Source organism: Kurthia senegalensis (genome assembly GCF_000285595.1).
GTDB lineage: Bacteria > Bacillota > Bacilli > Bacillales_A > Planococcaceae > Kurthia > Kurthia senegalensis.
Map to the genome: position 1 here is coordinate 340215 of NZ_HE611064.1, position 57671 is coordinate 397885.

Below are 57671 nucleotides of genomic sequence, written 5' to 3' on the forward strand. Positions count from 1 at the left end.
TACGAACAAATAAAGAAGCTTTTTTAAAATTATGATTTTTCGATAGAAAAATGTATCTTCGATTTCAAAGTCATAGCGACTTGGATTAAATATTTGTTCTGTACTTCCAACGAATAAAACGCCACCTGGTCGAAGTGCTTTACTAAATTCCGCATAAATTTGATCTTTCGCTTCTTCTGTAAAGTAAATCATCACATTACGGCAAACGATTAAATCTAAATTATTTTCATAGCGATCTTTGAGTAAATTGTGATTTTTAAACGTCACGCATTTTTTAATATCCTCAGACACTTTAAAGAATGAACCTTCTTGTGTGAAATATTTTTGTTTCATCATAGGCGGTACTTCTACTAAAGATCGTTCTGGATAAATCCCTGTCTTCGCTTTCGCAATCGCATTCGTATCTAAGTCTGTCGCTAAAACCTGAACTTGGGATAGTGGCATATGTTTTGAAAGTACCATCGCAAGTGAGTAAGGTTCTTCTCCTGTGGAGCAAGCTGCACTCCAAACTTTTAGCTGTTGTCGCTCTTTCAAAAGACGTGGAAAGATTTTTTCATCGAGTACTTCCCATCGTTTTCCGTTACGATAAAATTCGGACACATTAATCGTCATTCTATCTAAAAATTCATCTAGTAAACGCGGATCGGTTTGAATAGCTGCTAAAAAATCAACGAAGTTTTTAAATCCCTTTTTTTCATATAAAGACGTTAATCGACGTTTCATTTGTGCTTCTTTGTATAAAGCTAAATCAATTCCCGTTTTTTGTTTAATACCTGCAACAAACTGTTCATAATCTGTCATATCGCTTCGAATCCTCTCCCTAAAGTCCTATGACTATTATACGCTATACGTTCATAAAAAAATAGATTGAGCTTTAATACATCACGTATTTCAACAAAAAAGGCTACCCATAATGGATAGCCTTTCACTAACTTAAAATTAGTGTAATTCGTTTTCGTTGAAGAATAAACCAATTTCACGTTCAGCTGAAGCTAATGAGTCAGAACCGTGGATTACGTTGTGAGATACTGTAGTTGAGTAATCGCCGCGGATTGTTCCAGGAGCTGATTCAGCAGGGTTAGTAGCGCCCATCATAAGACGTGCTACAGAAATAACGTTTTCGCCTTCCCATACCATTGCGAATACAGGACCAGAAGTGATGAATTCTACTAATTCACCGAAGAATGGACGTTCTGCATGTTCTGCGTAGTGTTTTTCAGCTAATTCTTGAGAAATAGTCATAAGTTTAGCACCTTTAAGTACGAAACCTTTACGTTCGAAACGGTCTACGATATCACCAACTAATTGACGTTTAACGCCGTCTGGTTTTACCATTAAAAATGTTTTTTGGATAGCCATGTTTAAATTACACTCCTTCAAGTTATATACAGGTTTTAAACCTATTTTAAATAGTATCATTGAATACATGAAGTTTCAATGAAATTTAAGCTCGAAAGCCTTAAAATTTACGTTTTCCCATGTATAAAGCAATATCTTTCAACGATTTTTTCGCTTTATGGTCTGGTAACGCTTCAATTTCTTTCAATGCTTTATTTAAATACAAATCACTAACATGCTGCGCACGACGAATAGCTTCTGACTTTCTCATCATACGCAACATTTCTTTGCGCTCGACTTCTGTCATAGAACCGTCAATCGCTTTTTGCATTAACGGACGAATTTGAGGTTCTTCTTTTGCATACAATGCTGGCAACGTGACATTTCCTTGCAATAAATCGCTTCCAGCCGGTTTCCCTAATTTTTGATCCGTTGACGTAAAGTCTAAAATATCGTCAATAATTTGGAAACTCATACCGACATAGTAACCAAACCGTTCTAAATGCCAAGCAGTACGCTGATCAACACCTGCAGCGATTGCCCCTAGTCGACAACTCGATGAAATTAAAATCGCCGTCTTTCTTTTAATGCGACGGAAATAATCGCGCAAGTTTTGATCCAATGCTCGTTTATCCTCAATTTGAATAATTTCACCGATGCAAATTTCAACCATCGTTTTTGACAATACGTGATGTGCTTCCACATCTTGTACGTACGTCATATGTTCCAATGCTTTCGCAAAAATGAAGTCCCCATCATACATGGCAATTCGATTGTTAAATTGCGCTTTAACTGTCGGACGTCCTCTTCGCATTTCTGAATTATCAATGACATCGTCATGTACTAGCGAACCCATATGTATAAGTTCTAACGGTACTGCCACATGCTTAATATTTTGGATATCATATTGTCCGAACTTTGCCGCTAACAAAACAAACACAGGACGAATACGCTTTCCTCCAGCTTTTAATAGATGTAAAGAAGCTTCATTCAGAAAGTGTGAAGACGAGCCCACCGCTATTTCTAATTCTTTTTCGATGACATCAATATCTGACTTTAGATCAGCATAAAGCATTTTTAGCTTCATCTTTTCCACTTGAATACCTTCTCCCGCCTATTGTTTTTTGTAGCCGATATGCACAGCTGCAGCGCCACCACTATATTTTTTAAATGTGACATTTTGTAATCCTGCTTTTTCGAACATTTTTTTCAATTGTTTCACGCCTGGGAATACGTCTGCTGACTCTTGAAGCCATGAATATTCTTTATAACTTTTCGCAAATATTTTACCGAATAGCGGCATGATGTAATGGAAATAAAAGCGGAATAATTGTCGATACCCTGGAATTTCAGATTGAGACGTTTCAAGACAAACAACTTTGCCACCTGGTTTTACGACACGATTCATTTCACGTAATGCTTGTAAGTAATCTGGTACGTTCCTTAAACCAAATCCAACTGTTACGTAATCAAACGTATTATCCTCAAATGGTAATTCCATCGCATTCCCTTGTAGTAAAGTAACATTCGGCATATCTTTTGTTTTTTCAATTCCGACGTTCAACATGTTTTGACTAAAGTCTAAACCGTATGCTTCGCCTGTAGGTCCAATTGCTTCTGCCATCGCAATTGTCCAGTCCGCTGTCCCACAACAAACGTCTAATGTTTTAGACCCTGGTTGCACTGCCATACGAGCCATCGTGTCTTTACGCCATAATTTGTGCAATTGAAAACTAATTACTGAATTCATTGTGTCATAGTTTCCTGAGATATTTTCAAATACTTCGTGTACGCGTTGTTCTTTTGTTTGTGCCATATTTGTCACCCTTCTCTCAATTAGTTATTAACGTGTGTTTGAATGCGACTTACAATGCAGTTTTTCACATCATCATGCAATAATGGAGAAGTAGAAACAACTTTTTCATACGTCGTAGCTAGCGTTTGAAGTTCATTACGTAATTTCGCTTCTAAACCATCTTCATTGAAGGCACTTATAAAGCGAGTTTGTTCATCCGTCTTGCAACTGTCTAGTTCTTTCGCAAGTCTTTGGATTAACAACCCGTATCGTGCAAAAACACTATACTGTTCGAAAGCAAAGTGTTCGAAAAATTTTTGAATTGATTCCGTTTCAATCACTTCGAGTGCATGGAGTGCATCTTGTAATTGTACGTGAGACGTTTCGTAAAATTTTGTTTTTTCTTCGCTAATTGTTGCAACCGCTTCCGTAATCGAACGAATGAGTAAAACGTCTCCTACTTGCGCAAGCGTCGCATAGTACATGCCACTATATAAATCTCCAGCCAGTACAGTTAACTGTTGAGACTTAGATGTTGCATCATGTTCTTCGATTAAATCATGTGTATTTAATGCCGCCATATTCATCGCAATTGCTTCTGCAGCAAGGAGTGTAGAATCGTTTGATTTTTCACCATTCAGAAAAGGAAGCAGTAAATACATGATCTCATCATCTGAAACCACTGGTTGACCTGTATATTCAAGGAGTGTTCTATGATGCAATTTAGTGAAAATATTTTGTTTAAACTGAGCTACTTTTTGTTTGATAGTTGTTGCAATCATAAAATTTCTCCATTCAATTTGTTTCCGTGAAACTATTTTTTAGAGCCGCTATGCATAATTCCGTGAGCTGTTTGAATTTCAGCTTTGCCGCGAATTTTCATCGCCGACGTATTTTCTGTAAATTGAGCAATCATCACTTCACCTTGGTCAAGCTTTTCTGAGTGATGAAATTTCGTATCGTCACCACGTGTTAAGCCGATTACGTGAACGCCATCTTCTTCTGCACGAATAACGACGTATTCATTTTCTGCCATACTATTCGACTCCTTTTTACATAAAATTTTCTCTCTTAATCATATCATAAACATACTCGCATTTTAAGACATTTGGATGAATGATAGAATTTCTGAACGCTTCACATCATCCGTTTCGAAAATACCTTTCGCGACAGATGTAATCGTTTTAGCACCCGGTTTTTTAATTCCTCGCATCGTCATACACATATGCTCTGCTTCAAGGAGTACGTAAACACCTTTTGGATTTAATTTTTCTTGTAATACTTCGGCTACTTCCGCAGTAATACGTTCTTGTAGTTGCGGACGACGCGCAACCGTATCAACGGTACGTGCCAATTTACTTAATCCAGCAACGACACCATCTTGTGGAATATAGGCTACGTGTGCTTTCCCGTAAAAAGGTACTAGGTGATGTTCGCACATTGAAAAGAAAGGAATATCTTTCACAAGAACAACTTCATCATGCCCTTCGTGAAAAACTGTTTCAAAATATTCACGTGCATCCGTATGTAGTCCTGCAAACATTTCTCCGTACATTTTTGCTACGCGATTTGGCGTATCTAGTAAGCCTTCACGATTTGGATCTTCCCCAACTGCTTCAAGAATCATCGTTACGGCTTCTTTTATTTTATTTAAATCTACTTGTTTATTATTTTCTGTCGTATTCGTCAAAGTCTCGTTCCTCCAAATAAAAGCAATGCATTTCTCTTCCTAGATGTTAGCATAACGACGCCTTTCACGCAAAGATTGTAAAGGTAATAATAGGCTTTTTCACACGTTTTTTTCATGAAACAGGAAAGAGGCTACCATCAAGCTGAATAATCCAGCTAAATGGTAGCCTCTTTCCCCCATACTTTACAAAAAAAGAACAGCTATACAGCTGTTCTATGTAATGCACGAAATTATGCTTTAACGGCATCTTTAAGTGCTTTACCTGGTTTGAAAGCAGGTACTTTGCTTGCAGCGATTTCGATTTCTTTACCAGTTTGTGGGTTACGACCTTTACGAGCCGCGCGTTCACGCACTTCAAAGTTACCAAAACCGATTAGTTGTACTTTGTCGCCTTTTGCAAGAGCGTCTTGAATTGTTTCGAAAACAGCTTCAACAGCTTTGCTTGCATCTTTCTTAGAAAGTTCTGAAGCTTCTGCAACAGCATTTACTAGTTCTGTTTTGTTCATACTAGTCACCTCCTCTCAAGGAATGTGCGAAATCATGTAAAAAGATTATCACACTCTCTTATTGCTATGCAACCATATTTATACTCCTTTTACCAACTTTGAGCAACTTTAAGCCTTATTTGTGAAAAATAGACCTTTTAACCTATCAAAACCATTGATATAACAGCATTTATAACAAAAATTAATTGTTTTTTATACACATTTTACATCCCGATATTTTTCCTTTATTTAGGATATTTCAACATTTTATATCACTCGTATTACCTTCAATATATTTTATTCATTTATTCGTGAATGGCTATTCATTTTCTTTTTTAATGAGCGAACAAACGTTTTATTTTTCATTATTCATCTGATTAACGAATTTTATTTTACTTATAAATAAAAATGTTCGTATTTATTTTTCACGTATATTATATACTTTCTTAATGAATCGCTTATTTTAACAGGATTTCACTAAAAATGCGAAATAAAATTTTTTTGAACGTTCGATTTTTTTATATGCGTGAAAAATATATACTTCATCTCTTCGCAAATATACATATAAAATAAGTCAATATGCTTATTAAAAATAATAAAATAAAGTTAAAAAAAATAGTAAAAGGAGAAAAATCTCCTTTTACTATTTTGTATTATTCATATTATTTTGTGTTATACGTTGCATCTAATTCTTGTTTTTTCATACGAAGCATTAATGATTCAACGGTTTCTATAGGTTCTTGATCTTCAAATAATACACGGTACAATGCACCTGCAATCGGAAGTGCTACCTCGTATTTTTCAGAAAGTTGATGTGCTGCTTTTGCAGTACGTACCCCTTCAACGACCATCCCCATTTTTTCAAGGATTTCATCTAATTTTAAACCTTCACCAAGCATATAACCTGCACGGTAGTTACGTGAGTGAATAGACGTACACGTTACGATTAAATCACCCATTCCTGTTAAGCCCATAAACGTTAAAGGATTGGCACCCATTTTAACGCCTAATCGCGATATCTCTGCTAAACCACGTGTAATAAGTGCCGCTTTTGCGTTATCGCCGTAGCCGATTCCATCAATAACGCCTGCTGCTAATGCAATGACATTTTTCAATGCCCCACCAATTTCAACACCGATTACATCTTGGTTCGTATACACACGGAAATAACTGTTCATAAATAAATCTTGAACACGCTCAGCAGCCTCAATATTTTCACATGTCGCCGCTACAGTCGTTGGATGATGCTTCACGACTTCCTCAGCGTGACTTGGACCTGATAATACAACTAAGTCTTGAACCATTTCAGGAGCTAATTCTTCACGCATTAATTGCGAAATACGTAGTAATGATCCTGGTTCAATCCCTTTTGATACGTGTACAAATAATTTCGGACGATCAATTGCCGCCATAATTTTTTGACACGTTTCACGAATTCCTTTTGTCGGTACAGCCATAACAATTACATCTGCATGCTTAACAGCTTCTTCAATCGAACTTGTCGCTTTTAACGTACTTGATAATGTTACTTCAGGCAAATACTTTTTATTCGTATGTTGCTCATTAATTTCTAAAGCTTGCTCTTCACGATGAGACCAAATTAACGTTTGTTGTTTGTTTTCATCTAATACTGTTGCAAGTGCCGTTCCCCATGAACCTGCACCAAAGACCGTTACTTTTTCCATCTTAATCGCCCCTCTTAATCTCGATTACGCGTAATAATACGAATAGGTGTTCCTTCAAAATCAAACGTATCACGAATACGGTTTTCTAAGAAACGTTCGTACGTAAAGTGCATTAGTTCTGCATCATTTACGAATACAACAAATGTCGGAGGTTGAATGGCAACTTGTGTTCCATAATAAATACGTAAACGACGACCTTTATCTGTTGGCGCTGGATTACGGGCAATCGCATCCATAATCACTTCATTTAGAATACTTGATTGAACACGCATCGTATGGTTAGCATGTACACGGTTAATAACTGGTAACATATCATGTACACGTTTCCCTGTTTTCGCTGATGTGAAAACAATTGGTGCATAATCTAAGTAAACGAATTGTTCACGAATTTCTTCGATTTTTTTGTTCATTGTTTTTTCATCTTTGATGACAGCATCCCATTTGTTCATCACGATAATAATTGCTTTCCCTGCTTCATGCGCATAACCAGCAATTTTCTTATCTTGTTCTTGAATGCCTTCTTCACCATTTAAAACGACTAAAACAACGTCAGAACGTTCAATCGCTCTCATTGCACGTAATACAGAATATTTTTCTGTCGTTTCGTACACTTTCCCTTTTTTACGCATGCCAGCTGTATCAATAATTACATATTCTTGGCCATCATATTCATAAGGCGTATCGATTGCATCACGCGTCGTACCTGCAACATCAGACACGATAACACGTTGATCGCCTAAAATAGAGTTAACTAAAGATGACTTCCCAACATTTGGACGACCGATTAATGAGAATTTAATCACGCTATCATCATAATCTGTGTCATCTTGTTCTGGGAAGTTTTTCGCACATTCATCTAATAAGTCACCTAGACCTAGACCATGAGAACCTGAGATTGGGTACGGATCGCCAAATCCTAATGAATAGAAATCCCAAATAAGGTCGCGCATATCAGGGTTATCGATTTTGTTAACTGCTAATACGACGGGTTTTTTCGTTTTGTATAAAATTTTCGCAACTTGTTCATCTTCCATTGTGACACCTTCACGACCATTTGTCATAAAGATGATGACGTCAGCTTCATCCATTGCTACTTCTGCTTGTTGGCGAATTTCTTCTAAGAACGGTTCGTCTCCAAGTTGAATACCACCTGTGTCAATTACATTAAAATCGTGCGTTAACCATTCTGCTGAGCTGTAAATACGGTCACGTGTTACCCCAGCGATATCTTCAACGATAGAAACTCGTTCGCCTACGATACGGTTAAAAATTGTTGATTTTCCGACGTTTGGTCGACCAACAATTGCGATGACTGGTTTCGTCATAGTTTACTTCATCCTTCCAGCTTTTCATGAATCTTTATTTGCAACAAAAAAGATGATGGTACGGAAACGCCCATCACCTAATCCGTATACTTTCCATTTGTACTTTCATTCTAACAAAGTTACGTCCTATTGAAAAGAAAAACAGATGAATTCAAAAAATCCATCTGTGTTCTTCGGACTATTCTTCAGATTTGAAGTTCTTTAATTGCTCGCCTAAAAGATCTCCAAACGAGAAGCCATTTTCTTGTTCTGGCAGTTCAAATGATTCTTCATCAGGCTCGTCTGATGCTTCTTTTTCAAGTAACTCGCGGATGCTAAGCGCTAAACGCTTCTCATCTTCGCTTACTTCTAATACTTTCACTTGTACTTCCTGTCCTTCTTCTAACACTTCATGTGGCGTATTAATATGTTTATGCGCAATTTGAGAAATGTGCACTAAACCTTCTACACCTGGGAATACTTCAACGAAAGCACCGAATGTTACGAGACGGCGAACGACGCCTGTTAAAACAGAACCTTTCGCTGCTTTCTCTTCAATTCCTTCCCACGGACCTGCTAATGTATCTTTAATTGAAAGTGAAATACGCTCGTTCACAGGATCAACAGATAGTACTTTTACTTGTACTTCTTGTCCTTCTGACAACACATCGTATACGTTTGAAACGTGTTCATGTGCAACTTGAGATATGTGTACTAAACCGTCCACACCACCGATATCAACAAAAGCACCAAATGTCGCAATTCGTTGAACTGTTCCTGTCAGAATATCTCCTTCTTTAATCGTATTAATCACTTCTACTTTTTTCTCTGCTTTTAAATCTTCTAATACCGCTCTGTGAGATAAAATGAGACGATTTTTTTCTTGATCCATTTCGACAATTTTAAATTGTAATGTTTTACCTTTATAATCATCGAACGTTTCTACGAAATAATCTTCTACTAATGAAGCAGGTACGAAACCTCGAACGCCTAAGTCGATCACAAGACCGCCTTTCACGACATCTTTCACTTCCGATTCGATGACTTCTCCACTTTCAAATTGCTTTTTCAAAACGTCCCATGCAGCAACTGCATCGACTTGACGTTTAGAAAGGACATAATTACCTGTTCCTTCTGAATCTTCTGATGGTTCTTCCACCTTTTTAACAACGACTTCAAATTCATCGCCAACTGACACGGCATCTGACGCCTTTTCAACGTGTAAACTTGATAATTCGCTAATAGGAATAATTCCGTCATACTTAGCATTTGGGATAGATACGATTACGCGGTTGTCCTCCACAGACTCTACGCGAGCACGTACAACATCCCCATCTTTTAACTCTTTTACTTCGTTTAGATTCATTTCTTCAGACATATGTAATCCCCCTTCACATCGATTACTTCCATTTTAGTCGATACAACGCTTAAAAACAAAAATAACTTACAAAATTAACTAATTATTTTTATTTTGGTGTTCATCTAAAATTGCTTGAATTCTAGACATAATAACCTCTGTTACTTCTTCAGCTTTTGCGCGGCGTTCACGGTACTGCGTCATATCAATTGGCTTACCAAAAACAACTGTAATCGGACGGAAACGTTTATAAGGTCCTAAGACGGCACACGGTAAGACGACAGCATCCCCTCCGCGTAATGCGAAGAAACCAGCTCCACTGAAGCCTTCACCTAATTTACCATCTTTACTACGGTGACCTTCTGGGAAAAGCCCTACAACTTGTCCGCTTCTCAATAAATTCAATGCTGTACGCAATGCTTGTCGATCGCTAAAGCCTCGTTTAACAGGAAAAGCATTTATCTTTGGTAGTATACCCTTAAGTACGGGTACATTAAACAATTCTTCTTTCGCCATAAAATGCATAGAACGTGGTGATGCGATCCCTACTACAGGTGGGTCTAAGTTCGAAATATGATTCGAACAAAGTAGGACGCCTCCTTCTTTCGGAAAGTTTTCAGCACCGATGACATTTACACGATGTATTGGAAACAGAACATTTTTTACAGTATTACGAGCAAACTGATAAAATTCCATTTTTAAGCCATCCTTTCATTCGCTAGTTTTAAAATAGCATTTGCCGCTTCATCAATTGTTAATGAAGTCGTATCTAAATAAATGGCATCCTCTGCTTGTACTAATGGAGATGCTTCACGCTCACTATCTAACTTATCGCGCAACGCAATTTCTTCTTGTAATTTTTCAATAGAAGAGGCAATTCCACGATTATTATTATCTTCAAAACGACGACGTGCTCGTTCTTCTACCGTTGCAGACATGAATACTTTCAACTCTGCTTGTGGTAATACAGCCGTACCGATGTCACGTCCATCCATTACAACGCCTCCGCGAGAAGCCATTTCATGTTGACGATCTACCATAATTTCACGCATCGCTGCATGTGCAGCAACTTTGGAAACATTAGATGAGATATTTGGGAAACGAATTTCTTCTGAAACATCTTCACCATCTAATAAAACGCGTTGTCCTTGTTCAGAAGGAACTAATTCAATAGTTGTTTGACGCAACAACTCTGTAATAGCCATTTCGGCATCTAAGTTTGTTTCTGTTCGTAACGCTTTTAACGTAAGTGCTCTGTACATCGCACCTGTGTCAATATACGTATATTGTAGTTTTTCTGCAGCAATTTTAGCTACTGTACTTTTTCCAGCACCAGCTGGGCCATCGATGGCAATTTGAATGTTTTTCACGGAAATTTCCTCGCTTTCTTCTAATTACGTATTGTATCATATTCCCATTCTACTGTGCATTTCAAGCACAAAAAAAGCACTTAAGTAAGTGCCCGTTTTTAAATCCGTTCTTTTTGTCGTTGTATGAGTTGTCGTTCAAAACAAAAACGTGTAATAATTTTTCGTTCGATTTCATCTACATCATTAAATTGAATCGGTACGATGATTTGCCCGTCTCTTTCGATCAAACGAATAATTTGACCTGCCGTATGCACGTACTGTGTCGGTTCCTCTTCTTTTTGAAATGGAAAAACGAGCGTTAATTCTACTTCATCCCCAGGCTTCAATGCAAGGGAACGATTTAAAAAGATTGAAATTCCACCTGCACTCACATCTGCTGTAACGAATTGATAAAAATTATTTTCAAAGCGAAGAGATACGTCAATTGGCGTTTCAACACGAACATATTCTCTCCGTTGAATTTTTTGCACGGCATCCTCTTCTGGCATCGAGAGTACAAGCATTGGAATATTACTCTTTTTCCTTCCGATTACTTTCGTTTGGAATGTATGGGCGATTTTCGTATCATCAACGAATGAAACACGAAACGACTCCCCAGTCGTTAAAAAGCTCGTTCTTTTCGTAATAGAATGAATCGGATAATCAATCAACAAAGCACCTTCTTCAAAATCGACAACGCGACAACTGTATCGTTCTGGCACGTTTGCATTGACTGTCTCTAACGTTAAAACGGTCCCCATTTTAATATCCATCTTTTTACCCACTCCTTTTATACTATTTTTATTATACATAGATTTTTGAAGATTCTCCATAGTATTTCACTGACAACTTATTTTTATCTTTCTTTTCCTTGTACTATTTGAAGCAGTTGTTCATACGCACGTTTCACTTTTCGTAGTGCAAACCACCAAAGAAAAATCATGAATGGAATAATCATATACGTATACTTCCCAGGAAGACCGACAATTAGATTGAATCCAATATGTAAACTGATCGGCGCAAATAATGCGATGGCAAGCCACTGTTTTTCTTTCGACTTCACTGAAAATTTAGCACGTCCAAAATAATAGCCCATGACGACGCCAAATAAGGCATGTCCTGAAACCGGAAGTAGCGCACGAAATAGCGCTTCATTCACACCGTATGATAATAAATATAAAATGTTTTCAACTGTCGCAAAGCCTAATGAAATAGCTGCGCCATACAAAATGCCATCGTACGGGTCATCAAATTGAACGTTCGCATATATAATTAAAAATAATAATAACCATTTAAATAACTCCTCAATTGTTCCAGTAAAGAAAACATCTTGTATAATAGGAGAAGAAAAAATATGTTCTTCTTTCAAAACATATTGAACAAACAGAATAGGGAATGTAAGTGCCGCACCAAAAATGAACGTTTGAAGTAAATTTTTCGGTTCTGTTGCAAGTTGGTTTCTCAAATAAAAGAAACTAAATAAAGCAAGTGCTGGTGCAATGGCAACGGTTAATAAAATAATCATTTCATACCCCCTTCTTCTTTTTTCTATTATATATTACTGGAGGTTCGCGATGAAAAAGAAAATTTTACTCATTCATACAGGTGGAACGATTTCCATGCACGTTAATGAAGATACAGGTGCAGTCGTTCCAGACCAAGTCAATCCATTAATTAAAGAGCATGATAAGTTAGAACAGTTAGCGTCCATTTCTGAAATCGAAGCATTTAATTTACCTTCCCCGCATATGACACCGCAACATATGCTTTCATTGCGAAATATTATTGTTGACCAACTTTCTCATCATGCATACGATGGTGTCGTCATCACACACGGAACAGACACGTTAGAAGAAACAGCTTATTTTCTAGATTTAACGACGAAATTTGAAGCTCCGATTGTGCTAACAGGTGCGATGCGTTCTTCAAATGAACTTGGCGCAGATGGTTTATACAATCTCGTAGCGGCGATTCGTGTTGCAAGTTGTGAAGATGCACGTGGTAAAGGAGTTCTCGTTGCGATGAATGATGAGATCCATCAAGCCGTCAACGTAACGAAAACATCTACTTCTTCTGTTGCTACTTTCCAATCTCCGCAATATGGACCGATTGGACTCGTGACGAAAACGATGATTCATTTCCACCACGCACCATTAATTCGTGAATATGTCGACGTACAACAACTAACAAAACGCGTAGCGATGTTAAAAGTGTATGCTGGCATGGATCCAGATTTAATCGACGCGGTGCTACAAGCAGGTTATGACGGACTCGTACTTGAAGGTCTCGGTCAAGGAAACGTACCACCATCTGTCGTACCCGCCATTCAAAAGCTCGTGGAACATCGTATCCCTGTCGTACTCGTATCTCGTTGCTTTAACGGTATTGCGCAAGGTATTTATGGCTATGAAGGTGGCGGTAAACAACTCGAAGATTTAGGCGTTCTTTTCACGACTGGCTTAAACGGTCCGAAAGCACGTTTACGCCTACTTATTGGATTGAACCAAGAAAATGGCCTACTTGAAATGGCACGTTTTTTCAAATAATTGTTGAACAGAAAATTTCATACGTAAAATAGAGGATGGGATATAGGTAAAAATTCCAACCTTTAATAGAAAGGGGCCGTTGAATTTGATAGCTCCTTCTCTATTTTTATGCATAAATTAAGAATGACCATTCCATATCGCATGAAAGCTTCTTTCGGAATACTTTCGATGAGATGGCAGATAAGAAAGGCACGAGCATTTCTGTCATTTCATTTCTAAATATAACGGTCATAGTAAAGGGCAGTTCCCTCATTTAGTTTTTTGTATTAAGACACTTAAATTTTAATAGAATTGTCCTTTTTTCTATAAGGAATTTTTAATAAAAGTATATAAGAGTTGTTCTTCGTTTCGGCTGCGACTCTGCGGGAACAGAACGAGCGGAAAGCGTCGGTCGAAATAAAGAACAACGATTGCTGAACAAACAAAAAAGACATTCACCATTTTATGAATGTCTTTTCTTATTGACTAGAATTTTATCTCAACTTCTTTTTCTATGCATTATTCGTGATCGTTTGAATGAATTTGGCGTGATGCATATTCTTCTGCCGCACGCACCCAGTTTTTCTTCGTAATCATATGTGCAGCAAGAGCATCTTGATTTTCAAACGCTTGAATTAATCGTTCATGTTCAGCAACGGACTCCTCGGTCAAAATAATCGAGTTGTGGAAAAATAAGCGACGAACATGTGCTTGAAAATTAGCGATTGGATTCGCAATGTACTCGTTATTTACTTTTTGAATGATTAACGTATGTAATTCTTCATCTAATTTTAGTGCCAAATAAAAATTTTGTTGCTGAATCGCTTGTGCAAATTCTTTATTTTTGCTTCGTAACTGTTCGATTAATGATTGATCTACATCGAGCAATGCCATTTGTTCGGCAGCAAGTGCATGTAACGAAGCTAAAACAGGTAAAATTTTATCGACATCTTCCCCATTTACTGCCGTTACTTGCGTCGCAACACCTGGATGCATCTCAACGAATCCTTGTGCATTCAACAATTGAAGCGCTTCACGTACAGGTGTACGGCTGACACCGAGCGCTGTTGCTAGTTCTGCATCATTCAATTTTTCTAACGGTTGAAGCGTTCCGTTAATAATCCATTCTTGTAATTGTAAAAATGCACGCTCTTTCGCTGATAGGCGAGCAGGTTTCATAAAATCTTTTGGAATCGGCATCAAATCACCTCATTTTCTTAGTTATATATTGCATATATTATAAACTACACAAAATTATCTGACAACTAATCATTTATAATAGAGCCTATTAATATATCGCATATGCTCGAGCAACCTTTTGATAGAGACGTTTCTTTAATAGGCGTTACTCCCCCCTCAAATAAAAATCGCCTACAAAATAAATAATTTCGTAGGCAATTTCTTTTATTTTTGAGCAATACACTTCGCGATTTGTTCTCCGTGGAAACGACCATTCTCGATAAAAATTTCATTTGCATTGTTCCCAGCAGCGATGACGCCTGCAATGAATAAACCGTCTACGTTCGTTTCCATCGTTTCTGGATCAAATGTCGGACGCCCTGTTTCATCGTCTTCCGTCACACCCATTTCTCGAATGAATTCGTGGTCCGGATGATAACCGACCATGGCGAAAACAAAATCATTTTGAATCGTTTGTTCTTTTCCTTCTACAGAAAGCGTTACGGATTGTTCTGTAATTTTTTTGACGTTCGTATTAAATAACATTTGAATTTCACCCGTGCGTGCCAATGCCGCAAAATCAGGTAATACCCATGGTTTAATACTCGATGAATATTCCGAACCACGATAAACAACCGTTACTCGTGCCCCAGCTTTATGCAAAGCAAGTCCGGCATCAATAGCAGAGTTTTTTCCACCAATAACGAGTACATCTGTATCAAAATACGGATGTCCTTCTTTAAAATAATGCGAAACTTTCGGTAAATTTTCACCTTCAATTTTCATTTCATTCGGACTATCATAATAGCCTGTCGCAATAATAACATACGGCGTTTCATAACAATCTTTAGATGTCTTAACTGTAAACATATTGCCTTCTTTTTGCACATGTTCCACCGTTTCAAATCGATTAATTTGAAGTTGATGGTGTTTCACTACTTCTCGATAATAAACGAGGGCTTGGTTTCGTTTCGGCTTTTGACCTTCTATAATGAAAGGAACATCTCCAATCGCTAACTTTTCACTCGAAGAGAAAAAAGTTTGATGTGTTGGATAGTTGTAAATAGCATTTACGATATTCCCTTTTTCAATAATAATTGGGTTCAACCCAATCTTTTTCAAAGCAATCGCAGCTGACAAGCCACAAGGACCGCCACCGACAATAATTGCATCTTCTTGGCGCATAGTTCCGTCATCTCTCTTTTCGTTATTAAATATTCACCTTTTCTATTTTACTACACATTCGAATCATATCCTATAAAATGAAACTCACTTTACTCAATAAAAAAACTCGGAGGTGATGCTCTCCGAGTTTGATTAATCATGTTATTTTAAAGGAAGCGCAATTTTCGTTCCTGCTTGCACTTGGTCAGAACTTAAACCATTTAATTGACGAATTTCATTTGCACGACTTGTTGAACCGTAATATTTAATTGAAATACTTTGCACAGTATCTCCTGCACTTACGTTATGTAAGTAACCTTTTTGAATCGATGCACGGTATGCAGCCGATGTCGTGTTTGGTGCAGATATTGCTTTTTCTTGTTGAGCTTTTGCTGCTTTTTCAGCTGCTAATTTTTCTTCTTTTGCTTTCGCTGCTTTTTCAGCCGCTAATTTTTTCTTCTTTTGCTTTTCGCTGCTTTTTCAGCCGCTAATTTTTCTTCTTTTGCTTTCGCTGCTTTTTCAGCCGCTAATTTTTCTTCTTTTGCTTTCGCTGCTTTTTCAGCCGCTAATTTTTCTTCTTTCTCTTTTGCAACTTTTTCTTCATCATCTGAATCTGCAGCGGCTTTTGTTGACGAATCGGTATTCGTTTGAACATTCATATTACTTTGCGTTGCATCTTCTACGATTTTTGAGTTATCAGATGAATCCGGTAATACAGAAAAATAAATTAAAATTGCGATTGGGATCAATACAAAAATGCAGCCTAATATTGTAATTAATTTATTGTTATTTTTATTATTTTTTCCTTGGTCATGTCTAGAAGAACGGCTTCTCGTTGCACGCCCAGGATTCGTTTCATTCGAGGTATCACCAATTGATTGACGGTGTTCCTCTACTTTATCTCGATAATCATTTTGAGACATTGTCATCCCCCTTTTTTAGTAGCCATACCATATTATAGTATGGCTTACACACTTTGAAAAGTATTGAAACGCTAGTTTGAGTGCATCGGTAGTAATCGTTGGATTCTCTCTCTCCACTCAACAGATTCTTTTGACCTATTTCTTTTTATGTGTTTTTTTAATATTTCATGACGATTTAGGCCACAAGACGAACAACAATTTGCAATATCGACGTTTTTTTCTTCATCGAAGTACCGTAAGAGCCCTTCACGTATACAAGAGCCACTCAAAATGTGAACAAGTTCTGACAGTTGTTGTTTTTTAGTCATTGCAAGCTGTTGTACTTTCATTAAGACGTCTTCTGGTAACAAATGATTCATCCAATACGCTAATACTCGATACGTTGTTTCAGACATTTTTCCTTCTGTTACTAATAAATCTGGTCGCATACCACTTTGTGTGTAACGTAAAAATTCGTCAATTTGCCATTGCTGAGGTAAATCTAACATCGCAACTTCTAACGTACGTGTCCAATCCGTAGCCTCTACATAAATCGTGCAAAGTGCTGCTTGCCCGTCTCTTCCTGCACGACCAACTTCCTGCATATAACTAGCGACATTTTGTGGAATATAATCGTGAATAATTTGGCGAATATTTTCTTTATGAACTCCCATGCCGAATGCATTCGTTGCACAAATCCAATCTAATTGTCCTGATAAAAATTGATGTTGAATAAAACGTCGATCTTCTTGTTCCATCCCTGCATGATAAAACGCACAGCGAATATTTTTGCTCGCTAATTGTTCCGCATATTTCTCAGCTTTTTTTCGTGATTGCGTATACACAATACCAGGACCTTCAAATTGTTCGATTTGTTCCATTATTTTTTGTTGTTTTTCAAAACTTTCCACTTCTACGACTTCATAGTGAAGATTCGCACGATCCACAGAATAACGAAATGTTTGCATATCATTCATTTTTAAGTAAGTTGAAATATCTTCCGTCATTGCCTTCGTTGCTGTAGCACTAAGTGCGAGTATCGGCGGTCGATTTTCTGGCATCGCATCTGCAATTTGCAAATATTCTGGTCTGAAATCAAATCCCCATTGTGAAATACAATGGGCTTCGTCTACAACAATTAAACTTAAATTCAATTCGTGTATTTTCTCCCGAACGATGGTAGAAGATAACATTTCCGGTGATAAAAACAAAAAACGAAATTCGGAAATATGTTGCCAAACGAATCGCTTTTCTTCCTTTGATAAAAAAGAATTCAATGCTGCAACCCGCTTTTCACCTAATTTCTTTAATTGTTCTACTTGATCTTGCATGAGTGATAATAAAGGGGAAATAATTAATACCGTTCCGTTCATCATATAACCTGGAAGTTGATAACATAATGATTTTCCTTTCCCTGTAGGTAATAATGCAAACGTATCTTGCCCATTTAAAATCGATTCAATTACTTCTTTTTGTCCTTCTCGAAAAGAATCATAGCCAAATTTTTCTTTTAAAACATGTTCTAATTCCACTTTGATTCCCTCCTTGCTGCTAATACGAGTCGTATTTGAAAATAGCTTGCCTGTTCGACATTTTCTTTTATCTGTCGTAGTTTAGTCGTTTGTAATTTTGTTGCCACATCTTCAATTTTTCTTCGAAGCTCTTTAGAAAGAAATGTATAAATGGGGAAATCTTCATCTACCATTGCCATTTCAGCAAAATGGTCCTCAATCGTACTTTCTTTCAGATGACGTATTTGAGCAATTTGAGATAATGTATAGCCTTCTTTAAATAAAGAAAAGGTTTTTTCAGTTGATTGTGTATAATGTTGTTCAATTTTTATGTGTTGAGCTAAGTCTTCCAGTAACGGTGTTTCTGTTAATTGCATTAACAAACCGTGCAAACATTGAATGAATCGTAATTGTAAGCTAAAAACGTCCTCACCAAGTTCTGTTTGGATTTGTTGCCACGTATGTCCACTCATTTCATACCCACTTAAACGTAAAACAAATACTTGTTTAGACAATTCTTCAACACGTGTCGTATCTAACCGCGCAATGAATTGCTTTGTAAACGTTTCTTGAAACAAAGGTTGTTGAAACTGATGCGCTCGTAAATAAGATTTGACATACCGTTGTATTGCTCCATCTTGTTCAATTGGTATGAACGATGCGCCTCTCGCATAATGAGATAAAGTTTGAACGACGAGCGATAATCTCTTCATAAAAATCATTTCATTCCCACGGTAATGCCAACCATCAAGTGGACCTGGATCAAATCCTTCAATAAAGGCCCATCCTTTTTCTGTCACATAAACGGTATGTTCAGTCAAAAGTAGGAACTGTTGTTGAATTAACTGATTGAAGTATGTATCATATTGAGTCTTATGAAGTTTTGGTGTTATACTAAAAAAAGGATGCAACTGAAAAAGCCCGACGTCTTGAATCGTCTGTCCAGACTTTTTACCTTTAAAAAGATGATAGACGGAAGATGGGCCACGTTGACCGTTGTATCGGGCAAATATATACACGATTAATTTTGAAGCATACACAATTTTTCCTCCTTGTTACACGATATAGGTTGAAATGAAAACTGATGCGACTTAGAATAGTGTAGTAAAAACATTTAAATGGATCGAAGAATAGATAGGAGAGATTTGAAGATGGCTAAGTTTACCATTGTCGATAAAGATACTTGTATCGCTTGTGGCGCTTGTGGCGCTGCAGCACCAGACGTTTACGACTACGATGATGAAGGGATTGCTTTCGTTATTTTAGATGATAACACAGGTACAGTTGAAGTTCCAGAAGACTTATTGGAAGATATGGAAGATGCTTTTGAAGGCTGCCCAACAGATTCTATTAAAGTTGCGGAAGAAACATTCGATGGCGACTCTTTAAAATTTGAATAACATTCAAAAGCCTCACATATTGTTGTGAGGCTTTTCTTTTTATGCTATATTAGTAACAGGTACTAATAGTTACTTACAGGAGGTCTCTATGGACATTTTACAATTAAAACAAAAAATATTATCGTAATGGGTGTGGCAAATGATCGCAGTATTGCTTGGCACGTTTCAAAAGCGTTGTTAGAAGCTGAAGCACATATTATTTTCACGTATCGAAAAGAACGTTCTCTAGCAAAACTAACGAAATTACTTCAAGATGTTGATCAATCTAAATATGAAATCGTTCAATGTGATGTCAATAACGATGAAAGCATGACAGAAGCTTTTACGACAATCGGTGAAAAGCATAAAGTCATTCATGGTCTTGTCCATTCAGTCGCTTTTGCACATGCAGAAGATTTAAAAAATCGCTTCGTTGAAACGTCTCGTGACGGCTATGCATTTGCACAAGATACGAGTGCCTACTCACTAATTAAAGCGACTAATCTCGTGCGTCCATATATGACTGAAGGTGGGTCAATTATTACAATGAGTTATTTAGGCGCTGAGCGTGTACTCGACGGCTACAACGTAATGGGTGTCGCAAAAGCGGCACTTGAAGCGAGCGTTCGTTACTTAGCAGCAGATATTGGTCCCTCTAACATTCGTGTGAATGCCATTTCAGCAGGTGCCATTAAAACACTTGCCGCAAAAGGCGTTCCTTCATTCAATACGATTTTAAATAAAATTGAAGAGTCTGCTCCGTTACGAAGAAATGTAACACCACAAGAAGTAGCCAATACGTCTGTCTTTTTACTAAGTGCCCTTTCAAGTGGTATTACAGGTGAACTTATTCATGTTGATGGTGGATACAATATTTTAGGAATTTGATTCACGCACAAAACTATTCAAAACAGCTCTAAATAGAGCTGTTTTTTTATGTTGTTAACAAAAGAAAACCTTTTTCCTAAATAGAAACAAAGAGTATCAGTATAATTAACTAGTATATAGTTCATAGTTTTTTGATTTTTTAGATATTTTTATGCATAATTAGACATACACATCTTTTTTTGGGTAGTTATTATATAATAAGTTTATTGTATATCGAAATGAGGCGATTTTTTTGTTTGCTCAAACTTTCACAATTATGGGTGAAGTTCCACAATCTTATTCTATACCTATTGTAATTTTATCAATTTTAACGTCTTGCTTCGCTTCTTACACAGCCGTTTCATTAAATAGTCGTGTCGGAAAAGAAAGTCTCGTAGGTCGAAATATTTGGTTAATTCTTGCTAGTCTCTCTATGGGTTTAGGCATTTGGGCAATGCATTTTATTGGCATGACCGCGCTTAAATTACCCGCACATCTACACCATACGTATGGCTTAACGATGCTCTCAATGATTCCTGCATTTATCGCTTCTTTCCTTGCATTTTACGTTGCAAACCAACCTCGTTCTAACATTCGACTGCGAGCGATTGCTGGTATTTTTATGGGACTTGGCATCATTGCAATGCATTATTTAGGAATGGCCGCCATGACGATAGACGGTGCTACTATTCACTACAAACCGCTATTTGTTAGCCTATCGATTATTGCCGCAATTGGCATTTCATTTATAGCACTTAATTTACTTAGTGCCATTACAAATCGTTTCGAACCTTCTACAAAATTAAAAATTGCGACTGCCTTATTACTAGGCTGTGCGACTTCTGCTGCACATTATATCGGAATGGCGAGCGTAGAATATCATAAAACAGATGCGACAACGGGCAAGATGATGCAACATCAAAACCTCGAATTTATCATTATAGGTATTTCAATTAGCCTAGCGATTATTTTCTCTATTTTAATTGCCGCAACCGTTATTGATCATCATATTGAAACACGTGTTGTTTATTTTGATCCATTGACAAAACTACCGAATAGACGTCACTTTTTCAAAAATTTACAAAAAAAAGAATCGGCGCACGCTATTTCTATTATTAAAATTGAAAATGTATTTCATCCTTTTCAGGAAGTTCATTTTGAATTAGAAGATGCTTATTTGCAAAAAATTGTTGATAAGTTACGAGAAGGCAATCCTACTTGCACACGTCTATATCGAATGGATGAGCAAACCTTTTTATTCGTTGCAACCGATCAACAAGCGTCTGAAGATTTGATTGCCCATTTGCATACCGTTAAAGAACGCTTTAGACAGCCGATCGTACTCGCAAATTCATCGATTAAAGTGACAGGTTTTACCTCTATCGCTATTAACTCGAACGATGATTCTCTCGAGAAACTTTATTTAAATGCTCAAACAACTATTGAACATCCGACAACTCGAAATCATGATTTCAGCATTGTACATTTCAATAGTTCATTGCACTTACGTAATTTCGCCGAACAATTAGTTGATGGTTTAGAAGATGCATTCACAAAACAAGAATTATTCCTCGTTTATCAACCAAAAATCGACGCACGTAATCAGCTCATTACAGGTGCTGAAGTATTAACTCGATGGCAACATCCAACGTTCGGCGTTTTATCCCCTTCTGTATTTTTACCAATATTAGAAGCAAATAATTGCTTGGAACAATTAACCGATTGGATTATTCAAGATGTTTGTCGTATGCTACGTTATTGCTTAGATCACCAAATACAGCCGAAACGCGTTTCTATTAACATACCCGGCTCTTATTTAACGTCTCCTAAGCTTAAAAACACGATCTTAGAGATGACTTCTAACTACGATGTTCCATTATCTTTATTAGAGCTTGAAATTACGGAGACGAGCTTAATTAAAGAAATAGAACGTGCAGATGAAGTCGTGTCAAGTTACCGTGAACTTGGCGTTGCGATTGCATTAGATGATTTCGGTACAGGTGTATCTTCTCTTTCTTATTTAAAACATATACCAATTACAACGTTAAAAATTGATAAATCTTTCGTTGAAGATGTCCCAATGCAAGAAAAAGATTCGCTTATTTTAGAATCTATGATTCAACTATCTGAATCACTCGATGTAGAAACTGTCGTCGAAGGAATCGAGACGAAAGACCAATTAGATTTCATTTTAAAAGTGTGTCATAAACCGATTGTGCAAGGTTACTATTACTCAAAACCACTCCCTTTTAAAGAATATTTAACGTGGGCCGCTCAATTTGAAGAATTAATCGTTCCATTCGTTTTACAAAACAATCGTACACATTTTTAATACGTCTTTTAATCCATGAAAAAAACCAGCATGATCATCCGATTATGCTGGTTTTTTCATATGCTCTATTTTATTTATCGTTTTATGCGTAGCATATCTACATGAGGAATGTTATCTTCTAAATACGTTTCTGATATCGCTTGAAATCCGAATGATCCGTAAAAATCGCGTAAATAGTCTTGCGCTTGAATTTTAATCGTCGTCTCTCCAACATGCTGTTCTAAATACGCTAAACTTCTCGTAAGTAGCTCTTGTGCAAGCCCTTGTCCTCTATGCGTTTTTTTCACGAGTACACGTCCAATAGATGCTTCTTCATAAGAAACCCCTTTCGGTAATAGACGTGCATAAGCCACGATTTCATCGCCATCCATCTTATACAAATGATAGCTTTGTATATCTTTTCCATCAATTTCAGGATAAGGACAGTTTTGCTCTACGACAAATACATCTGTCCGCTCTTTTAAAAGGGTATACAATTCTATCGTCGTTAATTCATCAAATGTTTTTACGTACCACGTCATGTTCATTCCTCCAACTATACAATATGTACTTACTTTACGTTATATTTGTTGCAAATACAACAAAAAACAACATAAAAAAATGTGAGGCAACATGCCCCACATTTTTAGTTATGTTTATTTTGTTACGACGATATTCGTCCCAGCAGATACATTTTTCGAAGCATCTTTTGCTTTGAAAACTAATTTCGTATTCGCTTTTTGTGCTTTGATTTTCACCGTAAATTGCCCTTTGCTATTCACTTTCGCAGATGCAAGAGCTTTATTGTTTTTGTAAACTGTTACACGAGAACCAGCTTCCGCTTTCCCTTTAACTGTTACAGTTGTCGTTTTGACTTTCGTCGTTACTTTCGGTTTTGCAGGAGCGATGACATCTTTTACAACACCCGATTTTTTCGTTGCGTTGCCAGCTGCATCAGTCACTGTAATTGACCAACGAGTTGCTTCTTTTAAGTTTTTAAATGTGAACGTATATGAACCAGACGCATTTGCTGTTTTCGTATACGTTTTACCATTTATTTTCAGTTGAATTTTCGCGCCTTTTTCTGTTTTCACGATGACTTTATTTGATTTATTCGTCGCTAGTACAGACGTTACTTTCGGTGCTGTACGGTCTAGTACCGTTACATTTTTAGAAACAGTTGCCCCGTTACTCGTAATCGATACAGTTAATTTCGTACCTGCTTTTTGTTTACCGATATCTAATGTGTAAACACCTTTTTTGTTCGCTGTTACTTGATCAACAATCGCTGCACCTTTTTTCACAACGACTGTTGCGTAAGGTTTCGTCGTGCCTGACATCGTTGTTTTGTTGTCAGAAGGACTCGCTGTTAACTTCACAGCTAATGAATCGACAGTAAATGCTGTTGCAGAACTTGCGACACCTAATGGGCTACCTGCAATCGATAATTTCAATTGATAGTTTCCTGCAGTCGTCGGTGCTGTTAAGTCGTGTACGTGGTTGTAGAACATCGGATCAGCAGACTTGCTTACAACATTGCCTTTTTCATCAATAATAGAAGCAACAGGTTTCACACTACCGCTAACCGCTTCATGTGCTGCACCACCGTGTGTAATTTCATATAATTTTGTATTCGCTTTTGCTTCATCTGCTAATGAATAGGCACTCGTTTGGTTTACTAATACAGAAGACAATGTATTGCCATATGAATCCGTAATAGACGCTTTCGCAGACACTTCTTCTCCTGCACCGTAATTTGATTTTGATGGCGTTACAGTCGTTTTCAATTGACCGCCTACACGCCAAGTTGAAATATCGCCCGCTTCAAACACTTGCTCTCCTTTAGAGAAGTAGTAATTCCAAATTTTATTCGTATCGTCCGCATCACCGAAACCAACTTGTGCTTGTAAGTCCATTTCTAAATTCGACGGTACGAAGAAATTATGCCCTGTACGTAATGATGCTGTGAATGATTGGCTATATTTATTGTACGGATATAAAATCGCTCCACGGAAATCGTTAAAGCCATCTGTGTTCGCTTTAATTTTCACTTGTGCTAAATCTTCTTTATTGAAAATAACTTCATTTTCTTTATTTGCATCTACGTGTACGTGATCGTTTAAGAAGTAATAGTTATTTTGTTTACCATTTTGGTCTGGAAGCGTTACGTAGTTTCCTTCAATTACATAATCTTCATTTGCATCTGCTTCTAAATAAACAGATTGGTTTTTATAAACTTGTAAGTTATTGACCGTTGGATAAGCTTCTTGACCATCTACAGTTACTTTCTTTTTAATCATCCAAAGTTTTGTAGAAATGTTATCAATTTTTTCATTGCCATCCATTTCTTTGATTGTTACTTCCTTCATCGTTTCAGGAATTGTCATTTTCGTATTTAAATCTTTCACATCTTTAAATTGTTTAAAGATGTAGCCGAATTTATGACCTGAGTTTGGAATGATGTAACGAATCACTGCCACATTACCACCATCTAAATTGCTCGTTTCCACATTTTCTGGAATAGCTAATGATTTAGAAGAAGCGTCTGAGTTTTGGTTGAAATATTGTTTCCAGCTAATATCACCGTCCTCGTCTTTAGAAGCACGTAATAACGTCGTATACGTCGCTACATTTTCACCATTTGCATTTTGTAATTGTAAAACAGAGCTCGTATCATTCAAATGCATCGTTAATGATGCTTGAATGCCATTGCCATCGGTATCTCTCGTTAATGGGCTTGGTTTAGATACAACTCTTACATCGTAATCTCCTGCTACATAGTCTTTACCAGAAATAATAAAGAATGAATTCATGTAGTACCCACGGTTTGCAGGGTTTGTTGGATTTTTCGCGTCACTATCAAGCATGACTTTCGAATCGCTATTACGTGTTACCGTATAATTTGCGTAAATGTCACCGAAGTCTTTTGATTCGATTGTCCATTCTTCGTCACCTTGAACAGCTGTTTCGCCTGTTTCAATATCTTTTTTATACAATGCATCCGCTTCTTCTAATGAACCTCGTTTCATACCTACTAACATATTGTCGTATGCATCTAAAAATTCTTGTTTCGTATAGAAGGCCGCATCTAATTTGTATGCGTCATTTTCATTCGCACGCTCTGTATAATTTACGCCACGTTGTTTCGCATACGCTTTAACCGCATCTTGGTTTGCTTTAATAGACGCTTTAATTTGACCACCTACGTGTAATGTCGTTGCTTTATTCGCTACAACTTTTGCTTTTGTCGTATCTGCTAATGAATAAATCCAATTCCCTTTACCGTCTGTCGTATCATTTTTCACTTCAGCGTCTACGATATAACGGTAGTCGCCAGGTGTTACGTAGAAGTTTCTACCTGTTGCAAGACCATCACCGAATGCTTCCGTCATCGAGTCATTGTATACGTAAAGTACAGCGTTTTCTAATTTTCCATCTGTATTATCGACCGTTAGTTGTCCCGCTTTTGATGCATCGAATGTTAATGTCGTTGCTTTGTTAATTTTCTTATTTGTCGTAGATAAGAAGTACGTATTGCCATCTTCTTTCGCATAAGAGAACACATTGTATGTCGCTTCGTCTAAATAAAGTGTTGGATCTTCTTTAGAATCCAATTTATTAATTGCTGTCATTTCACCGACTGTTTTACCAGCTGCATCTTGAGCACTTAAGAAATATTGTGCGCCCGCATATGCTTTACCAGCTTTATCTTTTGTCGCTAAATTCACTTTCGACATTTTCTCACCGCTAAGCGTTACAACACCTGTCGTATTTAAATCACGTGAGTACATGAACCATGAGTTTTTGCCTTCTGCGTCATCAAATTTACCTTGTACGACAACGTGTACATCTTTTAAGTCCGTTCCAACATGACTCGGTACACGCACGGCACCTGCTTGGTCTGTTGCGCCTGACCAAATTTCAGAATAATTTCCTTCTGCATCTTGTTCATACATTTTAACGGCTGCACCTTTTGCTACTTTTCCAGACGGTGCTTGTACGCTAAACATATAACCTGATACTGGCATATTTTGTACGTGAATCGTACGTTCCACTTTGCTGATTACTTTACCCGCTTGATCTAATCCTGTAATAACGATCGTATGCTTACCATCGGCAAACTTCGTCGTATCGAACGATTGATTAAACTGATGTTGGTCCACTGAAGCTGCCGCAACTTTTGTACCATCAACAGACACTTCCATCGATGTAATCGCATCATCTTCTGTCGTTACGATTACAGGCGTCATGCCCACAACGTTTGCATTTTTCTTCGGAGCATCCATTTTAAATGCATCTACTTGTACGTCATTTTCTAGCGCACGAAGTGGATTGACAACACCGTACCCTGTCGTCTTATCATGTCCTTCTTCGCCTAAGTCATCTGCTGTTTGAATTAATGCTTGCGTCACTTTCTCCGCACTTGCATCTTCGTGTTGTGCTTTGTAAAGTGCTGCTACTGCGGCAACGTGTGGCGTCGCATAAGACGTACCTGTACCAGATGTGTAATAACCTGATTCGTCCCCTAAATCTCCGGCTAATGATGTACTAATGACACTTACACCAGGTGCTACTAAATCGACCGTTTCCCCAACATTCGAACCTGCATAGGCTTGGTTATTTTTAGCGACTGAACCGACTGAAATGACGTTATCTAACGCTGCTGGATAGTTCGTATCGGCATTCCCGCCACCATTACCTGCTGCTGCTACAACGACAACGCCTTCTTCATAGGCTCTTTGAACTGCTTGGTCGATTGCTTCACTATATTCCCCTGATAAACTCATGTTGATGACATCTACATCTTGTTCAACTGCATAATCGATTCCTTTAGCGATATCTGCTGCTGTACCTTCACCGTTTTTCCCCATTACTTTTACAGGTAAGATTTTCACATCTTCTGTACCCGCTACGCCAGAAATCCCCACGTCATTATTTGCTTGTGCTGCAATAATACCTGAAACGAACGTACCGTGACCTTGGTCGTCGTTCCCTGTTTCATTGTTCGCAATGCCTTCAACAATCGTTTTACCTTCTAATACACGTTCTTGTAAATCCGTATGATCTGCTTTTACCCCTGTATCAAGTACGGCTACAACAGTGCCCTTTTTATCCGTCACATCTTTTGCTTGTTCCCAAGCTTTTTCAACATTTAAAGAACTTAAATTCCATTGGTTACTATAATATGTATCATTTACAGAAGTGCTCGTTGATGAATCTGTTGACGTCGCTTCATCTGAAATGGTATACACTTTATTTTCTTCAACAAATTCTACATTTTCATCTGCTTGTAACGTTTCCACTACGTGTTGTTCATCTTCAACAAATACGTCAATGACAGTTGTTTCTTGATCATTCGAAACGATTGTTGCGTCTAATTTTTTTGCTTCTTTTTTCGTAAGCGTCTCTGAATCTTTATATTGCACTAATAATTGCTTCGTTTCTTCTTTCACATCAGCTGTTTCAGCACTTACTGTAACAGGTATTAAAGAAGATGCTACCATCGTAGCTGATAAGGTTGTAACCAATGTTTTTTTCATTTTGAAATACTCCTAAATCTATATTTAATATTTTCAAATATTATTTATGTCATAGAAAAAATATAGTTGAAAATGATTATCAATGTCAATATGAGATTGCAAAAAAATGAAAAAACCACTATTTTTCGTTAAAAAAAGAGCATGCATCTTCTGCATACTCCTTAATTGTTCACATTATGAAATCGTCCGTAGCCAACAATATACTTCTCCCAATATCCTGGTAACGCATCAATAACGACACCGCTATTTTGAGCATTTAACATTTGACCGTCTCCTAAGTAAATCCCTACGTGTGCTACACCTTTCCCGTAGCTAAAAAATACAAGGTCCCCAGCTTTTGCTTCATTCGCACTAATTTTTGTCGAAGCAGCGTATTGCTGTGCGGCAGTTCTCGGAATCGTAACACCATTTTGCTTAAACGACCAACTCGTTAATCCTGAGCAATCAAACCCCGTCTTCGGTGTACTTCCTCCCCACACATATGCCGTTCCTAAATATTTACTCGCCTCCGCAATAATTGCTTTCGCTTTACTCGTGCCTTCTACAGTTGGTGCTTGTTGATTTTCATCTGTCACTTTCGCACCGTTCGTACCATTTCCTGCATTTTGTGTTGACGTCGTTATTGATGTTGTCGATGTAGCAACTGGTTGTACAGTTGTCGTTTCTTTTTCCTCTATACTGTCTTTCTTCGCTTGCTCATCTGCTTGCTTTTGTGCCAGTGCCTCTTGTTGTGCTAATTTTTGCGCTGCTTTTTTAGCCGCTTTCTCCGCTTGCAATTGTGCTGCTTTTATTTTTTTAGCTTCTGCTTCGGCTTTTTTTCGAGCAGCTTGTAACGCTTCTTTTTCTTTCGCTGTAGCGATACTCTCTTTCAGTTTTAAAGACTTCGCTTTCGCTTCTATTTTTTTCAATTGCAGTTGTTCTTGTTGCTCTTGTAGCTGCTGAAATTGTAAAGTTAAATCGCTTTGCTGTTTTTTTAATTTTGCATTCGCTTTACTCAAAGATGTCATATCTTGTTTTTGTTCTGTTTGTAATCGTGTATCAGCATCAATAATTTTTTTAACTGATAACGTTCTCGTGATTAGTTTTGTAAAACTTTCCGCTCCAAAAATGGCTTCGACATACGGACTAAACGTCGTATCTTGCGCTTGATAAGCTTTCAAACGATTTTGAATGATGGCACTTCTTTCCGATACGTCTTCCTTCGTTACTTCGATTGACGCTTCTAAATCTACCATTTCTTCTTTTAATGTATAAAATGCCTTAGCATGTTCTTCAAAATTTTTTCATTTTCTTTCAGTTGGGTATTTATGCGCTGTATATTTTGGTCTACTCTTTTTTATCTGCTGTCATTTCTGTAGACGTCTTCGCAGAAGTAGACATCGATTCACCGACTACTATTGAACTAAATGTAAGTGTAGTAGCGATGACCATATAACGAAATTTAAACATTCTGCTCCCCCCCTCCCATTGGTGGAAAATCAATACTTTTATCATAGCATACATCCAATTATTTCTACCGTTAAAAATACCTATTTATGATACAATTTAAGGAGCAATTTCTTTAGGAGAGGTGCATTTTTTATGAAATATGCATTAATTGGTGATATCCATTCAAACAATCAAGATTTACACGCTGTATTCAACCATATTAATAGTTTACAATGTGACGTAACGATTATCGGGATGGGCGATTTATTTGAATGTATGATTAGTAAGAAAAAAGCAAAGGCATTGCAAAAACCTTTGCCACTTTCAAACGTACAACAAAATCCAGATGGCTTTAGCCGTTTATTAGATTTTCCCTCGATCAGAGGAAACCAAGAAGAGCGAATTATGCGCGCAACACAAACGACGATTTTCAATACGCTACCCGAAACGATTCAAATCGAGGGTGCTACACTCATTCACGGTCATCAGTTTCATTGGTCGAAAAAGTGGATTCCAGACTATGAAGAATTTACGAATGAATCCTTATTGTTTTTCGGACATAGTCACGATTCAAAACTTTACCATAAACGAAAAGAAATCGACTTCGTATTTGGACAACCTATTTTTTTAACGAAGAAAACATATGGCATTAATGTTGGTTCTGTCGTCGATCATCGTGAATGGGTTTTATACGACGCATCAAAAAAATGTATTACATTTATGAAAGCTGAATAACGATAGCGTAGTTCAATTTCACAGAAAATAACGACATATTGGATGGGGGTAATTTGATGGAATGGCAACAACTTGAATATTTCCAAATGCTAGCAAAAATACAGCATATGACGAAAGCCGCTGAAAAATTATCAATTTCACAACCTGCTTTAAGCCGTTCGATTGCGAGACTAGAAGATGAACTCGGCGTACCATTGTTCGAAAGGCAAGGACGCTCCATTCACCTCAATCGATACGGCGAATTGTTTGAGCACCGCGTAGAAGCGATTTTAGCTGAATACCAAAAAGCGCTCAAAGAAATACAACAACTTATTGATCCGAATCACGGAGAAGTATCACTCGGATTTTTACACACACTTGGAACAAATATCGTGCCTGATATTATTCGCCAATTTCATAAAAAACATCCAGATATTCATTTTTCATTGAATCAAAATTTCACACACTTACAATTAAGAGAACTACTATCGGGTGAATTGGATTTATGTTTAATGGCGGAAGTCGACGTTCCAAAACCGATTCGTTGGCAAGAACTATGGCGCGACGAATTATACGTCATCGTGCCAAGTGATCATCCTTTTGCTAAAAGAACGAGTATCGCCATACACGAATTAAAAAATGAATCATTCGTCATGTTAAAACCGGGCTATGCCTTGCGTATTCAAGCAGATGATATTTTCGAAAAAGCAAAATTTACACCTAAAATCACATTTGAAGGTGATGAAGTATCGACAGTAGCTGGATTTATTATGGCTGGTTTAGGTGTTTCTATTTTGCCGAACGGCTTAGAAATCAATCAACAAGGTATTTCCAAACTACACATTACAGGCATTCAAGCGGAACGTGTTATCGGAATGGCCTGGTCAGAAGGTCGTTATTTATCCCCTGCCGCACAAACATTCCAAAAATTTATACGTGATTATTTCAAAAATAAAGCGATTTGACTTATCTCTACTTTCTCATTAACAGGCACTGTTTTTGAGAAAGTTTTTTTGTACGCAAAATAAGTTAACTATTTTTAAAAATAGGTTGACTTAAAAGTTTATTTTTCGTACGATAAACGTATCAAAAACGAAGGGGGGGAGTTTTTTTGGCACAACATGAACGATTAAAAATGGGCATTGTAGCAGCTCTGTTCGCCGCAATTATTGCAATCTTTGCGCAAATAATCATTCCGCTACCGCTCATTCCAATTACGGGACAGACGTTCGCAATTGGATTAGCGATTACGGTTTTAGGACTGCATTACGGAACTATTTCCGTGTTATTATACATACTACTCGGTGCAGTTGGTCTCCCTGTATTTAGCGGTATGACGGGTGGGATGGGCATCATTTTCGGACCGACTGGTGGCTATATCGTCGGCTTTTTAGCACAAGCGATTTTAATGGGGATTTACTTTCAGTTATTTGGAACGACGAAAACGCATAGTATCATTAACAATTTACTTGGTATGATTGTAACACTTCTATTCGGCATGATTTGGTTAAAGTATTGGGGACATTTAACGTGGACTGCCGCATTCACTGGAGGCGTTGTACCTTTTTTATTCGTCGGAGTACTCAAAGCCGTTTTAGCCGGTTGGATTGGCTCTTTACTAAGACATCGACTCATTCGTTTGAAACTACTTCCTACGCAAGCAGAACGTTCTTTGTAAATGAAAAAGGTGCTGTCAGGTCAACTGACAGCACCTTTTTTATTATGCGTTAATTTCTAGCATTTTTTCTACGATTGCATCCGTTAATTCTTCTGTAGTCGTCGGTACAAATTTTTTCAGAATTTGGTTAATCATCGCACCCATTGCTCCGCCAGCCGTAATGTCTAAATGACCTGTCATAGCTGTGTTATGATCATCAATTTTTTCTGCTTTAAAGTAACCGCCACCGTTAAAGTTATCCGATAATCCTTTTAAGTCAAAAATAACTTCTGAAGGTTCGTTCCATTCTTTAATATCTACGCCTAATTTTACTTTTTTCTTCATGAAACCTAAATCACCTTTAAATTCCCAAGTTGATTCATTTTCACTTTTGATTTCGTGTGCGATATAACCTGGTACAAGTGGTGCCCAGTTGTTCATATCTTGTACAAAATCCCAAATTTTTTCAATATTTAATGGTACATCTACTGTGTATGTTCCTTGTGGCATCGTTTATTCCTGCTTTCCAATAATTAGTGTGTCGCTGCGTGTTTTCCGGCTAAGAAACCGAATGTTAAAGCTGGTCCAATTGTCCCGCCAGCACTTGGATAAATGGGTCCTAGTGGATTTGCTGATGCATTCCCCGCTGCGTAAAGACCTTTGATTGCTTCGTTGCTGTACGTTAATACTTGTCCGTGTTCATTAATACGTGGACCACCGTTCGTTCCTAGTGCGCTTAAATAAACTGGTACCGCATAAAATGGACCTTTTTCAATTTTTCCTAAGTTATTTTCAGGGCTTCCGCCACCAGTTGTTAACCCTTCAAATTGAATCGTACCACGGTGGAAATCTGTATCTTCTTTTTGCTCACAGAAGCCATTCCACTTCGCTACTTCCGCTTCTAAACCGTCTGCATCAACACCGATTTTTTCTGCTAATTCACGAATCGTTGGTGCTTGGTCAACCCATTCAGGTGTAGGATCGCCAGGAGACATCGTAATAATCAATTTTGAATCTTTAAGTTGTTGATCGAATATCATCCATACAGGACCTTTGTTCGGGAACTCTACTGAAACTGGGTCATATTCAAACATAGCACGAGGCATATCGTTATATGTCGTCGCTTCGTGTACGAAACGTTTACCGTATTTATTGACGATAATTGAGTTCGGACCCTCACGGCCACCACCTAATTGCGCCATTACATGATCTTCATATTCAAATGTTGGATCGACCATTGCTGGATACCACCAAGCTTCACTCATATTATCCAGTGCAGCGCCTGCTTTCATCGACATAAGTAATGCATCACCTTCATTACCTGGTGGTGTTACTGGTGTTGAAATTTCAGCTTTTAAGAATGATTTCACGAGTTGTTTATTCCATTCAAAACCACCAGAAGCTAATACGACCCCTTTGTTTGCTTTGAAATATTTTTTCTCGCCATTTTCAGTTTCTGCAACGAGACCAATAATTGTTCCTTCATCATCTGCAATTAATTCTTTACCCGCGATATGTGTTTGTACTTTCACGCCACGGTCTAAACACCCTTTTAATAAAGAAGCGATTAATGCACGGCCCATCGTAACGATGTTGTGCTCCATACGATTCGCAACGACCTCAAAATCAATACCGCCGACTGCGCCACCTTCTTCTAATGTTAATGGTGGGAAAATAGGGTTTTGACGTAATACATCGCCCCACTCACCAATTTCATTTAAATCAAATGGTAGTGGATCTAATGAACGCGTTCCTTTTTTCAAACCTTCTGGCATATGTGCATAATATTCTGGATAGCCCGCAGGTGTTTTAAATTTTACAGGTGTGTGATCACGTAAAAATTCAATCACTTTCGGTGCTTGTTCTACAAATACATCAATCATTTTTTCATCTGCACGATTAAGTGCTAGACGTTTAATAAATGTTGAAGCTGCTTCTGCTGAATCTTCAAAGCCTGCTTCTTTCATATATGGATTGTTTGGAATCCAAGGAACACCACCTGAGAAAGCAGTTGAACCCCCAATTTGTGCTGTTTTTTCGAGTACTAAAACATTTGCACCTTCCTCAGCTGCTGATAGAGCCGCTGATAAAGCTGCTCCACCTGTGCCAAGAACTACAACATCTACTGTTTCATCCCAATGAGTTGGATGGATCGTCATAAAAAACACCCCTTAAAGTTCAAATTGATAGTTCACTATCACTTTTGATTTTATAAGATGTTGTTCAAAAAGTAAAATTATTTCTATTAAAAATTCTATTTCAAACATTTTTTATTTACTTTATACTGTTTTTCTCTCTGAAAAAACTATATAAAAGACTTTATTTTTCATTAAAATAAACAATTCATATCTTATAAAACTTCATATTTTATTATGTATATTTCATTTTATTGTTTTTTAATATATTCTCGTTTTTTAAGCACCCTTTCCTTATCCTTTCGAACTAATTTATTGTATTTTTAGAAAAAATAGTTATTCTTTTTCTTTTCAGAAAAAAATTATTTTAAAGTAATACTCCATTACGTTCAAATTTCGATAAAAAAGAAGATTTCAAACCTAAAAACAACTGAAACTCATCGGCAGCGTAACATGATCGTAAAACTCATTTTTGAAAGCTAATTCCCATTTGCCCATAAAAATAAAGAAGGTAATGTCAACTTCGACATCACCTTCTCTAGTAGCGGTTGGAATTTTCACTTATGTCCCAGCCTCTTTTTTGAATCATTTATGATTTTTTCAAATATACTTGCTGTTGTTTTCAATCCATTTTTGCATAACACGGAACAATAATACGACGACAATCGCTAAAATAATTCCTTTGAAAATGTTAAATGGTAAAATACCAACTGCAATTGATTTAGCAAGTACTGCACCTGTTTCCACAGGTACGTTTAAAAAATAGTTATACATCGGCATAAAGACGAAATAATTTAGTAAGCTCATACCGACTGCCATTGTAGCTGTTCCTGCAACAAGACCTAAAGTTAAGCCTTTGCGGCCATTCTTTAAATGTCGTTGAATGAAGTACACTGGCATAATGAATAATACACCTGTTACAAAGTTGGCAATTTGCCCAACTGGTACACCGGTTTGACTACCTTGTAAAAACCAGTTGATGACATTTTTGAAAAATTCAACGCCAATACCTGCGATTGGCCCAAGTGTTAATGTCGCAATTAATGCGGGAATATCACTAAAGTCAACTTGCAAAAATGCTGGGAACGGCGGAATCGGAAATTGGAATAGCATTAATACCGCCGCAATTGCTGACAACATACCTACCGTCGTCATTTTTTGTAATTTCATGTTTTTCATTTGTCAAAGCACTCCTTTTGTGCGATTCACTTCACAAAAAGGAAAGGATGCAGCTTACTCATTTCATCATTGCCTTATAAAAAAATCCCTTATGTACGTTCGACATAAGGGAGAATAGGCATCAGAAAATAAGCACTATAAGTAAATAATTATTTACTCGTACGCTGTACCTTCACCTTCTCCCATCCAGACTATACTGTCGGCTCCAGATTTACACTGGAATCAGCGTTTTACGGCTCGCGGGCTTTAAGCATAATCGCTTATTTACCGCCGGTCGGGAATTACACCCTGCCCCGAAGATGAATCATATTATTATTTTTACACTCTCATCATACAAAATTAGTTTTGATTTGTAAAGGGGATTAACTTAATTTCGAGATAAATTCATTCAAGACTTCCTTCTTCAATTCCCATAAAAAAACCCCACTCGTTTAAAGGAGTGAGGATTGTGTATATATAAACTTACATATTTTCAAGTGGTAAATAAAAGACGAACGTCGTACCGACATCTACCGTACTATCTACAGAAATACGCCCCTTATGCGCTTCTACGATATTGCGTGCTATAGCGAGACCGAGACCAGTCCCACCTTTGCCACGTGTACGTGCTTTATCCGCTTTGTAAAAACGTTCAAACACATACGGTAAATCTTCTTCCGGTATCCCTGCACCATTATCTTGAATACGAATTCTAGCCATCGTTCCTTGTTGATCTGCTAATACTTTAACTTGCCCATTATTCGGCGTATGACGAATCGCATTATCGATTAAGTTCGTTAACACTTGTTCGATTCTGTCTTCATCTACATATATATAAGCATGGTCATTGAATGCCGATTCAAAGGTTACTTCGATTTCTTTTTCACGCCCTCGTTGAACGAACTTTTGTGTAATTCGTTCAAAGGTTGGATTAATAGAAACAAGATCTTCATAAAGCGTAATATTGCCGGATTCCATACGTGCTAAATCGAGTAAATCATTTACTAGTCGATTCATTCGTTGAGATTCATCATAAATAATACGCATAATTTCTTTTCGCTCTTCTTCATCTTGAACGATATCATCTACGATAGCCTCGGAATAGCCTTGTAACATCGAAATAGGTGTACGCAATTCATGGGATACGTTCGCAATAAAGTCCGAGCGTAATTTTTCGAGACGATGTGCCTCCGTCGTATCACGTAAAACGGCAACCGCTCCACGTACTCGATTGCCACTATATAGCGGACTAATCGAAATAATATAATAGACGCCATCGATTTCAAGTTCTTCTTGTAATTGTTCTTCTAATTCTAATACGTGATCCAACATATGATAAATAGCACTCGGAAGCGGTTTTTCACTATCGGATCCTTTATTAATAAACCAATCTTGCAATAAAATCTCTGCCGGCGGGTTGCTTAAAAGTACACTTCGGTCTTTATTAAATGTAATGACCGCATCCGTCATCGACGTTAATATGCTAGACAGTTGTTCTTTTTCTTGATTAATAACTTCTACGTGATGTTTCAATTGGCGTCCCATCTGATTAAAAGCCGTTCCAAGTTGCCCAATCTCATCATTTTGCCACATCGGTACTTTCGTATCAAATTTTCCTTTTGCCAAATCAAATGCCGCTTCTCGCATTTTACGCAATGGACGCGTAATTCTTGACGAAAGAAAGAATGAAAAGAGTGTCGTCAATACGAGTGCAATCGCTGCCGATAAAAAGACAATTTTCGTCGTTTCTTCCGTCGTTTGATGAATCGTATCTGGACTTTGATAAATAAAAATAACCCCGTGTTTAAGCGTCGTCTTTTCAAGTGGAAAAGCCATCACAATATACGATTCCATTTTATTTTTATCTGTTGCAGAAGGCAATAACATCTCTTTTACAATCGGATCTTTTGACGTAAACGCTTTATCAAATGTTTTAGAACTCGTAATTTGATCAGCAATGGCATTTTTATTTTCACCAAGTTGCAATGAAATGGATAAATCACCTTTTTCTTCGACAATTAAAGCGTTCGTTTCATCACTTAAAATGTCACGTAAAATATTTTTTGTTTCTTTATTTGAATAATGATGATCTTCCATAATACGGGCAATAACAGAAGCTTCTTGACTTAATGATTTTTCAGCTTGTTGCGTGTGGTAAGTGTTTAAAAATTCGAGCATCAAAATCGTAAAGACAAACAAGACAAAAGAAACGAGAAGCAAAATGGTTCCCCAAAGCTTCCCGACAATTGAATTCCATATTTTAATCTTCATCTACGACCTCGAACTTATATCCGACGCCCCACACTGTTACAATCATTTTTGCTGCATTTTCAGAAACGCGGTTTAATTTTTCACGTAAACGTTTCACATGTGTATCAACCGTACGTAAGTCTCCGAAGAAATCATAATGCCATACTTCTTTTAGCAATTGTTCACGATCAAACACTTTATCAGGTGACTTCGCTAAGAAATAAAGCAATTCATATTCTTTCGGTGTTAAGTTTACTTCCGTACCATCTGCTGAAACGCGATGTGCATCATGGTCGATTGTTAAATGTTTAAACGCCACTAAATCTTTCGAAGAAGACGTATTAGCAATTGGTAACGTCACTAAAGAACGACGTAAAATAGCTTTTATACGGAGCACAACTTCCCTTGGACTAAATGGTTTAACAATATAATCATCGGCACCTGTTTCAAAGCCTTCGACGCGGTTTGCTTCCTCGCCTTTTGCTGTTAATAATACGATTGGTGTCGTTTTCTCTTCACGAATTGCTGTACATGCCTCTAAGCCGTCCATCACCGGCATCATAATATCTAGAATAATGACATGGTACTCTGTAGAAAGTGCTTTTTCAACAGCCTCTTGACCGTTTTCCGCTTCATCGATTACGTATCCTTCACGCTCTAAATACATGCGCAGAAGACGACGAATTCGATCCTCATCGTCTACTATTAAAATTTTGATTTCTTCATCCAAAATAATCCCTCCTATGTAGCTATACCCCTATTGTACAGTTCAAACAGTGAAATGAAAAGGATTGAAAAAACTTATGCAACTGTAGAGTTATTAGCCTGCATAAGAATGCAATCCTGCTAAAATTAAATTCACAGCAATTAAGTTAAACATAATAATCGCAAAGCCTATTACGGCAAGCCACGCAGACTTTTTACCTTCCCATCCTTTTGATAAACGTAAATGTAAAAAGGCAGCATAGTATAACCACGTAATGAGTGCCCATACTTCTTTCGGGTCCCATCCCCACATGCGACTCCAAGCTTCTTGTGCCCAAATCATAGCAAAAATCAGCGCACCGAGCGTAAATACAGGGAAGCCGATTAATACAGCACGGTAATTCATCTCATCAAGCATCGATAAATCGGCTTTTCGCACGAGTGGTTGTAGTAAAGCAACGAGTCTTTTTCTAAACAAGATGCGGAGAATACCATACAGCACGATGCCGTAAAGAAGCGACCATATGACCGACGTTACTTTTTTTCCGTTCACCCATGCCGGTGCTTCTACAAAAGGCGCTAAATGATTTTCCGTTAAAGCCGTCGAATCGTTCATCCCAACGAGTGCAGGCATCGTATACGTAATCGGCATACGTTCCCCTTTTTGGTCTACGTACTGAAAATCTGCTTGGTAGTTCGTCGCTTGAAACGTCAGCGTTGCTAAAATAAAGCCAATAAAAACGACGAGCGTAAACAAAATCGTTTCCAGGGCGAAGCGTTCTCTTGTACGTTGAAAAACGTTCGTCCGTTTTAATAAGTAAACGAGTCCACTAAAAGCACTAATCGCTAAAATAGCTTCTCCAATCACCGTCGTAATGACATGAATTGTTAACCAATTACTTTTTAGTGCTGGTATAAGTGGCGCGACATCTTTCGGAAAAACGCTCGCATACGCAATGACAATAACCGCAATCGGTAAAGCGACGAGCCCTAATGCTGGCATACGATAAGCTTTATACAAAATTAAAAAAGCGCCAACGATAAACATACCGAATGCGGTCGTAAATTCAAACATATTACTTACAGGTGCGTGACCGACTGCGATCCACCTGCATACGAAATAACCAACATTTAAAGTGAAACCAGCAAGTGTCACCCAAACAGCATATTTTGCAAACCGTTTATGTGATTCCGTTTCGTCTTTCTTCCCGTGGACGGCCCCACCGAAAAGTAACGTGGCGAGTAAGTAACTTATAAAAGCAGCAAATAAAAGACTACTACTAATTGTGAGTATCATGTTGTGCATCCTCCTGTTCTTTCATATCGACCATGCGCTGTAAATGAAGCGTATTCGTTAACGTATTCACGTCTTTTTTCATACTATACCAATTTTTATTCGTGTGTGCCGCAAGAACAATCGTTTCCCCTTGCTTCTTCACCCAAATACGTCGATGGTTAAAGTACGAACCAATACAAACACCGAGCATGAAAATGATACCGCCGATTAATAAAAGTGGCCACGTGCGATCTTTATGTACTTTTAAGCCACTCACATCGCGTGTATCTGCTTTTTCAAATACGACTTTGTATTCGGTTTCTCCGAGCGGTTCTAACGTTTTTTGAATTTGTATGAAGCTCGTTTCACCTTTCGGATGTTCTTTCGTCACCATATTCATTAAAAAGGCTGGATTATTCGGATTCGGTGATTTCGAAATCGGTTCACCTGACGTATCAAATTTTTCAAAATCCGGATAATACCCATCGATTTGAACGACGGTTTGTTCATCTAAACGATATTCTTTTTTCGGATGCAATAAGTCGACTGTAAACGTTCCAAGAGACTGTTTAGATTGTTTATTTTGCAAAGAGAACGTCATGGATTTCAACTCATGTTGACGATAATCCATTTGATACAAAGCATACCCATCAAATTTGAGCGGATGGTTCACTTCAATTGTGCCTGACTTAATGCGCTTTAACTGTTCATCTGCCCCGGCAACGGCCGTTTCATTTTGATAAATCTCGACGTCTGTCGCATATTTCTTTGCGACCGAATTAATGCCAGCATCCGTTTCTTCACCATGCGTTTCAAGTACAAATTGATTGTTTTTAATATAATACCCTGTCGCTTCTGGAATCGATGTCGTATCCCCTTCCCGAACCCACATTTTTTCATCTACGTAGAAACCAGGAATTAAGCGCATCATTACACCGACTAAAAAGAGAATTAATCCGACGTGATTAATGTACGGACCCCACCTAGAAAAACGTCCTTTTTCAGCTAATAAATTGTCCTTTTCTATCCGAACATTGTATTTTTGTTTTTTCAATTGTTGAGCGAATGAATCAAGTGGTATTGTAGCATCCGTCGTTAATTGTAAACGTTGTTTCTCGAAAAATAACGGATGTTTTTCAACTCGTTGATGTTTCAACGCTTTAAAAAGTGGAATTCCTCGGTCTAAACTCGCAACGATAATTGAAGCAGCTAAGCAGCCGATGACCATTTGAAACCACCATGAATTGTACAAATCTGCAAATCCAAGTATGTAATACCATTCCCCGAACGTCCCGTAAGCTTGCTCGTATGCTTCTTTCGTCGAAGAAGCGGCGGATTCATCAATAAATAACACTTGCGGTAAAATCGTTCCGAGTGATGCTAGTACAAGCGTTAAAATGATAAGTGTTACACCGAATTTCACACTTGCAAATAAAGACCATAAACGTTCTAAACTATTTTTTCGTTTCTTTTTCGATAAAATAACAGCTCCTTCATACCGCATATCGATTGTTTCTTTTAACGGCTTACCGCAATTGCGACAAAATTGAGCTTGTTCATTATTTTGAGTGCCACATGAACACTGCATACTATCCCTCTATTCTAATTTAACCGATTGCATCAGCTTTTGAATATGTTGTTCTGTCATTTCTCCGGTTACGATTTCTGTAATTTCTCCCGTTTTAGATATGCCGATTGTCGTCGGCAATGGATCTACGCCGTACGCACGCATGACGCTCTTTTTCGTATCGATCATTACAGGAAATTTCAATTGATACTCCTCAATAAATTGAGAGACTTCCAGTTCAGATTGTGCAATATTAATCGATAATATTTCCACACCACTGTCTTGATACGCTGCGTACTGTTTATTAAAAGCCGGCATTTCCCGTTTACAAGGTGGACACCACGTCCCCCAAAAATTTAAAATGACGCCTGTCCCTTTATATTCTTTCAAATGATGTCTTTCTCCATTTAAGTCGACTAACTCAAAATCAGGTGCTACGTCTCCTACTTGTAGCGCCTGACGCTCCTCTTTCGTAACAGCACTATAAATCGTGTACACAATCGCCATCATTAAAATGACGAGTACCGTTCCTCGCAACCATTTTTTTGTCGTTTTTTTCTTCATCGATGTCCCTCCATATAGAAAAAGCGGGTAAAATCGAATGCTCGACTTTACCCGCTTCTACGTCATTAACCGATTTTACCTGTTTGTGCTAATGCACGTAATTGTTTCACCTCGTGAGGTGTTAATTCACGCCATTCACCCGCATTCAAGCCCATTGTTGTTAAGAAGCCGAATTGTTCACGTTTTAATTTTGAAACGCGGTGACCGACTGCTTCAAACATACGACGTACTTGACGGTTTTTGCCTTCATGAATTGTAATCGCAACGATTGTTTTCCCTTTGCGATCATCTGAAGAAATAATACGTACACGAGCAGGAGCTGTTTTGCCGTCTTCTAACATAACCCCACGTTCTAATTTACGCATTTCTTCACGTTTTAACACACCTTGAAGTGTTGCTACATATGTTTTTTCAACATTGTATTTAGGGTGTGTTAAAACGTTTGAAAATTCACCATCATTCGTTAATAGTAAGACACCTGTCGTATCAAAATCTAAACGACCTACTGGGAAAATACGTTCATGCACGTTCGGGAATAAATCCGTTACCGTGTCACGGCCACGATCATCTGTTACAGCTGAAATCGTATTACGTGGTTTATATAGTAAGAAATATACTTTATCTTCTTGTTCAATTTTCACGTTATCTACTTCTACACGATCTGTTGGCGATACTTTCGTACCTAATTCGCGAACGATTTCACCGTTTACTTTCACTTGGCCATCTAAAATCAATTGTTCTGCTTTACGGCGCGATGCAATCCCTGCATGCGCAATTACTTTTTGTAAACGTTCCATTATTTTCTTTACCTCTCAATCGTCTCACGACGGTATTCTTTGTTTCTATATTTAAATGTACAAGATTTTCACGAAAAAAGCTATTGTTCTACTGCAAACGCTTCTTGGAATTTAGACATAAATAAATCTTGCTCTTCTTCTACGTCCACTTCTTCCCCTTCAAGTACCGGTAAATCTTCAATACGATTCAGTCCGAAATAATTTAAAAATTCATTTGTCGTTCCGTATAAAATAGCGCGACCCGTTCCATCTACACGCCCTACTTCTTGAACGAGAATTTTTTGTGCAAGCGTATGTAAAGCACGTTCACATTTTACTCCACGTAAATCTTCAATTTCGATACGTGTAATCGGTTGTTTGTATGCAACGATTGCCAACACTTCAAGGGCTGCTTGCGATAAGCTTTGTGCTGGTGGATTTTCTACCATTTTTTCAATGACACTTGCATTCTCTGCCTTTGAAATCAATTGATACGTCCCCGCTAATTCTTTGATCGTAATGCCTCGCGTGTCATCTTCATCGAATTGTCGTTTCATTTCTGCGAGCGTATTTTGAACGTCCATCGTTTGTGCTTCTGTTAATTGCGCAATTTGCTCTAATGTCAAACCATCTTCTCCAATGACAAACAATAAACTTTCAATTTTACTCTTCAATGTTGTCGAATTGTTCATAATCGATTTCTCCTTCTTTTAACATAACGTACAGTTGTTCAAAATTGTGTTGTTGTTCTATTTGAACGACTTGTCTTTTCATTAATTCGAGTAACGATAAGAAGGTGACGACAAGCGTCGCTTTATCTTCATAAGGGAATAGTTCGAAAAACTCCGCTCTCCCCTTATGTTTTTGAAGCGTTTGAATAACGCTCTTCATTTGTTGTCGTACCGTTATACCTTGACGTGCTACTCTCGTTGATAAAGGGGCACGCAATTTTTTACGATTCAACATCTTTTGGAAAGCAGCGACCATATCGTATACATTAACAGACAAATCAAACTGCATATTTTCTTCTTTCATATATGGTGAAAGATCTGTTGCAGGGCGTGTATACAAGTGGACACGCTCTTCTTCTCTCTCTTGTAAATGATGCGCTGCTTGCTTGAATTTTCGGTATTCGATTAATTTAGCGACTAAGTCTTCACGTGGATCGACTTCATCCACATCTAGTTCTAAATCATCTAGCTCACCTTCATGTATCGGTAGGAGCATTTTACTTTTAATTTCTAACAATGTAGCTGCCATGACTAAGTACTCGCTCGCTTCATTCAGCTCTAGTACTTGCATTGCGCGTATATGCTCCATATACTGGGCAGTAAGTTCCCTCATTGGAATATCATATATATCGATTTCTAATCGATGGATTAAATGTAATAATAAATCAAGAGGTCCTTCAAACGCGTCTAATTTTACCTCATAAGACATTTAACATCCTCCTGACAAATAATTTTATATCATACTAAAGTATAGAGGAAAGGAAGCAAAATGTACAAACGTTCTTTTGTGTTATTTTTAAGTTATTTTAATCGAAACAAAGACTATTTTGAGTGCCATGAAGTATTAGAAGAACATTGGAAAGACGTGGCGAAAGGTGTTCGTGACCATGAGCTTGTCGGCTTTATTCAGCTGGCAACAGGCATGTATCATTGGCGACGTCAAAACATCGTTGGCGCACATCGTATTTTAGTGAAAGCGAATCATCATTTACATGCACACCCAACGAGTGCTTACTACGAAGGAATCGACATGCAGCAATTATTCGATGACTTACAATTCGCGATTAGCGAAACGAAAGACCAAAAACCTTTTACGACGTTTCCGATCATCATAAAAGATGATGAACTTAAACGTCTCGTTGAAGCCGTACCGCTTCCCGAACTAAGTACGGATTTCATTCATAATAAACATCGTTTAAGAGACCGCCAAGAAGTGATTCAAGAACGTCTCGATAGTTTATCGGAACGTCAACAACGAAGAGCTTCCAAATAAGTCGGATGCGCTAACGAAAAAGAGACGGGGACAAAACTTCAGTCAACAACAAAAGACATGCATGATTTGAATAAAATCATGCATGTCTTTTGTTATTTGCTAAGTAGCTGTTAGTGTTCGGACGGAGGAAATCGAAAGTCGTATCGCATATAAAAATAGAGAAAGTGATGTCACATTCGACATCACTCTCTCTATTAGAAACTGAAATTTCCACTTATGCCTCAGCCTCTTTTTTAAATCTTTACATTTTCTTTCTCAACTTTACTCGCAACATTTTCATAAAAAGGTTCTACGAGTTGACAAGGTATCAGTTTCTCACAATCTGCTTCTTTTGATAACGTTTCAAGCATTTTGCGTCCAATACCTTCTCCACGATGAGATGGATCTACTGTAATATGGCGGACAATCCACTGCTCTTCTTTCTTTTCAATGCCAATTAAACCAATATAATCTTCTTCATGCTTCCATAAATAAAGTTGCCAAGCGTCTTCGCAGTCATATGTGCGAATCGTTTGTTGTAATACTTTTAAGTCTTTTTCTTCGGGCATGAAAGACAGTAATCCCATCGCTATTTTTTCCAATGATTTTTTATAACGATATAACATATATCATCCCTCTTTTTCGCCTCAAACTTACCTTGACTATCCTACACGAAAAACACAATAGGCGCAACATTATTCCCATTTATTTCAAATCATTTCATTTATATGACGCGTATTACCAATTTAACATGTCGTCTAATTTCACTAAATCTTCATAAGACTCACGTTTCACAACGATTTGGTGTTTGCCATTTTCAACAAATACAACAGCCGGGCGACCAATGCGATTATAATTAGATGCCATCGAATAGCCATATGCTCCTGTACAGAACGTCGCAAGTAAATCACCCGCTACTGCTTGAGGCAATTGAATTTCTTCGATAATTTTATCACCTGACTCACACAATTTCCCTGCAACCGTGTATGTCGTCGTCGCCAAATCGTTGGCACGATTTGCAAGAATAGCTTCATATTTTGCTTCGTATAGTGCCGGACGAATGTTGTCGCTCATTCCGCCATCGATTGCGATGTATTCACGTACATTCGGAACAGTTTTATGTGATCCTACTGTATACAACGTCGTTCCCGCATCGCCAACGAGTGAACGTCCTGGCTCAATCCAAATTTCAGGTAATGCAATACCGAATTGTTCCGCTTCTTTTTTCACTGCTTGGATCATGTCATCTACATACGTTGCTGGTTCAAGTGGTGCATCTTCATCTGTGTAGCGAATACCAAATCCGCCACCTAAATTCAAGACTGTCGCTTCAAAACCCGTTTCTTTTTTCCAATTAGCCATTTTATCGACTACTTTTTTAGCCGCTAAACTAAATGCTTCTGTCTCAAAAATTTGAGAACCGATATGACAGTGCATTCCTTGTAATTGTAGCCACTCATGTTCGTACAACGCTCGGAATGCTTCATCTGCCTGCCCATTTGATAAATCAAAACCGAATTTTGAATCGGCTTGACCCGTCGTAATAAAATCATGCGTATGCGCTTCTACACCTGGTGTTACACGAATTAAAACGTTCATTTTTTGTTGGCGCTCTGTCGTCAAACGCTTTAATTGTTCGATTTCATAAAAATTATCGATAACGATACACCCAATTTTTGCGTCCAACGCTTCATTTAATTCTTGTACGCTTTTATTGTTGCCGTGAAAATGAATTTTCTCGCTCGGGAAGCCTGCTTGAAGTGCCGTATAAAGTTCTCCCCCTGATACGACATCGACTGATAAGCCTTCTTGTGCCGCTACTTGATAAATGGCTTTAGCAGAAAAAGCTTTTGACGCGTAGGCAACTTGTGCTCTTATGCCTTGCTTCGCAAATGTGTCGATAAATCCTCTTGCACGTTTACGGAATAAAGCGACGTCATAAACAAATAAAGGTGTGCCATACTTTTCGCCTAGCTCCACCGTATCCACGCCTCCTATTACTAAATGACCATTTGCTTCAATAGTTTGTGTTCCATATAAATGCATACTCTTCTCCCCTTAGTCTTCTATGTTATTGTCTAAATTTTCTATACATTGAACTTTAACACAAATTATTTTTCATTCCTAGACATTTTCACGGATAACCTTAGTTTTTATGCATTTTTATTCATAAAAAAACACCTCTCCAGTTGGAAAGGTGTTTCAATCGTCTCTTTTATTCTGTAATTATTTCTTCAATCAACGCTGGTGCTTCTACAGGTGTTGCAGACATTGTAATGTTTGAATAAATTTTATTCAACACTTCTTCTACGTCTTCGCGATTTGCATAAATCGTTGCAAGTGAATCGCCTACTTCTACGCGATCGCCTACTTTTTTATGCAACATTAAACCAACTGCTAAATCAATTTCAGATTCTTTCGTTGCACGACCTGCGCCAAGTAACATAGCAGCCGTTCCGATTGCATCCGCCACGATATGACCGACATACCCAGCTTCTTTCGCTGGTACGTCAATTTTATAAGCAGCTTGTGGTAATAATGTTGGATCGTCTACGACTGCCGGATTGCCACCTTGTGCTTCGATAAATTGTTTAAATACGTCTAACGCTTTCCCATTTGCAATCACTTCTTCTAATTGCTTACGTGCTTCTTCTAATGAATCCGCATGCCCTGCAACCGTCACCATTTGTGACCCAAGTGTTAGACAAAGTTCTGTTAAATCTTCCGGACCATTTCCTTGAAGTGTTTCAATCGCTTCTTTCACTTCAAGTGCATTGCCAATTGCAAAACCTAGTGGTTGGTTCATATCTGAAATAATTGCCATCGTTTTACGACCGACAGCATTCCCAATTTTCACCATTGCTTTCGCTAGCTTCACTGAATCTTCGACAGTTTTCATGAACGCACCATCGCCCGTTTTCACGTCTAATACGATTGCATCCGAACCTGCCGCAATTTTTTTACTCATAATAGAACTTGCGATAAGCGGAATACTTGAAACCGTACCTGTTACATCACGTAACGCGTACAATTTTTTATCCGCTGGTGTTAAATTACCTGATTGACCGATTACAGCTACTTTAATATCGTTAACTTGTTTCGCAAATTGTTCTGTCGTTAATTCAACGTGGAACCCTTCGATTGCTTCTAATTTATCAATCGTACCACCTGTATGTCCTAAACCACGACCACTCATCTTCGCTACTGGCACACCTGTTGCCGCTACTAAAGGACCGAGGACGAGTGTTGTCGTATCACCGACACCACCTGTTGAATGTTTATCTACTTTAATGCCTTCAATTGCAGATAAGTCAATTTGATCGCCGGATTCAACCATTGCCATCGTTAAATCTGCACGTTCACGGTCTGTCATATCTTGGAAGTAAACTGCCATTGCAAAGCTACTCGCTTGATAATCTGGAATAGAACCGTTCGTATACCCCTCAATAAAGAAACGAATTTCTTCTGTCGTTAATTCATGTCCATCACGCTTTTTTTCAATAATATCTACCATGCGCATTGCATTGTACCCCATTTCAATAAAGCAGACGTACGATTACGTACTATCTTGCTCACTTTGTTAGTTTAATTCGTTTAAAAAGCTCTTACCGAAAGCTGGTGCTTTCACGTTAAAGTTATCCGCAACCGTTGCGCCAAGTGATGCAAACGTATCCATTTTAGGAAGTGCTTGTCCATTTTTAGCGAAACGAGAAGAATACGCAATAAGTGGTACATATTCACGTGTGTGATCCGTTCCTGGGAACGTTGGATCGTTCCCGTGGTCAGCTGTAATTAACAGCAAATCTTCTTCATCTAAATGTTCAAGTACTTCTGGTAAGCGACGGTCGAATTCTTCTAACGCTTCTCCGTACCCTTGTGGATCACGGCGATGACCGTATGCTGCATCAAAATCAACTAAATTTAAAAATGATAAACCGTGGAAATCACGTTGTACGACTTGAACAAGTTTATTCATGCCGTCTGTATTATCTTTCGTACGAATCGATTCAGTTACGCCTTCACCGTTATAAATATCTGAAATTTTGCCGAGTGCGATAACGTCTAAGCCTGCATCTTTCATTTCGTTCATCACCGTACGACCGAACGGTTTTAACGCATAGTCATGACGATTTGACGTACGTGTAAAGTTGCCTGGTGTTCCGACGAACGGACGAGCAATCACGCGACCGACTAAAAATTCAGGTTTCAATGTTAATTCACGTGCAATTTCACAAATTTTATACAATTCATCTAAAGGTACGATATCTTCATGCGCGGCAATTTGAAGAACTGGATCTGCCGACGTATATACGATAAGCGCTCCTGTTTCCATATGTTCTTTGCCGTAATCTTCAATAACTTCCGTACCTGAGTATGGTAAATTACATAGTACTTTGCGTCCTGTACGCGCTTCTAATTCATCTAACAATTCTTTCGGGAAGCCTTCTGGATATACTTTAAACGGTTGATTAATGTTCAAGCCCATGATTTCCCAATGTCCTGTCATCGTATCTTTTCCGACAGAAGCTTCTTGCATATAGCCGTAATAAGCATCCGGTGTTTCTTGTGATGTAAGCCCTTGCAAATCTTCTAAGTTCAATAGTCCGCGTATATTCGTATAGCCTAAACGCTCCATATTTGGCATTTTTAAGCCTTGCATGTGCGTAGCGATATGACCGAGTGTATCCGCACCTTCATCATTAAATTTTGCTGCGTCTGGTGCTTCGCCGATTCCGACAGAGTCCATAACGATTAAGTGAATTCTTTTAAATGGTTTCATACAATAAACCCTCCTATCAATTACTTATAGTTTATCAAAAAATAGCAAAAAAGAAACGTCAGACATCTGACAATTTTAAAATTTATGCTCTCGGATGGAATTGTTTATACACTTCAGACAATCGTGTTTTACTAATATGTGTATAAATTTGCGTCGTCGAAATGTCCGCATGCCCAAGTAGCTCTTGCACCGCGCGTAAATCTGCTCCGTTTTCAATCAAATGCGTAGCAAAGCTGTGGCGTAAAATATGTGGTGTAAGTGGATGCGTTAGCGCTGCTTTTTCAGCATAGCCTTTCAACAATTTCCATATGCCTTGTCTCGTTAATCTCTTACCCCTTTGATTCAAAAATAACGCTTCGTCTCGCGCCCCTTGTTTTTCTAATAAAAAACGTCCTTTATTTAAATACAAAGTACACGCTTCAATCGCACTTCTTCCGAGTGGGATAATTCGTTCTTTCCCACCTTTTCCATACACTTGAACGAATCCCATCGTTACATGTAAATCTTCCACGTTTAAATCGATGCATTCGGATATACGCATGCCCGTCGCATATAATAACTCCAACATAGCACGGTCGCGTATGTTTGCAGGATGTTTCGCCTTACTCGTCGCTTCAATTAACCGATCAATTTCTTCAATAGAAAGAACTTCTGGCAATTTCTGCTCAATTTTAGGCAATTCTAAGTGAACGGTCGGATCTTTTACACTACGCTTTTCTCGAATTAAAAATTGATGGAATGAACGAATCGCCGAAATATGTCTAGAAACAGTTCGTGCGGAATTTCCATTTTCTCGTAATTGTTTTAAATGTAATAAAATATGGAGTCGTTCGATGTCATCAAACGATTCAAGTTGTTGACGTTCAAAAATATGATCCACATATTGCAACAAATCTCTTTTGTAAGATTGTAATGTGTTATTTGCTAATTGGCGTTCTACTTTCAAAAAATGAATGTATTCTTCTAATGCATCTCTCACTGTTGCTTCCATCTTTTTCCCTCCAATAAAAAAAGGATAGCGACGGCCATCCTTTTAAGCTATATTCGTTTTAAATCCTATTTTCTAGCTTCAAAAATAGGCTGTCTCATTCATAAAATTAGTCTTGTTGTTTTGACTCGTTTGCATGACGTTCATTACAACGCCAACAAACACCATGAAATGTTAATCGGTGGTCTTTTACTGTGAAATTCCAGCGTTTTTCAACGACTGCTTCAACATCTTCTAGAAGATCTTCTTGAATTTCATCAACCGCGCCACATTCGATACACACAAGGTGGTGATGGAAATGGGCTGCACCTTCTTGGCGGAGATCATATCGAGATACACCATCGCCAAAGTTAATTTTATCGACAATTTTTAACTCTGTTAAAAGTTCTAATGTACGATAAACGGTTGCTAATCCAATTTCCGGTGCTTTTTCTTTAACGAGTAAGTATACATCCTCTGCACTGAGATGATCTTCTTCATTTTCAAGTAGCACGCGTACCGTTGCTTCACGTTGTGGCGTCAGTTTATAGCTCGCACCATGTAATTGTTTTTTGATTCGATCAATACGGCTTTCCATACGACGCCCTCCTAATCTATACTTATTATACCAAATAGTCTATCGGCATTTCAATATACGATGGATGATAGATATTACTTTATTTATAATCATTATTAAAATAGAATGTTCAAATAACGACTGCTCTTGATAATAGCTTCATGGACTATATTAACGGAATGACGCAAAAAATCAACTATTTTCTACTATGAATTTCATTGAATTTCATTTCTACTTTAGAATCATTCTATTTTTGCAAACGAGATTTCAACCACATTACAGCAATAATCGTTTTGGCATCACAAATTTTGCCTTCTGCCATTAGCTTTTCAGCTTCCTCAATCGTTACTTCCATCACTTCTACGAATTCATCTTCGTCTGCTGCTTTAGGCTGTTCTATCGCAAATAAATTTTCGGCCGCATACAAATAAACGACTTCATCACAAAAACCCGGTGCTGTTATGACCGGTTGTAAGTACGTTAATTTTTCAACGCCATATCCCGTTTCTTCTTCCAATTCCCTCAATGCACAAATCGTTGGATCTTCTCCAGGTTCTATTTTACCTGCTGGAATTTCAATAATTGTTTTTTCAAGTGCTTTTCGATACTGTTCTACTAGAACGAGTTTGCCATCTGAAGTAACCGGTATAATACCGACCGCTCCAGGATGTTTCACAATTTCACGTGTCGATTGTTTACCATTTGGTAACTGTACCGTATCGACATTGACACGAATAATACGGCCGTTGAAAATTTCTTTAGAATCTATCGTTTTTTCTTCGAATTTTTTCATTTTGACTCATCTCCTAGTAGTTTTCTTCTACTTTTCATTGTACCATGATTACAAAGGGGGCGTTCAAATGCGCACACGAAAATTAGGAAATAGTGACTTACATATTTCAGAGTTAGGGTTCGGATGCATGTCTCTTCCTTTAGAAAAAGAAAAGGCACGTCGAATAATTGATTTAGCACTCGACGCAAACATTCAATTTTTTGATACAGCTGATCTGTATGATAAAGGTCAAAATGAACAATTACTCGGTGAGTTGCTTCATGGGAAACGTCAAAAAGTCATTCTTTCTTCTAAAGTCGGAAACGTTTGGAACTCTGACGGTACATCATGGCATTGGGATGCATCGAAACAACATATTACACGAGCAATCCATGCGACACTGAAACGATTAAATACCGATTATTTAGATTTTTACCAATTACATGGTGGCACGACCGACGATTCTTTCGAAGAAGTAACGGATGCTTTTGAATCACTGAAAAAAGAAGGGCTTATTCGTGCGTACGGTATTTCTTCTATTCGACCGAACGTTTTAAAAGCTGCTTTACCGATTGGCAAATTCGACGGCGTTATGATGCAACATAGCTTATTAGACCGCCGACCAGAAGAATGGTTTGATTTCATCCAAGATAACGGTGCATCGGTCATTACACGCGGTACGGTCGCAAAAGGCTTATTGACAAACGACTGGCAAACACGACTAGCACGCACACAAAATTATTTAACTTACTCACCTGAACAATTACGCGAAACATTGACAGCACTTTCAACAGAAAGTGACTCATTACTCGCAACTGCGCTGCATTACAACTTAGCACATCCCGCTGTTGCAAGCGTCATCGTAGGTGCTTCAAGTCCCGAACAACTACAGCAAAACATTGAAGCGTATCATGCACTTGATACATTGCCACTTGAGCGTTTGAAACAACTGACGAAAGCTGACCAATATACAGCACATCGCTCGTAAAACGAATTAAAAAAGCAGTTGGGACAAAACGCTAGTCAATAAAAAAAGACATGTATGATTTGAATAAAATCATACATGTCTTTTTTGTTTGCTGAGCAACAGTTATTTTTCGTTTCGGCCATCAAAAGTATTCCGAAATAAGCTTAGCGATACGGGAATGGTCATTCTTAATTTGCACATAAAAATAGAGAAGGAGCTATCAAATCCAACATCTCCTTCTCTATTAAAGGCTGGCATTTTTACGTATGTTCCAGCTTTTTTATTTTTTTGAATTCGTATCACCAAAGCCATATGTGTCTAACAATTCACCGAAAGACATATTTTTTTCGCGTTGTTTTTTCTCTTTTGCTGCGCGTTCAGCTTGTTGTTGCTTCGCTTGTTTTTCATCTGCTTCTAACTGCTTTTTCGTCGCTTTCAATTGCGCCAATAAATCGCCACCAAGTTGGTCGGCAAGTGTTGCACGATCTTCTTGTTTTTTCGGTGTACCGGCTTGTGCTTGACGATGTTGTTTTTTAGCCATGCTGATTCCTCCAAAAAAAGGCTACCTACACATGCAATGAAGCATGATTGGCAGCCAGTCTTATTATTTTTTCTTTTTATTTTTTTACCAAGTTGTGATTCTGATGCTTTGTTCATTTGAGACATCACCTGACGAACTTGTTTTTCTGATGGTTTACGACCCATTTGAGTCATCATCATACGAAGCATGTCTTCATTTACTGGTGGATTGTCTTTAAGATATTTCATCATGTATTGACGAGCTATGAAGAAGCCGCCGACAGCACCCACAATAAGAGCCACGATGATTAGTGTAATCGCTAAAGCTGTGTTCACGTTATTTCCTCCTCTATTTCACGTAACGAGATAAATCTCTCCGAAACTGATTATACAATAAATTTTGCGACGATACTATACGTCGGCATGACCTTTTCCACATTTTCTTGAAATCGTCATAGTTTCGTGAAAAAATAATTATCCTACTATTATCTTCTTTTTATTCACTGATTATTTAGTACCTCTTTTTCTTACACATCTCTGCACTAAAAAATTATAAACTCCTATTTTCCTCCTATAAAAAAGGAACTCCTTAATAAAAGGAGTTCCTAAAAAAACGTTTAATTAAAGTGCTTTCATTTTTGATACGACGTTTTCTACTGTAAAGCCGTATTCTGCCATGACACGTTCACCAGGAGCTGATGCACCGAATGTATCGATTGCTAATACGTCGCCTTCAAACCCAACGTATTTATGCCAACCGAATGATGCAGCCATCTCGATTGCAAGACGTTTCGTAACAGCTTTCGGTAAAACAGATTCTTTGTATGCAGCATCTTGTGCATCAAAGCGAGCCATGTCAGGCATTGAAACGACTTGTACGTCTACGCCATCTTTAGCTAATGCTTTTTGTGCTTCGATTGCTAATGATACTTCTGAACCTGAAGCGATTAAAATACCATCTGCTACTTCTTTCGTTGCTTTCGATACGACATAAGCACCTTTAGCAACACCTTCGTAAATTTCTTCTTTCGCTAAATCTAATACAGGTAAGTTTTGACGAGATAAAACTAATGCTGTTGGTGTTGATTCAGAAGAAACAGCTAATTTCCATGCAGCTGCTGATTCAATTGCATCTGCTGGACGTAGAACTGAAAGGTTTGGCATCGCACGTAAAGCAGCTAATTGTTCAATTGGTTCATGTGTTGGACCATCTTCACCGACTGCGATTGAGTCATGTGTGAATACGTACGTAACTGGTAAGCCCATTAATGCTGAAAGGCGGATTGCTGGACGAACGTAGTCAGAGAATACGAAGAACGTACCACCGAATACATTTAAACCGCCATGTAATGCCATACCATTTAGTGCTGCACCCATTGCGAATTCACGAACACCAAACCAAATATTGCGGCCTTCTGGTGTTTGCGCTGAAAAGTCACCAGCACCTTTAATTGTCGTTTTGTTTGAACCAGCAAGGTCCGCAGAACCACCGAAGAATGTCGGTACAGCTTTCGCAATTGCATTAATTACTTCTCCTGAAGAAGAACGTGTTGCAATCGATTTTCCTGCTTCGTATACTGGAAAATCAGCATCGAAGTTTTCAGGAAGTTTGCCTGCTATAGCATCTTCAAATTGTGCTGCTAATTCTGGGAAGTCCATTTTATATGAAGCGACAAGTTCGTTCCATGTTGATTCTGCTTGTACACCGTGTACTTCTGCTGCATCATTGAATGCTGTATATACTTCTTCTGGTACGAAGAAATCTTCGTTATCCCAGTCGTATGCTGCTTTCGTTAATAATACTTCATCCGTACCTAGTGGAGAACCGTGAGAATCTGATTTACCAGATTTATTTGGAGAACCAAAACCAATAACCGTTTTAATTTCGATTAAAGTAGGTTGTCCTTTATGTGCTTTTGCAGACTCAATTGCTGCATTAATTTCTTCAATATTTGTGCCGTCTTCTACTAATAAGTAATTCCAGCCATACGCTTTGAAACGATCTGCTGTGTTATCAGAAAATGATTTATTTAAATCACCATCTAATGAAATATCATTACTATCGTATAAAACGATTAATTTTTCTAATTGTAAGTGACCTGCTAATGATGCCGCTTCGGCAGAAACACCTTCCATTAAATCGCCATCTCCGCAAAGAGCGAATGTGTAGTGATCTACGACATCATAATTTGGTTTGTTGTATGTTGCACCTAAATGTACTTCAGCCATTGCCATACCAACAGCCATCGAAATACCTTGTCCTAGAGGACCCGTAGTTGCTTCAACACCGACAGTGTGGCCAAATTCTGGGTGACCTGGTGTTTTAGAACCCCATTGGCGGAAGTTTTTAATTTCTTCCATTTCAAGGCCATAACCACCTAAGTGTAATAAGCTATAAAGTAACATAGAGCCGTGACCTGCAGACAATACGAAACGATCTCGGTTAAACCACTTCGGATTTTTAGGGTTGTGCTGCATTTGTTTTGTCCAAAGTGTGTAAGCCATTGGAGCAGCACCCATTGGTAATCCCGGGTGACCTGAGTTTGCTTTTTCAATTGCATCAATTGATAATGTACGAATCGTATTAATTGCTAACTGATCTACTTGTTGCGTCATTTAATATAGACATCCTTTCTACGTGGAGCAAAATATTTGTTCTACCTACAGTTTAGTCAACATTTTCGTATAATACAATGATTTTTCTTACAATTACTCGCTCCATTTAAGACGTAATGTGTCTTAATCTTTACGATTCGATGAGTGTTTCTACAAATCTTCTATTTAATACGTTTTTGTTATCATTTTCAACTAACTAAAAAACCTCTCGAAATTTCTATTTCGAGAGGTTTCATTCGTGCTTAATTTAATTTGTTCATACGATTTCTAATTTCTTGTATTTGTTTTAATTTATCAGGCGTTACATCATTACCTTCTGGATCAATTACGCGTACGTTTTCAACTGTACGACGCATCGTACCACGGAATGCTTGTAAATATTCTTGGCGAAGCTTAGATTGTTCTTTCGCTTCCTCTTGAGTAAGTGTTCCCGCTTTTTTCTTTTTAGCAAGCACACCAATACGGTCTAATTTTGATTTTTCTAACATAAAAACGCTTCCCTTCTTACAATGCTCTATTAAAGGTATGAAAAAAAACGCATTTACGCAAGTATTTCGACTTTATTTATTTGAAGCAACTTCTATTTCATGATGATTTTCACCGACAGGTACGGCTAACTGCTCGCCTGCTGCAATACGATCACTCATAATACTGTTCTGTTTTTTTACTTCTAAAATCCAAGCATCACGATCCATTTCTCCACGATAAGTTTCTGCTAATGACAAAAGCGTATCGCCACCTTTTACTTTAATCGTCCCATACTCTTTTGATTCAAAAATCGATTGTACAACGATAAGTAATGTTAGTGCTACACAAACTGTTAAAAATGCGGTAAATCCATTTTCTTTTAACCAATTCATCATAATAAAAAAACCACCCTTTCGAATGTATGTTCGGAATGTATGTTCTCATTTTAATGCGAATGAATGTTCGTGTCAACTATTTTTCTCGAACTAGTGTTTGCTTTTTTAAGAAAGCTTTGCTATACTCGTTGTAATATTAGAGAAGGTTTATGCGAGGTGAAAACGATGAAAAAAGTTTCTAAAAGACAAGAAGACATTCTTGCTTTTATCAAAAGTGAAGTACGTACGAAAGGGTATCCACCTTCCGTACGTGAAATCGGCGAAGCAGTTGGTTTAGCATCAAGTTCTACAGTCCACGGACATTTAGAGAGACTTGAAAGCAAGGGCTTAATTCGTCGCGACCCAACGAAACCACGTGCAATCGAAATTTTAGAAGACACAGAAGAAATAGCTGTAGCAAAATCTTCTGTTATGCACGTTCCCCTCGTAGGGAAAGTAACAGCTGGCTTACCAATTACAGCCATTGAAAATATTGAAGAATATTTCCCAATTCCGTCTTCATACGGTACTTCAGACGATCATATTTTCATGTTAGAAATTATGGGTGATTCGATGATCGAAGCAGGTATTTTAAACGGCGATTACGTCATCGTCAAACAACAATCTTCTGCAAATAACGGCGAAATTGTCGTAGCTATGACAGATGAAAATGAGGCGACAGTCAAACGTTTCTTTAAAGAACAACATCATTTCCGTTTACAACCTGAAAATTCAACAATGTCACCGATCATCGTTCAAAATGTTTCCATTTTAGGAAAAGTTGTCGGACTTTATCGTTCGGTCATGTAATCAAATTCGACTTTAAGCAAGAAATCACTCCGGTTTCTTGCTTTTTTTATTTTTTCTTTAACACTTCAACGCTTAAAAGGGTTAAATTATGTTATGATAGGTCATGTTTTGAGTCTTCTGATTAAAAGTCATCGTATTTGACTAATAAAGCCTAAAACATTAGAATTTTCATACAATTTAAAGAATTGAGTGTTTTATATGACAAATCCATTATTTCGAAAAAAGTC

General features: G+C 37.9%; 58 protein-coding genes, 1 pseudogene and 1 riboswitch (1 of these 60 only partly in view). Of the genes and pseudogenes, 11 read left to right on the forward strand and 48 right to left on the reverse strand.

The genetic code is table 11. The features are described from left to right. The 15 genes from KSHG_RS15915 to prsW all read right to left on the reverse strand — a co-directional run. The coding region (locus tag KSHG_RS15915; protein WP_010301093.1) for a CheR family methyltransferase at positions 1-801 on the reverse strand (801 nt) is incomplete at its 3' end. 138 nt (positions 802-939) lie between these two features. Next, complete coding sequence (gene ndk, locus KSHG_RS02050; protein ID WP_010301095.1) at positions 940-1359, reverse strand: nucleoside-diphosphate kinase; 420 nt, start codon at positions 1357-1359, stop codon at positions 940-942. Between the two features lie 100 nt (positions 1360-1459). Continuing rightward, complete coding sequence (gene hepT, locus KSHG_RS02055) at positions 1460-2434, reverse strand: heptaprenyl diphosphate synthase component II (protein ID WP_026022483.1); 975 nt, start codon at positions 2432-2434, stop codon at positions 1460-1462. A gap of 18 nt (positions 2435-2452) precedes the next feature. After that, entirely contained in the window at positions 2453-3154 is a 702-nt protein-coding gene (locus tag KSHG_RS02060) for a demethylmenaquinone methyltransferase (RefSeq protein WP_010301101.1), read from the reverse strand. Between the two features lie 20 nt (positions 3155-3174). Further along, the gene (locus tag KSHG_RS02065) at positions 3175-3915 is read right to left on the reverse strand and encodes a heptaprenyl diphosphate synthase component 1 (RefSeq protein ID WP_010301103.1); all 741 of its coding nucleotides are present in this window, start codon (positions 3913-3915) and stop codon (positions 3175-3177) included. Positions 3916-3947: 32 nt separating this feature from the next. Then, positions 3948-4169, reverse strand: a complete 222-nt coding sequence (gene mtrB / locus KSHG_RS02070; protein WP_010301104.1) for a trp RNA-binding attenuation protein MtrB — start codon at positions 4167-4169, stop codon at positions 3948-3950. A 63-nt stretch (positions 4170-4232) separates the two neighbouring features. Continuing rightward, a complete protein-coding gene (gene folE, locus KSHG_RS02075) occupies positions 4233-4823 on the reverse strand; it encodes a GTP cyclohydrolase I FolE (protein ID WP_010301106.1) in 591 nt (196 codons plus the stop codon). A 230-nt stretch (positions 4824-5053) separates the two neighbouring features. After that, the gene (locus KSHG_RS02080) at positions 5054-5329 is read right to left on the reverse strand and encodes an HU family DNA-binding protein (protein ID WP_010301107.1); all 276 of its coding nucleotides are present in this window, start codon (positions 5327-5329) and stop codon (positions 5054-5056) included. Positions 5330-5970: 641 nt separating this feature from the next. Beyond that, positions 5971-6993, reverse strand: a complete 1023-nt coding sequence (locus KSHG_RS02085) for an NAD(P)H-dependent glycerol-3-phosphate dehydrogenase (protein WP_010301110.1) — start codon at positions 6991-6993, stop codon at positions 5971-5973. Between the two features lie 14 nt (positions 6994-7007). Beyond that, complete coding sequence (gene der, locus KSHG_RS02090; protein WP_010301112.1) at positions 7008-8318, reverse strand: ribosome biogenesis GTPase Der; 1311 nt, start codon at positions 8316-8318, stop codon at positions 7008-7010. Between the two features lie 178 nt (positions 8319-8496). After that, the gene (gene rpsA / locus KSHG_RS02095) at positions 8497-9675 is read right to left on the reverse strand and encodes a 30S ribosomal protein S1 (protein ID WP_010301114.1); all 1179 of its coding nucleotides are present in this window, start codon (positions 9673-9675) and stop codon (positions 8497-8499) included. A gap of 78 nt (positions 9676-9753) precedes the next feature. Beyond that, complete coding sequence (locus KSHG_RS02100) at positions 9754-10350, reverse strand: lysophospholipid acyltransferase family protein (RefSeq protein ID WP_010301116.1); 597 nt, start codon at positions 10348-10350, stop codon at positions 9754-9756. 2 nt (positions 10351-10352) lie between these two features. Next, positions 10353-11024, reverse strand: a complete 672-nt coding sequence (gene cmk / locus KSHG_RS02105) for a (d)CMP kinase (protein WP_010301119.1) — start codon at positions 11022-11024, stop codon at positions 10353-10355. A 98-nt stretch (positions 11025-11122) separates the two neighbouring features. Continuing rightward, positions 11123-11776 carry a flagellar brake protein gene (locus KSHG_RS02110; RefSeq protein ID WP_010301121.1) on the reverse strand — a complete coding sequence of 218 codons (654 nt, stop codon included), beginning with the start codon at positions 11774-11776 and terminating at the stop codon, positions 11123-11125. Positions 11777-11859: 83 nt separating this feature from the next. Further along, a complete protein-coding gene (prsW, locus tag KSHG_RS02115) occupies positions 11860-12528 on the reverse strand; it encodes a glutamic-type intramembrane protease PrsW (protein WP_010301124.1) in 669 nt (222 codons plus the stop codon). A 49-nt stretch (positions 12529-12577) separates the two neighbouring features. Here prsW and KSHG_RS02120 point away from each other — a divergent pair, with 49 nt between their 5' ends. Then, positions 12578-13549 (forward strand): asparaginase, encoded by a 972-nt coding sequence (locus tag KSHG_RS02120; protein WP_010301126.1) that lies wholly within the window; start codon positions 12578-12580, stop codon positions 13547-13549. A gap of 498 nt (positions 13550-14047) precedes the next feature. Here the strand turns inward: KSHG_RS02120 and KSHG_RS02125 are convergent, their stop codons facing one another. From KSHG_RS02125 to KSHG_RS02145, 6 genes are all read right to left on the reverse strand, one after another. After that, the gene (locus tag KSHG_RS02125) at positions 14048-14728 is read right to left on the reverse strand and encodes a GntR family transcriptional regulator (RefSeq protein WP_010301131.1); all 681 of its coding nucleotides are present in this window, start codon (positions 14726-14728) and stop codon (positions 14048-14050) included. 204 nt (positions 14729-14932) lie between these two features. Continuing rightward, positions 14933-15892, reverse strand: coding sequence for a YpdA family putative bacillithiol disulfide reductase (locus KSHG_RS02130; RefSeq protein ID WP_010301135.1), 960 nt, complete (start codon positions 15890-15892; stop codon positions 14933-14935). Between the two features lie 141 nt (positions 15893-16033). Then, positions 16034-16156, reverse strand: a complete 123-nt coding sequence (locus tag KSHG_RS19190) for a LysM peptidoglycan-binding domain-containing protein (RefSeq protein ID WP_161600724.1) — start codon at positions 16154-16156, stop codon at positions 16034-16036. A gap of 161 nt (positions 16157-16317) precedes the next feature. Then, on the reverse strand, positions 16318-16794 hold the full coding sequence (locus KSHG_RS17330; protein WP_010301138.1) for a hypothetical protein: 477 nt from the start codon (positions 16792-16794) through the stop codon (positions 16318-16320). A gap of 71 nt (positions 16795-16865) precedes the next feature. Continuing rightward, positions 16866-18305 (reverse strand): RecQ family ATP-dependent DNA helicase, encoded by a 1440-nt coding sequence (locus KSHG_RS02140; RefSeq protein ID WP_010301141.1) that lies wholly within the window; start codon positions 18303-18305, stop codon positions 16866-16868. Beyond that, a complete protein-coding gene (locus KSHG_RS02145) occupies positions 18296-19324 on the reverse strand; it encodes a helix-turn-helix domain-containing protein (protein WP_010301145.1) in 1029 nt (342 codons plus the stop codon). The genes KSHG_RS02140 and KSHG_RS02145 overlap by 10 nt, the downstream gene beginning before the upstream one ends. Before the next feature lie 111 nt (positions 19325-19435). On the opposite strand from KSHG_RS02145, the gene KSHG_RS02150 reads away from it, so the two are divergent. The 3 genes from KSHG_RS02150 (at position 19436) to KSHG_RS02160 (ending at position 22862) form a co-directional block, all read left to right on the forward strand. After that, positions 19436-19684 (forward strand): ferredoxin, encoded by a 249-nt coding sequence (locus KSHG_RS02150; protein ID WP_010301148.1) that lies wholly within the window; start codon positions 19436-19438, stop codon positions 19682-19684. A 126-nt stretch (positions 19685-19810) separates the two neighbouring features. After that, positions 19811-20551: an enoyl-ACP reductase FabI gene (locus tag KSHG_RS02155; protein ID WP_010301151.1), complete on the forward strand. Its 741-nt coding sequence runs from the start codon at positions 19811-19813 to the stop codon at positions 20549-20551. A 232-nt stretch (positions 20552-20783) separates the two neighbouring features. After that, positions 20784-22862 (forward strand): putative bifunctional diguanylate cyclase/phosphodiesterase, encoded by a 2079-nt coding sequence (locus KSHG_RS02160; RefSeq protein ID WP_010301155.1) that lies wholly within the window; start codon positions 20784-20786, stop codon positions 22860-22862. 74 nt (positions 22863-22936) lie between these two features. Here KSHG_RS02160 and KSHG_RS02165 read toward each other — a convergent pair whose 3' ends face one another. From KSHG_RS02165 to KSHG_RS18910, 4 genes are all read right to left on the reverse strand, one after another. Further along, on the reverse strand, positions 22937-23383 hold the full coding sequence (locus tag KSHG_RS02165; RefSeq protein ID WP_010301160.1) for a GNAT family N-acetyltransferase: 447 nt from the start codon (positions 23381-23383) through the stop codon (positions 22937-22939). Between the two features lie 114 nt (positions 23384-23497). Then, complete coding sequence (locus KSHG_RS02170; RefSeq protein WP_010301163.1) at positions 23498-28381, reverse strand: S8 family serine peptidase; 4884 nt, start codon at positions 28379-28381, stop codon at positions 23498-23500. Positions 28382-28542: 161 nt separating this feature from the next. Then, the gene (locus tag KSHG_RS17335) at positions 28543-29616 is read right to left on the reverse strand and encodes a C40 family peptidase (RefSeq protein ID WP_010301166.1); all 1074 of its coding nucleotides are present in this window, start codon (positions 29614-29616) and stop codon (positions 28543-28545) included. Positions 29617-29707: 91 nt separating this feature from the next. Beyond that, a complete protein-coding gene (locus KSHG_RS18910) occupies positions 29708-29830 on the reverse strand; it encodes a hypothetical protein (RefSeq protein WP_261797747.1) in 123 nt (40 codons plus the stop codon). Positions 29831-29962: 132 nt separating this feature from the next. On the opposite strand from KSHG_RS18910, the gene KSHG_RS02190 reads away from it, so the two are divergent. From KSHG_RS02190 to KSHG_RS02200, 3 genes are all read left to right on the forward strand, one after another. Beyond that, complete coding sequence (locus KSHG_RS02190; protein WP_010301169.1) at positions 29963-30544, forward strand: metallophosphoesterase family protein; 582 nt, start codon at positions 29963-29965, stop codon at positions 30542-30544. Between the two features lie 56 nt (positions 30545-30600). Further along, complete coding sequence (locus tag KSHG_RS02195) at positions 30601-31488, forward strand: LysR family transcriptional regulator (RefSeq protein WP_010301181.1); 888 nt, start codon at positions 30601-30603, stop codon at positions 31486-31488. Between the two features lie 170 nt (positions 31489-31658). Continuing rightward, entirely contained in the window at positions 31659-32201 is a 543-nt protein-coding gene (locus KSHG_RS02200) for a biotin transporter BioY (RefSeq protein WP_042231318.1), read from the forward strand. A gap of 42 nt (positions 32202-32243) precedes the next feature. Here KSHG_RS02200 and KSHG_RS02205 read toward each other — a convergent pair whose 3' ends face one another. From KSHG_RS02205 to KSHG_RS02260, 11 genes are all read right to left on the reverse strand, one after another. After that, positions 32244-32690 (reverse strand): CoxG family protein, encoded by a 447-nt coding sequence (locus tag KSHG_RS02205; RefSeq protein WP_010301184.1) that lies wholly within the window; start codon positions 32688-32690, stop codon positions 32244-32246. A gap of 23 nt (positions 32691-32713) precedes the next feature. Beyond that, a complete protein-coding gene (locus KSHG_RS02210) occupies positions 32714-34339 on the reverse strand; it encodes an FAD-dependent oxidoreductase (protein WP_010301186.1) in 1626 nt (541 codons plus the stop codon). A 576-nt stretch (positions 34340-34915) separates the two neighbouring features. Then, the gene (locus KSHG_RS02220) at positions 34916-35494 is read right to left on the reverse strand and encodes an ECF transporter S component (protein WP_010301188.1); all 579 of its coding nucleotides are present in this window, start codon (positions 35492-35494) and stop codon (positions 34916-34918) included. A 170-nt stretch (positions 35495-35664) separates the two neighbouring features. Beyond that, positions 35665-35799: riboswitch (FMN riboswitch) on the reverse strand. A gap of 157 nt (positions 35800-35956) precedes the next feature. Next, entirely contained in the window at positions 35957-37744 is a 1788-nt protein-coding gene (locus tag KSHG_RS02225) for an ATP-binding protein (protein WP_010301191.1), read from the reverse strand. Beyond that, positions 37734-38453 (reverse strand): response regulator transcription factor, encoded by a 720-nt coding sequence (locus KSHG_RS02230; RefSeq protein ID WP_010301194.1) that lies wholly within the window; start codon positions 38451-38453, stop codon positions 37734-37736. Before KSHG_RS02230 ends, KSHG_RS02225 begins: the two co-directional genes overlap by 11 nt. A gap of 90 nt (positions 38454-38543) precedes the next feature. Beyond that, a complete protein-coding gene (gene ccsB, locus KSHG_RS02235; protein ID WP_010301197.1) occupies positions 38544-39725 on the reverse strand; it encodes a c-type cytochrome biogenesis protein CcsB in 1182 nt (393 codons plus the stop codon). Beyond that, positions 39709-41292: a cytochrome c biogenesis protein ResB gene (locus KSHG_RS02240; protein ID WP_010301200.1), complete on the reverse strand. Its 1584-nt coding sequence runs from the start codon at positions 41290-41292 to the stop codon at positions 39709-39711. The genes ccsB and KSHG_RS02240 overlap by 17 nt, the downstream gene beginning before the upstream one ends. Positions 41293-41301: 9 nt before the next feature. Beyond that, entirely contained in the window at positions 41302-41835 is a 534-nt protein-coding gene (resA, locus tag KSHG_RS02245) for a thiol-disulfide oxidoreductase ResA (protein WP_010301203.1), read from the reverse strand. A 65-nt stretch (positions 41836-41900) separates the two neighbouring features. Beyond that, positions 41901-42632, reverse strand: a complete 732-nt coding sequence (locus tag KSHG_RS02250; protein ID WP_010301206.1) for a pseudouridine synthase — start codon at positions 42630-42632, stop codon at positions 41901-41903. An 80-nt stretch (positions 42633-42712) separates the two neighbouring features. Continuing rightward, complete coding sequence (scpB, locus tag KSHG_RS02255; RefSeq protein WP_010301210.1) at positions 42713-43303, reverse strand: SMC-Scp complex subunit ScpB; 591 nt, start codon at positions 43301-43303, stop codon at positions 42713-42715. Then, positions 43275-44051 carry a segregation/condensation protein A gene (locus KSHG_RS02260; protein ID WP_010301213.1) on the reverse strand — a complete coding sequence of 259 codons (777 nt, stop codon included), beginning with the start codon at positions 44049-44051 and terminating at the stop codon, positions 43275-43277. The genes scpB and KSHG_RS02260 overlap by 29 nt, the downstream gene beginning before the upstream one ends. A gap of 60 nt (positions 44052-44111) precedes the next feature. Between KSHG_RS02260 and KSHG_RS02265 the strand changes: the two genes are divergently transcribed. Next, positions 44112-44615 (forward strand): DUF309 domain-containing protein, encoded by a 504-nt coding sequence (locus tag KSHG_RS02265; RefSeq protein ID WP_010301215.1) that lies wholly within the window; start codon positions 44112-44114, stop codon positions 44613-44615. Positions 44616-44848: 233 nt separating this feature from the next. On the opposite strand, the gene KSHG_RS02270 is transcribed toward KSHG_RS02265, so the two are convergent. The 7 genes from KSHG_RS02270 to KSHG_RS02300 all read right to left on the reverse strand — a co-directional run bounded on the left by KSHG_RS02270 (position 44849) and on the right by KSHG_RS02300 (position 51711). Next, a complete protein-coding gene (locus KSHG_RS02270) occupies positions 44849-45220 on the reverse strand; it encodes a GNAT family N-acetyltransferase (protein ID WP_010301218.1) in 372 nt (123 codons plus the stop codon). A 112-nt stretch (positions 45221-45332) separates the two neighbouring features. Continuing rightward, a complete protein-coding gene (gene lysA / locus KSHG_RS02275) occupies positions 45333-46640 on the reverse strand; it encodes a diaminopimelate decarboxylase (protein ID WP_010301221.1) in 1308 nt (435 codons plus the stop codon). 169 nt (positions 46641-46809) lie between these two features. Then, complete coding sequence (locus KSHG_RS02280) at positions 46810-48114, reverse strand: pyrimidine-nucleoside phosphorylase (RefSeq protein WP_010301224.1); 1305 nt, start codon at positions 48112-48114, stop codon at positions 46810-46812. Positions 48115-48174: 60 nt separating this feature from the next. Then, positions 48175-49374 (reverse strand): phosphopentomutase, encoded by a 1200-nt coding sequence (gene deoB / locus KSHG_RS02285; protein ID WP_010301226.1) that lies wholly within the window; start codon positions 49372-49374, stop codon positions 48175-48177. A gap of 82 nt (positions 49375-49456) precedes the next feature. After that, positions 49457-50365, reverse strand: coding sequence for a site-specific tyrosine recombinase XerD (gene xerD / locus KSHG_RS02290; protein WP_026022486.1), 909 nt, complete (start codon positions 50363-50365; stop codon positions 49457-49459). Positions 50366-50471: 106 nt separating this feature from the next. Beyond that, entirely contained in the window at positions 50472-50939 is a 468-nt protein-coding gene (gene fur / locus KSHG_RS02295; RefSeq protein WP_010301230.1) for a ferric iron uptake transcriptional regulator, read from the reverse strand. A gap of 226 nt (positions 50940-51165) precedes the next feature. Next, positions 51166-51711 (reverse strand): NUDIX domain-containing protein, encoded by a 546-nt coding sequence (locus KSHG_RS02300; protein ID WP_010301232.1) that lies wholly within the window; start codon positions 51709-51711, stop codon positions 51166-51168. A gap of 67 nt (positions 51712-51778) precedes the next feature. On the opposite strand from KSHG_RS02300, the gene KSHG_RS02305 reads away from it, so the two are divergent. Then, entirely contained in the window at positions 51779-52678 is a 900-nt protein-coding gene (locus tag KSHG_RS02305; RefSeq protein WP_010301236.1) for an aldo/keto reductase, read from the forward strand. Positions 52679-52937: 259 nt separating this feature from the next. Here the strand turns inward: KSHG_RS02305 and KSHG_RS02310 are convergent, their stop codons facing one another. The 5 genes and pseudogenes from KSHG_RS02310 to yneA form a co-directional block, all read right to left on the reverse strand. Continuing rightward, positions 52938-53198 carry a YqkE family protein gene (locus KSHG_RS02310; RefSeq protein ID WP_010301239.1) on the reverse strand — a complete coding sequence of 87 codons (261 nt, stop codon included), beginning with the start codon at positions 53196-53198 and terminating at the stop codon, positions 52938-52940. An 89-nt stretch (positions 53199-53287) separates the two neighbouring features. Continuing rightward, positions 53288-53512 (reverse strand): annotated as a pseudogene (locus tag KSHG_RS18670) (YneF family protein); the annotation flags it as partial. Between the two features lie 285 nt (positions 53513-53797). Further along, positions 53798-55792: a transketolase gene (tkt, locus tag KSHG_RS02315; RefSeq protein WP_010301241.1), complete on the reverse strand. Its 1995-nt coding sequence runs from the start codon at positions 55790-55792 to the stop codon at positions 53798-53800. A gap of 242 nt (positions 55793-56034) precedes the next feature. Continuing rightward, complete coding sequence (locus KSHG_RS02320; RefSeq protein WP_010301244.1) at positions 56035-56280, reverse strand: DUF896 domain-containing protein; 246 nt, start codon at positions 56278-56280, stop codon at positions 56035-56037. Positions 56281-56352: 72 nt separating this feature from the next. Next, positions 56353-56655 carry a cell division suppressor protein YneA gene (yneA, locus tag KSHG_RS17340; RefSeq protein ID WP_010301247.1) on the reverse strand — a complete coding sequence of 101 codons (303 nt, stop codon included), beginning with the start codon at positions 56653-56655 and terminating at the stop codon, positions 56353-56355. Between the two features lie 165 nt (positions 56656-56820). Between yneA and lexA the strand changes: the two genes are divergently transcribed. Next, on the forward strand, positions 56821-57444 hold the full coding sequence (gene lexA / locus KSHG_RS02330; RefSeq protein ID WP_010301250.1) for a transcriptional repressor LexA: 624 nt from the start codon (positions 56821-56823) through the stop codon (positions 57442-57444). A 198-nt stretch (positions 57445-57642) separates the two neighbouring features. Continuing rightward, positions 57643-57671: the beginning of an amino acid permease gene (locus KSHG_RS02335; protein WP_010301252.1), read on the forward strand. It continues 1360 nt past the right edge of the window; only the first 29 of its 1389 coding nucleotides appear in the window; it begins with the start codon at positions 57643-57645; the stop codon falls past the right edge of the window.

Coding starts and splice junctions, on each gene's coding strand:
- ndk (WP_010301095.1), bottom strand. CDS start 1,359: ATGGCTATCCAAAAAACATTTTTAATGGTAAAACCAGACGGCGTTAAA.
- KSHG_RS02060 (WP_010301101.1), bottom strand. CDS start 3,154: ATGGCACAAACAAAAGAACAACGCGTACACGAAGTATTTGAAAATATC.
- KSHG_RS02065 (WP_010301103.1), bottom strand. CDS start 3,915: ATGATTGCAACAACTATCAAACAAAAAGTAGCTCAGTTTAAACAAAAT.
- mtrB (WP_010301104.1), bottom strand. CDS start 4,169: ATGGCAGAAAATGAATACGTCGTTATTCGTGCAGAAGAAGATGGCGTT.
- KSHG_RS02080 (WP_010301107.1), bottom strand. CDS start 5,329: ATGAACAAAACAGAACTAGTAAATGCTGTTGCAGAAGCTTCAGAACTT.
- KSHG_RS02085 (WP_010301110.1), bottom strand. CDS start 6,993: ATGGAAAAAGTAACGGTCTTTGGTGCAGGTTCATGGGGAACGGCACTT.
- der (WP_010301112.1), bottom strand. CDS start 8,318: ATGACGAAACCAGTCATCGCAATTGTTGGTCGACCAAACGTCGGAAAA.
- rpsA (WP_010301114.1), bottom strand. CDS start 9,675: ATGTCTGAAGAAATGAATCTAAACGAAGTAAAAGAGTTAAAAGATGGG.
- KSHG_RS02100 (WP_010301116.1), bottom strand. CDS start 10,350: ATGGAATTTTATCAGTTTGCTCGTAATACTGTAAAAAATGTTCTGTTT.
- KSHG_RS02110 (WP_010301121.1), bottom strand. CDS start 11,776: ATGGATATTAAAATGGGGACCGTTTTAACGTTAGAGACAGTCAATGCA.
- prsW (WP_010301124.1), bottom strand. CDS start 12,528: ATGATTATTTTATTAACCGTTGCCATTGCACCAGCACTTGCTTTATTT.
- KSHG_RS02120 (WP_010301126.1), top strand. CDS start 12,578: ATGAAAAAGAAAATTTTACTCATTCATACAGGTGGAACGATTTCCATG.
- KSHG_RS02125 (WP_010301131.1), bottom strand. CDS start 14,728: ATGCCGATTCCAAAAGATTTTATGAAACCTGCTCGCCTATCAGCGAAA.
- KSHG_RS02130 (WP_010301135.1), bottom strand. CDS start 15,892: ATGCGCCAAGAAGATGCAATTATTGTCGGTGGCGGTCCTTGTGGCTTG.
- KSHG_RS17330 (WP_010301138.1), bottom strand. CDS start 16,794: ATGTCTCAAAATGATTATCGAGATAAAGTAGAGGAACACCGTCAATCA.
- KSHG_RS02150 (WP_010301148.1), top strand. CDS start 19,436: ATGGCTAAGTTTACCATTGTCGATAAAGATACTTGTATCGCTTGTGGC.
- KSHG_RS02155 (WP_010301151.1), top strand. CDS start 19,811: ATGGGTGTGGCAAATGATCGCAGTATTGCTTGGCACGTTTCAAAAGCG.
- KSHG_RS02165 (WP_010301160.1), bottom strand. CDS start 23,383: ATGACGTGGTACGTAAAAACATTTGATGAATTAACGACGATAGAATTG.
- KSHG_RS02170 (WP_010301163.1), bottom strand. CDS start 28,381: ATGAAAAAAACATTGGTTACAACCTTATCAGCTACGATGGTAGCATCT.
- KSHG_RS17335 (WP_010301166.1), bottom strand. CDS start 29,616: ATGGTAGATTTAGAAGCGTCAATCGAAGTAACGAAGGAAGACGTATCG.
- KSHG_RS18910 (WP_261797747.1), bottom strand. CDS start 29,830: ATGTTTAAATTTCGTTATATGGTCATCGCTACTACACTTACATTTAGT.
- KSHG_RS02190 (WP_010301169.1), top strand. CDS start 29,963: ATGAAATATGCATTAATTGGTGATATCCATTCAAACAATCAAGATTTA.
- KSHG_RS02195 (WP_010301181.1), top strand. CDS start 30,601: ATGGAATGGCAACAACTTGAATATTTCCAAATGCTAGCAAAAATACAG.
- KSHG_RS02200 (WP_042231318.1), top strand. CDS start 31,659: ATGGGCATTGTAGCAGCTCTGTTCGCCGCAATTATTGCAATCTTTGCG.
- KSHG_RS02205 (WP_010301184.1), bottom strand. CDS start 32,690: ATGCCACAAGGAACATACACAGTAGATGTACCATTAAATATTGAAAAA.
- KSHG_RS02210 (WP_010301186.1), bottom strand. CDS start 34,339: ATGACGATCCATCCAACTCATTGGGATGAAACAGTAGATGTTGTAGTT.
- KSHG_RS02220 (WP_010301188.1), bottom strand. CDS start 35,494: ATGAAAAACATGAAATTACAAAAAATGACGACGGTAGGTATGTTGTCA.
- KSHG_RS02225 (WP_010301191.1), bottom strand. CDS start 37,744: ATGAAGATTAAAATATGGAATTCAATTGTCGGGAAGCTTTGGGGAACC.
- ccsB (WP_010301197.1), bottom strand. CDS start 39,725: ATGATACTCACAATTAGTAGTAGTCTTTTATTTGCTGCTTTTATAAGT.
- KSHG_RS02240 (WP_010301200.1), bottom strand. CDS start 41,292: ATGCAGTGTTCATGTGGCACTCAAAATAATGAACAAGCTCAATTTTGT.
- resA (WP_010301203.1), bottom strand. CDS start 41,835: ATGAAGAAAAAAACGACAAAAAAATGGTTGCGAGGAACGGTACTCGTC.
- KSHG_RS02250 (WP_010301206.1), bottom strand. CDS start 42,632: ATGGAACGTTTACAAAAAGTAATTGCGCATGCAGGGATTGCATCGCGC.
- scpB (WP_010301210.1), bottom strand. CDS start 43,303: ATGAACAATTCGACAACATTGAAGAGTAAAATTGAAAGTTTATTGTTT.
- KSHG_RS02260 (WP_010301213.1), bottom strand. CDS start 44,051: ATGTCTTATGAGGTAAAATTAGACGCGTTTGAAGGACCTCTTGATTTA.
- KSHG_RS02265 (WP_010301215.1), top strand. CDS start 44,112: ATGTACAAACGTTCTTTTGTGTTATTTTTAAGTTATTTTAATCGAAAC.
- KSHG_RS02270 (WP_010301218.1), bottom strand. CDS start 45,220: ATGTTATATCGTTATAAAAAATCATTGGAAAAAATAGCGATGGGATTA.
- lysA (WP_010301221.1), bottom strand. CDS start 46,640: ATGCATTTATATGGAACACAAACTATTGAAGCAAATGGTCATTTAGTA.
- KSHG_RS02280 (WP_010301224.1), bottom strand. CDS start 48,114: ATGCGCATGGTAGATATTATTGAAAAAAAGCGTGATGGACATGAATTA.
- deoB (WP_010301226.1), bottom strand. CDS start 49,374: ATGAAACCATTTAAAAGAATTCACTTAATCGTTATGGACTCTGTCGGA.
- xerD (WP_026022486.1), bottom strand. CDS start 50,365: ATGGAAGCAACAGTGAGAGATGCATTAGAAGAATACATTCATTTTTTG.
- fur (WP_010301230.1), bottom strand. CDS start 50,939: ATGGAAAGCCGTATTGATCGAATCAAAAAACAATTACATGGTGCGAGC.
- KSHG_RS02300 (WP_010301232.1), bottom strand. CDS start 51,711: ATGAAAAAATTCGAAGAAAAAACGATAGATTCTAAAGAAATTTTCAAC.
- KSHG_RS02305 (WP_010301236.1), top strand. CDS start 51,779: ATGCGCACACGAAAATTAGGAAATAGTGACTTACATATTTCAGAGTTA.
- KSHG_RS02310 (WP_010301239.1), bottom strand. CDS start 53,198: ATGGCTAAAAAACAACATCGTCAAGCACAAGCCGGTACACCGAAAAAA.
- tkt (WP_010301241.1), bottom strand. CDS start 55,792: ATGACGCAACAAGTAGATCAGTTAGCAATTAATACGATTCGTACATTA.
- KSHG_RS02320 (WP_010301244.1), bottom strand. CDS start 56,280: ATGTTAGAAAAATCAAAATTAGACCGTATTGGTGTGCTTGCTAAAAAG.
- yneA (WP_010301247.1), bottom strand. CDS start 56,655: ATGATGAATTGGTTAAAAGAAAATGGATTTACCGCATTTTTAACAGTT.
- lexA (WP_010301250.1), top strand. CDS start 56,821: ATGAAAAAAGTTTCTAAAAGACAAGAAGACATTCTTGCTTTTATCAAA.